The organism is Streptomyces sp. NPDC020422 (assembly GCF_044386705.1).
Classification (GTDB): Bacteria; Actinomycetota; Actinomycetes; order Streptomycetales; family Streptomycetaceae; genus Streptomyces.
Window position 1 is genome coordinate 1 of sequence record NZ_JBIRVJ010000011.1, and the last position, 56,137, is coordinate 56,137.

The following is a 56,137-nucleotide window of genomic DNA, read 5'->3' on the forward strand; positions in this document are numbered from 1 at the left end:
GCGCATGATGCGCGACGCCAAGATCACCCAGATCTACGAAGGCACCAACCAGGTCCAGCGCATCGTCATGGCCCGCAACCTCCCGTAACCACCCGCCCGTTGAAAGGAGACAGGCCGTGACCCTGAAGATCGCTGTCTGTGTGAAGTACGTTCCCGACGCCACCGGCGACCGCGGTTTCGCCGATGACCTGACCGTCGACCGCGACGAGGTGGACGGGCTGCTCTCGGAGCTCGACGAGTACGCGGTGGAGCAGGCCCTGCGGATCTCCGAGGAGGCCGACGACGCCGAGGTCACCGTGATCACGGTCGGCCCGGACGACGCCAAGGACGCGCTGCGCAAGGCGCTGTCGATGGGCGCGGACAAGGCCGTGCACGTCAACGACGAGGACATCCACGGATCGGACGTCATCGGCACCTCCGCGATCCTCGCCAAGGCGCTGGAGAAGACCGGTTTCGACCTGGTCGTCTGCGGCATGGCCTCGACCGACGGCACCATGGGCGTGCTGCCGGCGCTGCTCGCGGAGCGGCTGAACGTGCCGCAGGCGACGCTGCTCTCCGAGGTCTCGGTCGAGGACGGGGTCGTCAAGGGCCGCCGCGACGGCGACGCCGCCAGCGAGCAGCTGCAGGCCGCGCTGCCGGCCGTCGTCTCGGTCACCGACCAGTCGGGCGAGGCCCGTTACCCCTCCTTCAAGGGGATCATGGCCGCCAAGAAGAAGCCGGTCGAGGAGCTGGACCTGGACGACCTCGGCATCGAAGCCGACGAGGTCGGCCTCGCGGGCTCCTGGACCCTGGTCGAGTCGGCGGACGCCCGCCCGGCCCGTACCCAGGGCACGATCGTCACGGACGAGGGCGAGGGCGGCAAGCAGCTCGCCGCGTTCCTCTCCGCCCAGAAGTTCATCTGACCCACCGTCACCACACCTCAGGAGCAAGGAATCATGGCTGAGATCCTGGTTCTCGTGGACCACGCCGACGGTGCGGTCCGCAAGCCGGCCCTCGAACTGCTGACCCTGGCCCGCCGGCTCGGCGAGCCCACGGCGGTCGTCCTCGGCGCCGGCGAGGCCGCGGCCTCGATCGCCGCGACGGCCGGCGAGTACGGCGCGGCCACCGTGTACGTCGCCGACGGCGCCGAGTTCGCCGAGCAGCTCGTCGTGCCCAAGGTCGACGCGCTCACCCAGATCGCCAAGGACAAGGGCGTCGCCGCCGTCCTGGTGACCTCCTCCGGCGAGGGCAAGGAGGTCGCGGCCCGCGTGGCGCTGCGCCTGGGCTCGGGCCTGATCACGGACGCGGTGGAGCTGGAGGCCGGGGAGAACGGCCCGGTCGCCACCCAGTCGGTGTTCGCCGCCTCGTACCAGGTGAAGTCGACCGTCTCGCACGGCGTGCCGGTCATCACGGTCAAGCCGAACTCCGCCGCTCCCGAGGCCGCTCCGGCCGCGGGCACGGTCGAGAACGTCACCGTCGCCTTCACCGGCAACGCGGCCACGGTCGTCTCGCGCACGCCGCGGGTCTCCACCGGCCGTCCGGAGCTGACCGAGTCGGCGATCGTGGTCTCGGGCGGTCGCGGCGTCGGCGCCGCCGAGGGCTTCGAGGTCGTCGAGAAGCTCGCCGACTCGCTCGGCGCGGCCGTCGGCGCCTCGCGCGCCGCGGTGGACGCCGGCTGGTACCCGCACTCCAACCAGGTGGGCCAGACCGGCAAGCAGGTCTCGCCGCAGCTGTACATCGCGGCGGGCATCTCCGGCGCGATCCAGCACCGGGCGGGCATGCAGACCTCGAAGACGATCGTGGCGGTCAACAAGGACGCCGAGGCCCCGATCTTCGACCTCGTCGACTACGGCGTCGTCGGCGACCTGTTCGAGGTCCTGCCGCAGCTGACGGACGAGATCGGCGCGCGCTGACGCCGAGGGCTTGACGATACGGAAGGGGCGGGTGGCACTCTGTGCCACCCGCCCCTTCCGCACGCTCGCGCACGGCTTCAGAACCAGCCGTCGAGCGGGACCTCCTCGCAGAGCCGGACGATCGGCCTGCGGCCCGGTCCCGAGCCGTCGTGGGCCAGCCGGACCCGGACCCCGGGGCGCACCGCGTGCGGCGGCCCCTCGACCCGGCAGCGCACCACGAAGCCCTCGGCCATGTGCACCGGCCAGAGGTCGGCCTGGGCGGCGGTGAAGGCGCGGCGTACGGATATCACGCCTTCGCCCGCGCTGAGTTCGGCGTCGAGGTCGGTCGACCCGCAGGTCGGACAGAGCAGGCGCTGGAAGGTGGTGGTGTGGCACCAGCGGCAGCGCTGGAAGTGGAGCTCGGGCTCGGCGGCGTACTCCTCGTCGAGGGCGGCGGTCCCGCTGCGCAGACCCGTGGATCCCGTGTGGAACACGATGCTTCTCCTTGCACTCGGCGGCTCAACCGTGCATCAACCGTGCAGAGCAAAGATATGGCACTCAGTGCCAGCAAATAAAGACCTGAGTTCCCTCAATTGACGATACTGAGATCCCCGACGGCCCCTCAGCTGTCCCCGAGGCTCGACTCGACCTCGCGCACCACGCGCCACATCGGGGTGGAGCGCTTGGTGATCACCACGACCACGTCGTCGTCGTTCTCGACGGGCGCCGCCGCGTCCGGGCTCCAGGTCTCCCGGACGAACTCCAGGGCCCGGTCGACCTCGGCCAGCGGGTCGCCCTCGCCGCCCGAGCGCAGCCAGTGGCGCAGCGCGTGGTTGTGCGCGGCGACGACGGCGGCCGCGACCACGTTGGCCCGCAGCGTGCCGTCGCGGCGGTCGGCGAACCGGGTGCGCAGATAGTCGCCGAGGGTCTTCTCGTACCGCCAGACCACCGAGAGCTCGTACGTCCGCAGGCCCGTCACCTCGCGGGTGAGGCGGTAGCGCTGGACGGAGAAGGTGGGGTTCTCGGCGTACATCCGCATGACGAGCCGGGTGGCCTCGCAGACCCGGAGCAGCGGGTCGTCGGAGTCCTCGCTCGCGGCGAGGAACTCGGTCATGTCGGCGAGGCTCTGCTCGTGGTCGGGGAAGACCACGTCCTCCTTGGACGGGAAGTACCGGAAGAAGGACCGCCGGCCCACCCCGGCCGTCTTCACGATGTCGTCGATCGTCGTCTGCTCGTAGCCGCGCTCCAGGAAGAGCTGGAAGGCCGCCGCGACGAGGGAGTCACGCATCGAGGGCTTGGCGGGGTGGGTGCTCATACCCGGAAACCTAGCACTCGGATCCCTCGCGCGGCGGCACTTGGTGCCATGCTCGGCTCAGCGGGCGGCCATGCGCAGGGCGCCGTCCATCCGGATGGTCTCGCCGTTGAGGTAGTCGTGCTCGGCGATCATGGTGACCAGGCGGGCGTACTCCTCGGGGCGGGCGAGCCGCTGCGGGAAGGTGACGCTGGCGGCGAGCCCGGCCCGGACCTCCTCGCTGAACCCGGCCATCATCGGGGTGTCGACGATGCCGGGCGCCACGGTGACGACCCGGATGCCGAACTGGGCCAGGTCCCGGGCGGCGGTGACCGTCATCCCGGCGACGCCGGCCTTGGAGGCGGCGTACGCGATCTGGCCGACCTGCCCCTCGAAGGCGGCGATGGAGGCGGTGTTCACCACGAGGCCGCGCTGCCCGTTCCCGTCGGGCTCGTGCCGGGCGATGGCCTCGGCGGCCAGCCGCAGCACGTTGAAGGTGCCGACCAGGTTGACGTCCAGGACGGCCTTGAAGAGCGCCAGGTCGTGCGGGCCCTTGCGGCCGAGGATCCGGGCCGAGGGCGCGATCCCGGCGCAGTTGACCGCGAGCCGCAGCTCGGCGCCGTCCTCCTCGATCCGGGCGAGCGCCGCCCGGACCTGCTCCTCGTCGGTGACGTCGGCGGCGACCAGGGTGACCCCGTCCGGCACGCCCTCGGCCCCGGCGACGGCCTTGTCGAGGTCGAGGCCGTAGACGGTGGCGCCCTTCGCGGCGAGCGCGGCGGCGGTGGCGGCCCCGAGCCCCGAAGCGGCACCGGTGACGAGCGCGGCGGAACCTGCGATGTCCATGGATCTCCTCATACGAGCCGGCGGCCCGCCTCCGGGCCGCCGGATGTGTGTGCACTGCTCGCGCGACGGGCGCGCGCTACTTCCATTCCCAGACCTTGGCCGTGGCGTTGCCGTCCTTGTCCTCCTCGTACTCGAACACGCCGGCGGTCCCGTTGAGCCGGCTGAACGCCCCCGAGGCGGTCTCCCAGAAGATCGAACCCCGGTAGCTGAACCCGCCGGATCCGTCCGGACGGCCGACACCGGTGCCCTGCCAGGTGATGATGTCGCCGTCCTGGGTCATGGTGCAGCCCTGGCCGTCTCCGAAGAGCGTGCCGTCGGCCTGCATCACCGAGTCGTAGGTGCCCAGGTCCTCGACCGCCGCTCCCAGCAGCGTGCCGGTCGCCTGGAAGGACACCTCCACGTGCGGGTGGCCGCCGTCGACCGACACCACCCGCAGCCCCGTCCTCTGGCCCCGTTCCTCACCGATCAGGTCGCCGAGCATGATGGGACTCCTCTCCCGGAGACGAGCGGATCGTCGATCCCCTCTTCCGGCCTACGCCCACCGGCGCGGCCCGGCAACCGGAACGGCTCAGACCTTCAGCTGTCGGCTGATGACCAGCCGCTGGATCTGGTTCGTCCCCTCGAAGATCTGCATGATCTTGGCCTCGCGCATGTACCGCTCGACCGGGAAGTCCCGGGTGTATCCGTAGCCGCCGAGCACCTGGACGGCGTCCGTGGTGACCTTCATCGCGGTGTCCGTGGCGATCAGCTTGGCGGCGCTGGCCTGGCGGCTGAAGGGCCGGCCCAGGTCGCGGCGGCGGGCCGCGTCCAGGTAGGTGGCGCGGGCCGCGTCGACGGCGGCGGCCATGTCCGCGAGGAGGAAGCCCAGGCCCTGGTGGTCGACGATCTTGCGGCCGAAGGTGCTGCGCTCGTTGGCGTAGGCGACGGCGGCGGAGAGCGCGGCCTGGGCGAGACCGGTGGCGCAGGCGGCGATGCCGAGCCGGCCCGAGTCGAGGGCGCTGAAGGCGATCTGGAGGCCCTGGCCCTCGGCTCCGATGCGCCGGTCGGCTTCGATGAGGGCGCCGTCCCAGTGGGCGGAGGTGGTGGGGACGGCCTGCAGGCCCATCTTGCGCTCCGGCTTGCCGAAGGTCAGGCCCTCGGTCTCGCCGGGGGCGAGGAAGCAGGAGATGCCGTGGCTGCCGGGGGCGGTGCGGGCGAAGAGGGTGTAGAAGCCGGCCTTGCCGCCGTGGGTGATCCAGGCCTTGTTGCCGGTGACCCGGTAGGCCGCCCCGCCCGCGCCGTCGGTGACCGGCTCGGCCTTGCAGGACAGCGCCGCCGCGTCGGAGCCGGCCTGCGGCTCCGAGAGGCTGTAGCCGCCGATGAGCCGGCCCTCCAGCATCCCGGGCAGCCAGCGCTCCTTCTGCTCCGGCGTGCCGAAGGAGTGCAGCGGGTGGCAGGCGAGGGTGTGGACGCTGGTGGCCACGGCGACGGCGGCCCAGCGGGCGGCGAGCTCTTCGAGGACCTGGAGGTACACCTCGTACGGCTGGCCGCCGCCGCCGAACTCCTCCGGGTACGCCAGACCGAGCAGACCGGCCTCGCCGAGGGTCGCGAACAGGCCTTCCGGATACGTCTCGGCGGCCTCGTGCTCGTCGGCGCGGGGGGCGAGCTCCTTGTCGGCGATCTCCCGCGTGAGGGCGATGAGGTCCGCGGCTTCGGGGGTGGGAAGCAGGCGGTCGACATCCATGGCGACTCCAGTCAAGACGCAGGCTGGTGCTGCGAAACGGTACTGCGAGGGGTACGGCAGTACCGGTGAGAGTAGCGCAGATGGGTGCCCGCGTAACCCCCCGAAGGGGTCGCCCGGCATACTGTTCGGGTGATCGAGACCTCCGCCGCCGACGCACCCAAGCTGACGGGCCGGGGCGCCGCCCGGCGCTCCGAGCTCTTCGAGAAGCTGGTGGCCCTGTTGGTGGGCGAGGGTTTCGCCCAGCTGACCCTGGACGACCTCGCCGCCCGCCTGCACTGCTCCAAGCGGACCCTGTACGGCCTCGCCGGGAGCAAGGAGCAGCTCGTCCGGGCGGCCGTGGTCCACTTCTTCCGGCGGGCGACCGTCCGCGTCGAGTCGGTGCTGGCCGCCGCGACCGGACCGGCCGAGCGCCTCGCCGCCTATCTGCGGGCCGTCTCGGCCGAACTGGCCCCGGTCTCCCCGCGCTTCTTCGACGACGTGGCCGCCTTCGAACCGGCCGCCGAGGTCTACGAGCGCAACACCCGCGCCGCGGCCGGCCGGGTCCAGGAGCTCATCGAGGAGGGGGTGACCGCGGGCGTCTTCCGCGAGGTCCACGTCAGCTTCGCCGCCGACGTCATCTCCTCGGTCATGGTCCGCATCCAGCGCCGCCAGGTGGCCTCCGCCACCGGGCTCGCCGACGCCGAGGCGTACGACCAGCTCGCGGAACTGCTGCTGAACGGACTGCGCCGGGGCTAGGCCGCGTCTTCCCGGACGCGGCCCGGCCCCGGCGCGGTGGTGCCGGCGGAGGGGAAGGGGACCTAGGCGACCGAGCCGATCCGGCCGGCCGGCTCCCGGGGGCCGTCGTGGTGGATCGGGGTGTGGGCGCCGGTGAGGGAGGCGCCGCTGCCGCCGCGGCGGTTGGCGACGATCTCGGCGCCGATGGACAGGGCGGTCTCCTCCGGCGTACGGGCGCCGAGGTCGAGTCCGATCGGGGAGCGCAGCCGGGCGAGTTCGAGCTCGGTGACGCCGACCTCGCGCAGGCGCCTGTTGCGGTCCTCGTGGGTGCGGCGGGAGCCCATGGCGCCGATGTACGCGACGGGGAGCCTGAGGGCGGCCGCGAGCAGGGGGACGTCGAACTTGGCGTCGTGGGTGAGGACGCAGAGCACGGTCCGGCCGTCGACCTCCGTCGACTCCAGATAGCGGTGCGGCCACTCGACGACGACCTCGTCGGCCTCGGGGAAGCGCGCCTTCGTGGCGAAGACCGGGCGGGCGTCGCAGACGGTGACGTGGTAGCCGAGGAACTTGCCGACCCGGACCAGCGCGGCGGCGAAGTCGATGGCGCCGAAGACGATCATGCGGGGGGCGGGGACGGAGGACTCCACGAGGAGGGTGAGCGGCTGTCCGCAGCGGCTGCCGTCCTCGCCGATCTCCACGGTCCCGGTGCGGCCCGCGTCCAGCATCGCGCGGGCCTCGGCCGCGGCGGTGCGGTCCAGCTCGGGGTGGCCGCCGAGGGCACCCTCGAACGAGCCGTCGGGGGCGACCAGGAGGGCCTGCCCCAACAGGTCCTCCGGGCCGGCCGCGATCCGGGCCAGGGCGGCCGCCTCGCCGGAGACGGCGGCCGCGAGGGCGGCGGGGTAGACCCCGCCGCGGACCGGGGTGACGAGGATGTCGATGATGCCGCCGCAGGTCAGCCCGACCGCGAAGGCGTCCTCGTCGCTGTAGCCGAAGCGCTCGACGACCGTGCGGCCGTCCTCGAGGGCCTGTTGGCACAGCTCGTAGACGGCGCCCTCCACACATCCTCCGGAGACCGAGCCGATCGCCGTGCCGTCGCTGTCGACGGCGAGTGCGGCGCCCGGCTGCCGGGGCGCGCTGCCGCCGACCGACACCACGGTGGCGACGGCGAACTCGCGTCCCTGCTCGACCCACCGGTGCAACTCTTCGGCGATGTCCAGCATCTCGAACTCCTAGGGATGTCGTGTGGAGGGCGACGTGAGGGGCGTCAGCCGACGCCCAGCCAGCTCTCGATCGGATGGATCGCGAAGTAGATGACGAAGACGGCCGTCAGCGCCCACATGAAGCCGCCGACCTCCCTCGCCTTGCCCTGCGCGGACTTGATGACCGCGTAGGAGATGACGCCGGCCGCGACACCGGTGGTGATGGTGTACGTGAAGGGCATCAGGACCACGGTGAGGAACACCGGGATCGCGACGGAGCGGTCGCTCCAGTCGACGTGCTTGGCGTTCTGCATCATCATCGAGCCGATGACGACCAGGGCCGCGGCGGCGACCTCCTGCGGGACGATCGCGGTGAGCGGCGTGAAGAACAGGCACAGGGCGAAGAACGCGCCGGTGACCACGGAGGCCAGACCGGTACGGGCGCCCTCGCCGACGCCGGTGGCGGACTCGACGAAGACCGTCTGGCCCGAGGCGCCGCCCGCACCGCCGAGGATGCCGCCGGCACCGTCGATGAACAGGGCCTTGGACAGGCCCGGCATGCGGCCCTTGTCGTCGGCGAGCTTGGCCTCGGTGCCGACGCCCAGGATGGTCGCCATCGCGTCGAAGAAGCCGGCCAGCACCAGGGTGAACACGATCATGGTGATCGTGATGTAGCCGACGTCGCCCCAGCCGCTGAAGGACACGTTCCCGATGAGCGAGAAGTCCGGGGCGGAGACGGCGCTGCCGTGCAGCTCGGGGGCGCCGGAGAACCAGGCCTTGGCCGGGATGTCGGCGACCGCGTTGAGGACGGCCGCGACGACCGTGCCGGCGACGATGCCGATGAGGATGGCGCCGGGGATGTTGCGGGACTGCAGGGCGAAGATCAGCAGCAGGGTGAAGGCGAAGATCAGGACGGGCCAGCCTTCGAGCTCACCGGCCGGGCCGAGGGTGACGGGACCGCCGCCGGGGGCGGGGTTCTCGTGCACGAAGCCGGCCTTCACGAAGCCGATGATCGCGATGAAGAGACCGATGCCGATGGTGATGGCGTGCTTGAGCGCGAGGGGTATCGCGTTCATGATCATCTCGCGGAGGCCGGTGACCACCAGGAGACAGATCACGGCTCCGTACGCCACGGACATGCCCATGGCCTGCGGCCAGGTCATGACCGGCACGACCTGCGAGGCCATCACACCGGAGACGCTGAGGCCGGCGGCGAGGGCGAGCGGGACCTTGCCCCAGAAGCCCATCAGGAGAGTGGTCGCGGCCGCGCAGAGCGCCGTCGCGGTGATCAGCGCGGGCTGGCCGAGGACGTTGCCGTCCACGTCCTTGCCGCTCAGGATCAGGGGGTTGAGCAGGAGAATGTACGCCATCGCCATGAAGGTGGTGACGCCGCCGCGGATCTCCGTCGCGACGGTGGATCCTCTCTCCGAGATGTGAAAGTACCGGTCGAGCCAGGACCTGCCGGCGGGGTTGCGCGAGCCGTTGCCCGCGTCCTCCGCCGTGGTCTTGGGCTCCACTGACGACTGGGTCATGGGGCCTACTCCCAAGGTTCAAAGGGGCACCCGCATCAGACTTCGAAGGATTTCGTCGTGCTGTGAAGCTGCGGGATTTGGGAAATCACGTTGGCTGCACGACCCGGGGGACGGCCCGAGACGAACGGGGGTGAATCGGTACTGCGGGGATGTCCCCGGACGGTGCGGGCGGGGGAAGTGTGACGTTCCCGGGGAGGCACGCACCGTCCGGAGGGGTCTTACAGGGTGCCGGTGAGCGCCTCCGGGCGGACCGGCGTCTTGTTGAGCTCCAGCCCGGTCGCCGCCCGGATCGCCGCGAGGACGGCCGGGGTGGACGACAGGGTGGGGGCCTCACCGATGCCCCGGACGCCGTACGGCGCGTTGGGGTCGGCCAGCTCGAGGTAGTCGACCGGGATGGTCGGCGTGTCGAGGATGGTCGGGATGAGGTAGTCCGTGAAGGAGGGGTTGCGCACCTTCGCGGTCTTCGGGTCGACGATGATCTCCTCCATCACCGCGACGCCCAGGCCCTGGGTGGTGCCACCCTGGATCTGGCCGACCACGGAGAGCGGGTTGACCGCCTTGCCGACGTCCTGGGCGCAGGCCAGCTCGATGACCTTGACCAGGCCGAGCTCGGTGTCGACCTCCACCACCGCGCGGTGCGCCGCGAAGGCGTACTGCACGTGGCCGTTGCCCTGGCCGGTGACCAGGTCGAAGGCCTGCGTGGGGCGGTGCCGCCACTCCTCCTCGATCTCCACGACCTCGTCCTCGAGGACGTCGGCGATGGAGGCGAGGGCCTCGCCGTTGTCGGTGACGACCTTGCCGCCCTCCAGGAGGAGTTCGGCGTTGGCCCACGCCGGGTGGTACGAGCCGAACTTGCGCCGCCCGATCTCCAGGACCTTCTCGCGGACGAGCTCGCAGGAGTTCTTGATGGCGCCGCCGGTCATGTACGTCTGGCGGCCCGCGGAGGTGGAACCGGCCGAGCCGACCTGGGTGTCGGCCGGGTGGATGGTCACCTGGGTGACGCCGAGCTCCGTGCGGGCGATCTGGGCGTGGATGGTGACACCGCCCTGACCGACCTCCGCCATCGCGGTGTGGACCGTGGCGACGGCCTCACCGTTGATGACCTCCATACGGATCTTGGCGGTCGAGTAGTCGTCGAAGCCCTCGGAGAAGCCGACGTTCTTGATGCCGACGGCGTAGCCGACGCCCCGCACCACGCCCTCGCCGTGCGAGGTGTTGGACAGACCGCCCGGCAGCGCGCGGACGTCCGCGTTCTCGCCGGCGGTCTCCCACTGGCGCTCCGGCGGCATCGGACGGGCCTTGACCCGGCGCAGCAGTTCGGCCACCGGGGCCGGCGAGTCCACGACCTGGCCGGTCGGCATGATCGTGCCCTGCTCCATGGCGTTGAGCTGGCGCAGCTCGACCGGGTCCATGCCCAGCTTGGCCGCGAGCTTGTCCATCTGGGCCTCGTAGGCGAAGCAGGCCTGGACCGCGCCGAAGCCGCGCATGGCGCCGCAGGGCGGGTTGTTGGTGTAGAGGCCGATCGCCTCGATCTCGACGTCGTCGATGACGTACGGGCCGACCGAGAGGGACGAGGCGTTGCCGACGACCGAGGCCGTGGACGACGCGTACGCGCCGCCGTCCAGCACGATCTTGCACTTCATGTGCGTCAGCTTGCCGTCCTTGGTGGCGCCGTGCTCGTAGTAGAGCTTCGCCGGGTGCCGGTGGACGTGGCCGAAGAAGGACTCGTACCGGTTGTAGACCATCTTCACCGGCTTGCCGGTGCGCAGCGCGAGCAGGGAGGCGAGGATCTGCATCGAGATGTCCTCGCGACCGCCGAACGCGCCGCCGACGCCGGCCATCGTCATCCGCACCTTCTCCTCGGGCAGGCCGAGGCAGGGCGCGATCTGCTTGAGGTCGGAGTGCAGCCACTGGGTGGCGACGTACAGGTCGACGCCGCCGTCCTCGGCGGGCACCGCGAGGCCGGACTCCGGGCCGAGGAAGGCCTGGTCCTGCATGCCGAAGGTGTACTCGCCCTTGACGATCACGTCGGCCCGCTTGGCGGCCTCGTCCGCGTTGCCGCGGATGATCGGCTGGCGGTGCACGATGTTGGGGTGCGGGACGTGGCCGGCGTGGTGGTCGTCGCGGTTCTCGTGGACGAGCACCGCGTCGGGCGCGGTCGCCGAGGCCTCGTCGGTGATGAGGGGCAGCTCGCGGTACTCGATCTTCACCTTGGCGGCCGCGCGGCGCGCGGTCTCCGGGTGGTCGGCGGCCACGAGGACCACCGGCTCGCCGTGGTGGCGGACCTTGCCGTAGGCGAGGACCGGGGTGTCCTGGAACTCCATGCCGTAGTTCTTCGCGGCCGGCAGGTCCTCGTGCGTCATGACGGCGTAGACGCCGTCCATCGCGAGGGCCTCGGAGGTGTCGATGGACACGATCTCGGCGTGCGCGACGGTGGAGCGCAGGATCTGGCCCCACAGCATGTCCTCGTGCCACATGTCCGAGGAGTAGGCGAACTCGCCGGTCACCTTGAGGGTGCCGTCGGGGCGGAGCGTGGACTCGCCGATGCCGCCCTTGTTGTGCTTCTGGGTGACGTTGGTCGGCGTGCCCGCCGGAGCGGTGCGCGTGTTCTGCGCCATGGTCAGACCGCCTCTCCCTGACGGGCGGCCGCCAGACGGACCGCGTCGAGGATCTTCTCGTAGCCCGTGCAGCGGCAGAGGTTGCCGGAGAGGGCCTCTCGGATGTCCTGGTCGGACGGGTCGCTCTGGCGCTCCAGGAGCTCGTCCGCCGCGATCAGCAGACCGGGGGTGCAGAAGCCGCACTGGACGGCGCCGGCGTCGATGAACGCCTGCTGGATCGGGCTGAGTTCGATGCCCTCGCCGGTCTGCGAGTCCTGACCGGGCTTCGCCGCCCACTTCTTGGCCTCGTCGATCGAGGTGCCGCCGCAGGCGCCGGAGGCGCAGCCGCCGCCGTGACCGTGCTCCTCGCGCTGCTTGGCGAAGTCGGCGAGGCCCTCGACCGTGACGACCTCGCGGCCCTCGACCTGCCCGGCGGCGACCAGGCAGGAACAGACCGGCACGCCGTCGAGGCGGACCGTGCAGGAGCCGCACTCGCCCTGCTCGCAGGCGTTCTTGGAGCCGGGCAGCCCCAGGCGCTCACGCAGGACATAGAGGAGGGACTCGCCCTCCCAGACGTCGTCGGCTTCCTGCGGACGTCCGTTGACCGTGAAATTGACGCGCATGGTTATGCAGCTCCCTCAAGCGTGCGGCCGTTGCCGCGGTACTGCTCCCAGGTCCAGCCCAGCTGGCGGCGAGCCATGATGCCGACGGCGTGGCGGCGGTACTTGGCGGTGCCTCGGACGTCGTCGATCGGGTTGGCGGCACCCGAGCAGAGCTCGGCGAACTGCTTGGCGATCGAGGGGGTGATGATCTTGCCGCTGTCCCAGAAACCGCCCTCCTCCAGAGCCGCGTTCAGGAAGGCCTCGGCCTCCTTGGCGCGGATCGGGGTGGGGGCCGCCGAGCCGATGCCGGTCCGTACGGTCCGGGTCTCCGGGTGCAGCGCGAGGCCGAAGGCGCAGACGGCGATGACCATCGCGTTGCGCGTGCCGACCTTGGAGTACTGCTGGGGGCCGTCCGCCTTCTTCACGTGGACGGTCTTGATGAGCTCGTCGGGCTCCAGCGCGTTGCGCTTCACACCCGTGTAGAACTCGTCGATCGGGATGAACCGGCTGCCGCGCACCGATTCGACCTCGACCTCGGCGCCGGCCGCGAGGAGCGCCGGGTGGGCGTCGCCGGCGGGCGACGCGGTGCCGAGGTTGCCGCCTACGCCGCCGCGGTTGCGGATCTGCGGGGAGGCCACCGTGTGCGAGGCGAGCGCCAGACCGGGCAGCTCGGCCCGGAGGTTCTCCATGATCTGCGTGTACGGGACGGAGGCGCCGAGGCGTACGTTCTCCTCGCCGACCTCCCACTCGCGCAGGAGCTCGATACGGTTCAGGTCCAGGAGGTACTCGGGACGCCGGTGGTCGAAGTTGATCTCGACCATGATGTCGGTACCACCCGCAATGGGCACGGCCGTGGGGTGCTCGGCCTTGGCGGCGAGCGCCTCCTCCCAGCTGGCGGGGCGAAGGAAGTCCATGGTGGCTCTCTTCTTGTGCTTCTAGTGAACGGGGGGTCGTCGGGCCTGGGGGGACGGCCGGCCCTCGACGATCTCTTCATGTGCTGTTAACGCGGTGTGTGGCCTAGTACACAAGCCCGTGTCGTCCGGGTGCAGTCACCGAAACCATGAAGGAGTTGGCTGGCTGCCATCCTCGTCTTGTAGATTCGAACGAAAGGCGGAGAACAGCAACCTCTCCGTTTTCCCCTGGAAACGGTGGCACCACGCCACCGGCGACAACGCGACACCCACAAGAAGGAACGGCGGCGACATCATGCGGCTGCGCGCACTGCTGGAGAACGACGCGCTGGGGCTGCGCCTGCTCGGCGGCGACGAGGAGCTGGACCGCACCGTCCGTGGCGTGATGACGACGGACCTCAAGGACCCCAGCCGTTACCTGTCCGGTGGCGAGCTGGTCCTGACCGGCCTCGCCTGGCTGCGGGAACCGGCCGACGCCGAGCCCTTCGTCCGGATCCTGGCCTCGGCCGGGGTGGCCGCGCTGGCCGCAGGCGAGGCCGAGCTCGGGGACATCCCGGACGACCTCGTGGAGGCGTGTTCACGCCACCGGCTTCCCCTGTTTGCAGTAAACGAGTCCGTTGCTTTCGCGACGATCACCGAACATGTTGTTCGACAGGTCTCCGGCGAGCGCGCGGGCGACCTGGCCGCCGTCGTGGACCGCCACCGGCGTCTGATGACCTCCGGACCGGCGGGCGGCGGACCCGAGGTCGTCCTCGACCTCCTCGGCTCCGACCTGGACCTGAGGGCCTGGGTGCTCTCCCCCACCGGCCGCCAGATCGCGGGCGCGGGAGAGCCCCTGGACGCCTCCCTCGCGGCCACCCTGGCGGGCGAGCACCTGGCCGCCACCCGCACCGGCCGGCGCGGCCCGCACCGCCTCTCCCTCGGCGGAAGCACCTACTCGCTCTTCCCTATCCGCAACACGGGCCGCGGCGCCGCCCCCGCGGTGCGCGACGTCCGCGAGACCGTGCTGTCCGACTGGCTGCTCGCCGTCGAGGCCGACGCGGGCGACTGGCCGGCCGCCCGGCTGGACCTGCTGCAGGGCGTGACCCAGCTGATCGCCGTCGAGCGGGACCGCCGGGACGCCGCCCGTACGGTGCGGCGCCGGCTCGCCCAGGAGGTCCTGGAGCTGGTCCAGACGGGCGCCGCGCCCGCCGAGATCGCCGCCCGGCTGCGGGTGGCCGCCCCGGTGCTGCTGCCCGGCCTGGGCAGCGCCCCGCACTGGCAGGTCGTGGTGGCCCGGGTCGAGTGGGAGCAGGAGCCCGGCCAGAACGCCGTCGACAGCGGCCCGGTCGCCCAGGCGCTCCTGGAGGAGATCCTGGTCGACCCCGCCACCTCCGGCGCCGACACCGCCGACCGGATCGCCGTCGCGCACAGCGGCGACGAGGCCATCGCCCTCGTCCCGCTGGCCGCCGCGCCGCTGCCCGACAGCGAGGACGAGCTGCCCGCCGTCGCGCTCGGCCTGCACGCCGACGCCCTGCTCGCCGCCGTCCGCGCGCCGCTCTCCTCCGGGCTCGCCGACGACGGCCGGCTCACCCTGGGCGTCAGCGCCGCCGTGCACTCGGCGGAGGGCCTGCGCGGCGCCCTGGAGGAGGCACGGCACGCCCGCCGGGTCGCCGCGGCCCGGCCGGGCCGGGTCTGCGCCGCCGGGCACCACGAGCTGGCCTCGCACGTCCTGCTGCTGCCCTTCGTCCCGGACGACGTGCGGCGCGCCTTCACCGCCCGGCTCCTCGACCCGCTGCGCGACTACGACCGGCGGCACCGCGCGGAGCTCATCCCGACGCTGGAGGCGTTCTTGGACTGCGACGGTTCGTGGACCCGCTGCGCGACCCGGCTGCACCTGCACGTGAACACGCTGCGGTACCGGGTGGGGCGGATCGAGCAGCTCACCGGGCGGGACCTGTCCCGGCTGGAGGACAAGCTGGACTTCTTCCTCGCGCTGCGGATGAGCTGAGATCCGCGGTCGGTCCGGCTCACGGTTCGGCCGCTGGTTCATCTCTTCGGGTGATCACGTGAACTGACGGGGCGGCAGGTCACTGCCGCCCCTTCCCTTGTCCGGGGGGACTTGCGGCACCCTCCCCTTGTGAAAAGTTTCACCCGACCCCTTGGCCGGGCCCCCGCGTCCGTGCTGAGATGCCGTCCTACTCACAGCTCGATGGCGCGCTCGGGGAGGGCAATGTGGCGTACGGCCGGAAAACCCCACTGGAGACCGCGGTCTGGAGACTCCGCTCCCGCGGCTGCTGGACGGACGCGGCCGAACTGCTCGCCCCCCGCGCGACGGAGCCCGCCGCGGCCCTGGAGCGGGCGGCGCTGCTGATCGAGCGCTGTCTCTACACCGAGCAGGGCTGGGGCGAGGCGGAGGAGGCCCTGCGCGCGGCGGAGGCGGTGGCCCAGACCGACGAGGAGCGCGGGGCCGCCGCCTGCGAACGCGGCTATCTGGCCTACGCCTCCACCCTGCTGGGCGTACGGGACCGGGCGGACGAGGCCCGGGCGGCCCTGGGCCGGGCGGCGGCGCTCATCCACCCCGACGCCTCGCGGCGCCCGCTGCTCGACTTCCGCCGCGGCCTGCTCGCGCAGAACCTCGGCGACTCCCCGCAGGCGGCCCGCGCCGCGTACCGCCGGGCCCACGACGGGGCGAAGGCGCACGGCGACGCGCTCCTGCTCTCCTTCACCTGGCGCCACCTGGCCGGACTCGCCCTGCGCGAGGGCGAGTTGGCGGAGGCCCGGCACGGCTTCGCCGAATCCCTGCGGATCCGCGAGGAGTTGGGCTATCTGGTGGGCACCGCCCCCGCCCTGGCCTCGCTGGCCGAGGCCGAGACCGAGCCGGAGGCGGGCCGTCTGCGCGCCGAGGCGGAGCGCCTGTTCCGGCTCCTCGGGGGCGTACCCACGTGGCTGGCCGCGCAGTTGACTCCGCGGCCGGCGATCTGAGGTCCCTCGGGGGCCTCGCCAGGTGGACTCCGCGCCCGGGGATCCGAGGCCCCTCGGGGGGGGGAGTCGTCAGCCGGTCCTGCGGTCCAGCCGGACGAGCGCCTCGTCCAGGCCCAGCACCAGGGCGCCGTCGGGGGTGACGGCCACGGCCCTGAGGGGTGGGCCCGGGCGGAACGAGCGGCGTTCGCCCGTCTCCGTCTGGTGGAGCTCCGCCGTTCCGTCGGCCCAGGCCACGGCGACGAAGGGGCCGTAGGGGGTCTCGGCCGCGTGGAGCGAGACCACCGGGGAAGGGCGCTCGGCCAGCGGGGCGGGATCCGGCTCCCGTCCCGGGGTCCAGCGGCGGACCGTGCCGTCGGCGCCGCCGCTGCACACGAACGGGGTCTCCGACTCCACCGCGCCGACCGCCGTGACCCGCCCGCTGTGCAGGGCCGCCTGGTGCAGGCCGGTCAGGCCGAAGGCGTGGACGGAGCCGAGCCGGTCGCCGACCACCACGGAGCCGGAGATGGCGGCCAGCGCCGTCCCCGGGTGCCGGGTCAGGGTGGCCGCGACGGCTTCGGTGAGGCGCTGGAGGTAGGGGGGACGCGGTTCCCGGCCGCGTACGGTGTGCAGCCGGCCGCGCTCGTCCAGGAGCAGGACCGTGCCGTCGGGTGCGGGGGCCAGGGCCGTGACCCGGCCGGTGACGGGGTGGTCGAGCTGCCCGTGGGGGCGCGCGTCGGCCGCGCCGAGCAGGCGTACGGCGCCGCCGAGGTCGGCGGCGAGCAGGGTGCCGCCCTGGACGGCGAGCGCGGCGACGGGCCCGGGCCAGGGCGGGGCGACGTCCCCGGCGACCCGGCTCCACCGCAGCCGCCAGGGCGCCGTGGCGGCGGCCTCCTCGAGCGCCGGGCGCAGCCGGGGGTCGGCGCCGTCGCCGAGCGCGGCGAGCAGCGCGAGGGCCCGGTCGGCGGGGGTCCGGGCGGTACAGAGCGCCTGCCCGGCGCGCAGCCACGCGGGGCGCAGGCCGCCGTGCTGGTCGGCGGCGTCCCGCACGTATCCGGTGGTGACGGCGACGGGGTCGGCGGCGCAGACGGCGAGCGGGTCGGAGAGGTCGGGCAGGCCCGGCTCCACGGCGGCCGGCCCGGGCTCCGTGCCCTGTTCGCCGTCGACGACGGCGGCCGGGGCGGTGGCGAGCACGGCGTGCTCGGGGCTGCCGGGCCGGGCCTCGACGACCACCCGGACGCGGCCGAGGGTGGCGAGGTCCCGCAGCAGCTCGGCGATCCGCACGGGCTCGGCGGCGGCGTCCAGGCCGGGCAGGAGCAGGACGGTGCGGGACGTCCGGCCGGTCTCGGTGGTGGCGAGGACCCGGACCAGGTCAGCGGGGGAGGTCGCGACGGCGCCGAGCCGCCCGGCGACGGCCCAGGCGGTGCCGAGGGCGCTCTGGCCGGCCAGCGGGACGAGCGCGCGGGCGGCGCGGCGGCGTCCGGCGGCGCGGGGGCCGTGCGCGGCGAGCCAGTCGAGCAGGCCGGGCGCTTCGGTGACGAGGCAGAGGCGGGGGGCCTCGGGGTCGGTGAGCCAGCCGAGCAGGGCCGAGGCCCCGGGGCGCTCCGCGCGGACGGACGGCATGGGCACCTCTCGGTCGGCGCGGCCGACGGGTGTCGGGCTGACGCTGTCGACCTTAGTCGTCAGTCCTGCGCTCCGGTGAAGTGCTCGCGAACGAGCGAGGAGACGACGGGAAGATCCTGGGCGATCAGGGCGTCGAGCAGGGCGCTGTGCTCGGCCGCGTCGGCGACGAGTTCGCCGTGCCGGGTGACGGGGGCGCTCACCAGGGGCCACTGGGAGCGTCGGTGGAGGTCGTCGGCGATGACGAGGAGCTGCTCGTTGCCGGCGAGGGCGAGGACGGCGCGGTGGAAGGCCCGGTCGGCCTCGGCGTAGTGGGCGCGGTCGCCGCGGGCCGCGGCGGCCCCGGTGGCCTCGGCGAGCGGGCGGAGCTCGGCCCAGCGCGCGGCGGGGACGGTGCGGGCGAGCCGGAGCATGACGGGGACCTCGATGAGCGCGCGGACCTCGGCGAGCTCGGCGAGCTCGCGCGGGGTGCGTTCGGTGACCCGGAAGCCGCGGTTGGGGACGACCTCGACGGCGCCCTCGGTGGCGAGCTGCTGCATGGCCTCGCGCACGGGGGTCGCGGAGACGCCGAAGCGTTCGGCGAGGACGGGGGCGGAGTAGACCTCGCCGGGGACGAGTTCGCCGCCGACGAGGGCGGTGCGCAGGGCCTCCAGGATCTGCCCGCGGACGGAGTGCCGGCGTACGACGCGGGGCGCGGGGGCGGGTGGCTCGTCGTGGATGTGCTCGCCGCGGACGTCGTGGACGCCGGTCTGCTCCGGGACCCTGGCCGCGTCGCCGTACGCCGAGGGGGCGGAGCGGTCCGTGGTCCGCTCGCGCATGCTGGCCTGCTCCACCCGGGTCCTCCTGCGCTGTGGTGCCGGGCCCGGCTCGCGGTGCCGGGGTCCCTTGTGCACGATAGGCGGACGGCGTCGCAGTTCAAACACCGTAACGATCGGGTAAGGTAAGGCTAACCTGCTAACGATCGCGATTCGGTGGTCCCGTATGGCCGTCCCCGCTCTGCTGCCGTCCGCCTCGGCCCCCACTTCGCCCGTCGCGGCCTCCTACGCCCGGCTCGGCGAGGTCTTCTCGGGTCTGCGCGTCGACGAACGGGCCCGGGACGAACGCCTGCCGGGCGGCACGGGCTGGGTGGGGGCGGCCGAGCTGGGCGCCGGCGGCGCCGCCATGGACGCCTTTCTCGCCTGGGACGAGACGCAGGTGCGGCGCGACTACGGAACGACGGCCCGGCCCGACGTGGTGGCGAGCTTCGCTCTGCACCGGTACGCCTGGCCCGTCTGCCTCCTGGTGACGCTCCCCTGGTTCCTGCACCGCCGGGTGCCCCGGCTGCCCGCGCGGAACGTGGCCGTGCACCGGGCCCTGGGGCGGCTGGCGGTCCGGGTCGAGGAGTTCGCCTGCCTGCCCGGCGACCCCGCGGCCGCACTGCCCGGCGCCCGGGTGGTCCCGGACGAGGAGGCGCTGCGGGCCGAGGTGCGGGACGCGCTCGGCGAGCACTTCGAGGAGCTCCTGGCGGGCTTCGGACCCCGCATGCGCCGCGGCCGGCGGGCCCTGTGGGGCATGGTCACGGACGAGATCGTCGAGGGGCTCTGGTACGTGGCGGAGCTGCTCGACGAGGAGGAGCGGGCCAAGGCGGAGCTGGAACTGCTGATGCCCGGCACGGCCAAGCCGTACGTGGGGGCCGCGGGCTTCCGTGCGCTCGAAGGCTCGGCCGGCCCCTGCGGAGGGCCCCGTTCCACCCGCGACCGGGCGACCTGCTGCTTCTTCTACACGCTGCGCCCCGAGGACACCTGTCTGACCTGTCCGCGCACCGGCGACGCGGAGCGGGTCCGCAGGCTCGCCACGACCGCCTGACCGCCTCGGGCCGTTATGCCACCCGCAGGGGTGGCGCGAGTCGAACACAACCGGCCCCCACCGTGCGCCAGTTCGACCAGATCGCACCTATTCGTATGCCGTACGGCCCCGATGGCGTGCTCTTGTCCCGAAACCCCGTGCCCGCTCCGCCCGGTCGGCCAGTATGGGCCGCCGTATCGCCCTAACTGCGAGGCACTACTGCGAGGCAAGGGACACCGCAATGAGACTGACCGACATATCGCTGGACTGGCTGCTCCCGGGCGGCGTGATGGTGGCGGGCGTCCTGACGGCGGTGGCGGTGCTCGCGCGCGGGAAGCGCGCCGGTGACCAGGCCGCGGCCGACGACACCTGGGAACGCAGCGAGGAACGCCGCAGACGCAAGGAGGCCGTCTACGGCACCGCCTCCTACGTCCTGCTCTTCTGCTGCGCCGCGGTCGCGGCGGCCCTGTCGTTCCACGGCCTCGTCGGCTTCGGCCGGCAGAACCTCAACCTCACCGGAGGCTGGGAGTACCTGGTCCCGTTCGGACTCGACGGCGCCGCGATGTTCTGCTCGGTGCTCGCCGTCCGCGAGGCCAGCCACGGTGACGCGGCCCTCGGCTCGCGCCTCCTGGTCTGGACGTTCGCCGGGGCCGCGGCCTGGTTCAACTGGGTGCACGCCCCGCGCGGCCTGGGCCACGCGGGTGCCCCGCAGTTCTTCGCGGGGATGTCCCTGTCGGCGGCGGTCCTCTTCGACCGGGCGCTGAAGCAGACCAGGCGGGCCGCGCTGCGCGAGCAGGGTCTGATCCCGCGCCCGCTGCCGCAGATCCGCATGGTCCGCTGGCTGCGGGCGCCCCGGGAGACCTTCGGCGCCTGGTCGCTGATGCTCCTGGAAGGCGTGCGGACCCTGGACGAGGCCGTCGACGAGGTGCGCGAGGACCGCAAGGAGAAGGAGAGCAACCGGATCCGCAGGCGGGAGCAGGCGAAGCTGGACCGGGCGCGGCTGAAGGCGCTCAACCGGCAGCACCGCGCCTTCGGGCGCGGCGGCGGCCGGCAGGTGGAGGTGTCGGCCCTGGGGACCGGCACGGGTGCGGGCTCCGCGACGCCGGTGCAGGCCGCCGTCGCGGAGCCCGCCATAGCGGACCCCGGACAGCTGCCGCTTCGAAACCGGCCCTCCCTGCAAGCCGTGAAGGGCGCTGAGCCGCGCCAGGGCGAGTCCCGGACGGTGGACCTCACCGCCGAGGACGACACCCAGACGCTGCCGCGGCTCGACTCCCTGGAGCGCAAGCTCGCGGACCTGGAGCAGCAGTTCGGCTGAGCTCCGCGTCACCCCGCGCACGCCCCACACGGTTCGGCGGGGCCGCCCTCAGGCGGCCCCGCCGTTCAGTTCGAACCAGACGACCTTGCCCACCCCGTGGTTCTCGACCCCCCAGGAGTCGGCGAGCGCCTGCACCAGGACCAGTCCCCTGCCGTGCGTACCGTCGTCGGCGTGCGGTACCCGCGGCCGGTGGAGTCCGGCGACGAAGTCCCGGACCTCGACCCGCAACTGCTGCGGGGCGACCGTGGCGGTCACGACCGCCCCGTTGTCCGTGTGGATCAGCGCGTTGGTCACCAGTTCGCTGGTGAGCAGCTCGGCCACGTCGGTGGCACCCGGCGCGCCCCAGCCGCCCAGCATCGCGCGCAAGGCGTGTCGTACCTCCGGAACCGCGGTGAGATCCGCGCATCCCACCTTTCTGAGCAGTTGAGTCGGCTGTCGCGCCTCCCCGGCCATATCCCCCCACCCCTGCGTCGCGTCGAACAGGCTCACGGGGATGCATGCCCCACGGGGAGGCCCGCATTCACGAGCGCGACCGGCCGTCAGGGCCGGGGCACGTTGCGCAGATTGGATCGGGCCATCTGGAGCATCCGGCCCACTCCCCCGTCGAGGACGATCTTGCTGGCGGAGAGGGCGAAACCGGTCACCATCTCGGCGCTGATCTTCGGCGGGATGGAGAGCGCGTTGGGGTCGGTGACGATGTCCACCAGGGCCGGGCCCTTGTGCTTGAAGGCGTCCTTGAGGGCTCCGGCCAGCTGCTTGGGCTTCTCCACCCGCACCCCGTAGGCGCCGGCCGCGCGGGCGATGGCGGCGAAGTCGGGGTTCTTGTTCGTGGTTCCGTACGAGGGAAGACCGGCCACCAGCATCTCCAGCTCGACCATGCCGAGCGAGGAGTTGTTGAAGAGGATCACCTTCACCGGCAGGTCGTACTGGACCAGGGTGAGGAAGTCTCCCATCAGCATGGAGAAGCCGCCGTCGCCGGACATCGAGACGACCTGGCGGCCGCGGTCCGTGAACTGGGCGCCGATCGCCTGGGGCAGCGCGTTGGCCATGGAGCCGTGGCTGAAGGAGCCGATGATCCGGCGGCGTCCGTTGGGCGAGACGTAGCGTGCCGCCCAGACGTTGCACATGCCGGTGTCGACGGTGAACACCGCGTCGTCGTCGGCCAGTTCGTCCAGGACGGAGGCGACGTACTCGGGGTGGATCGGCATGTGCTTCTCCACCTTGCGGGTGTACGCCTTGACGACGCCCTCCAGGGCGTCGGCGTGCTTCTTCAGCATCTTGTCCAGGAAGCGGCGGTCCGTCTTGGCCCGCACGCGCGGGATGACACAGCGCAGGGTCTCCCGGACGTCCCCCCAGACCGCGAGGTCGAGCCGGGAGCGCCGGCCGAGGCGTTCGGGCCGGACGTCGACCTGGACGATCTTGACGTCGTCCGGCAGGAAGGCGTTGTACGGGAAGTCCGTGCCGAGCAGGATCAGCAGGTCGCACTCGTGGGTGGCCTCGTAGGCGGCGCCGTAGCCGAGCAGTCCGCTCATGCCGACGTCGTACGGATTGTCGTACTGGATCCACTCCTTGCCGCGCAGGGCGTGCCCGACGGGCGACTTCACCCGCTCGGCGAACTGCATCACCTCGGCGTGGGCGCCGGCGGTGCCGCTGCCGCAGAACAGCGCCACCCGTTCGGCGGAGTCGATCATCCGGACCAGGGCGTCGATCTCGGCGTCGCCGGGGCGCACGGTGGGCCGGGAGGTGACCAGGGCGTTCTGGACGGTCTTCTCGGGGGCGGGTTCGGAGGCGATGTCGCCGGGCAGCGAGACCACGCTGACGCCGCTCTGGCCGACCGCGTGCTGGATCGCGGTCTGCAGCAGCCGGGGCATCTGCTTCGGGTGCGAGATCAGCTCGCTGTAGTGGCTGCACTCGCGGAACAGCTGGTCGGGGTGGGTCTCCTGGAAGTAGCCGAGGCCGATCTCGCTGGAGGGGATGTGGGAGGCGAGGGCGAGCACCGGGGCCATGGAGCGGTGGGCGTCGTACAGGCCGTTGATGAGGTGCAGGTTGCCCGGGCCGCAGGAGCCCGCGCAGGCGGCGAGCCGGCCGGTGATCTGGGCCTCCGCGCCGGCGGCGAAGGCGGCGACCTCCTCGTGCCGCACCTGGATCCAGTCGATGGCGGAGTTGCGGCGGATCGCGTCGACGACCGGGTTCAGGCTGTCGCCGACCACTCCGTAGAGACGCTGGACGCCCGCGCGGACGAGGATGTCGACGAACTGTTCTGCGACATTCTGTTTGGCCATGGATCCATCAACCCATGGCCGCGGGGGTTACGCCTCCCAGACCGCCACCCCCGTACGGTCGTCGGCGTAGCCGGTGACGCGCAGCTGGGTGTCGGCGAGGAAGGCGGCGAGGCCGGGCGGCTCGGCGCCGGCCCAGCGGGCGGCGAGCTCCCGGGCGAGGGCGGGTTCGCCGCGCAGCGGCTCGGCCAGTCCGTGGGAGGCGAGCAGCAGGGTGTCGCCCGGGCGGGCGACGGAGGCGCGGAAGCGGAACGGTTCGGCGGGCGGCTGGACGGGTTCCTCCACGAGGGGACCGGGGGCGGTGGCGATGCCGAGGTCCATGGTGAGCCGATCGCCCTCCTCGGTGGCCTCGGGTGGCGCCGCGGGCGGCGAGCCGAAGCCGACGACGGGGGCGCCGACGGTGGCCGAGGCGTCGGGGAGCAGCGGCTCGATGTCCTGCCAGGCCCCGTCGCGCAGCCGGAAGAGGCCGCCGGGGCCGATGCCGAAGAAGACCCGGGTGCGGCAGGCGGGGTCGGCGGAGAGCAGCAGGCAGCGCAGGCCCGCGGTGTACTCCTCCGGGTCGAGTCCGCGCTCGGCGGCGCGGGCGCGCAGGCGGCCGTAGGCGCGGTCGGTGAGCCGGTGGAGACCCGACTTGAGGTCGCCGCGGCGGCCGGAGCGGATGTCCTCGGAGAGCCGGGCGTGGCTGCGGCCGACGGATTCGGCGATCCAGCGGCAGAGGTCGGCGGCGGCGAGGTGCGTCTGCTCGGCGGCGCGCCGTCCGGCGGCGACGGCGACGAGGACGAGGGCGGCCTCGTCCTGGCCGAAGCGCGCGGTGAGCAGGGCGTCGCGGCGGGGTTCGCCGCGGAAGCGGGCGGAGTCGCCGCGTACGGAGGCGGCGCGCAGGGTGTAGGCGCCGTAGCGGGCCCCGTCGAGCACGGTGTCCGCGACGAGCTCGTCGAGCTCGCCGGGCCGGGCGGCGGGCAGGGTGGTGGGCTCGGCGTCGTAGGTGGGCGGCCGGCTTCCGACGTGTCCGGTACGGGGGCGGGGCGCCGGGACCTGGAGGGCGGGTGGCTCGGGCGGCGGCGCCGGGACCTGGAGGGCGGGCGGCTCGGGCGGCGGCGCCGGGTCCGTCAGGACGGAGTCGAAGCGGTCGTCGAGGCTTTCGGACGTGGGGACGGGCCCCGTGTCCGGGGCCGACGCGTCATAGAGCTTGTCCCACCAGTGGTCCCCCTGCTGAGTCATGCCCTTATTGTCCACCGCACAGGCCGTCAGAAAACGGGACATCCGGAAATGTGTCGCGGAAACGTGTCGCGGAAACGGATGCGCGGAAACTGATGCGTGGAAACGGCCGGCGACGGAGAAGTGGTCCGCCGGGCGACCCCACCCCCCACGGGAAGGACGCCCGGCGGACCGGCGTGATCAGCGCACGTCGTAAGCGCGGATCACGGTCTGGGTGACGGAGTTGCCGTTGGCGTCCGTCAGTTCGGCCCTCAGGGTGACGTGCCGGCCGGTCGCGTCCGCGTGGTTCACGGTCGCGGTCCAGCCGCTGCCCTGCCGGGACACCCGGGCCGCGGTCCAGGTCGTGCCCTCGTCGTAGGAGTAGGAGAGCCTGGCCGAGGTGATGTCCGCGGGGGTGTAGCCCGCGTGACCCGTCGCGCTGAGGCCGATCTGCTGGCCGTCCGCCGCGGCGAGGGTCTTGAGTCCGTCCTCCGGAAGGTCGTACCGGGGGAAGAGAATCGGGATGCCCTGAGAATAGACGCTCTCGTCAAGCTTGGAGGTGAATTTCCATACCGAGTTGACGGAGGTGGAGCGGGCCCACACCTTGCTGCCGATCTTCGTGGTGTTCTGTTCGAGCGTGTACGTGCCGGGCTCGGCCGGCACCTCGAACACCCCGGACGGCCAGGAGCTGCGGTCGAGGAGCTCGCCGTCCCTGCTCAGGCTGAGGTTGCCGATGTCGCCGAAGGAGGCGGCCTCGGCGTGGTGGGTGGAGTCGCCCCACATGGCGGCGGCGAATCCGATGAGGTTGCCCTGGCGCTCGGCGACGAGGACCGGGGCACCGGTCGTGTCGCGCGGGGCGGTGGGGGCGATGACGCCGTCGTACCAGCGCTCGGTGCGCCGCTCGCCCGGGGTGTAGGCGTGCCGCTGTCCGACCATCAGCTCGCCGAACGGGAAGCTGCTGCCGGTCAGCTGCTGCCATGCCGTGTCGCCCGCGGTGTAGTACTCGGTGCGGGTGCCGGGTGCCGGGACGGTCTCCAGCGAGCCGAAGGAGACGGCGGAGCCGTCGGGGCGGTAGGCGGCCGGGAAGGCGACGAAGTCGGCGGCGATGCCGGACGAGCCGTACCGCGCCTCGGTGCGGCCGAGCTCGCGGTCCTCGACCCGGTAGGTCCGGTCGTCGCGGACCGGGCGGGTCTCGGGGAAGGCCAGGGTGTAGAGGTAGGGGCTCTTGGCGGTGGCCTTCCAGGAGAGGGTGACCTCGCCCGCGGCGAGCCTGCCGAGCAGCGCGGTGGCCTCGCCGGCCGGGACGGAGACGACGGGCAGGCCGAGGGCGCCGAAGCCGCCTCCGGGGTACCAGCGGCCGGCGGCCTGGTGGTACGCGACGACGGCGAGGGCTCCGGCCGCCTGGGCGTTGCGGGCGACGGTGACGGCGCTGGTGGCGGCGTCCGGGAGCCGGACCAGCGCGATGCGGCCCTGGACTCCGGCGGCCTTGAGCTCGTCGGGGGTGCCGGTGCCCGCGTCGACGAGCCGGGCGGAGCCGGTGCCGTCGAGGTTGTCGGAGCCGAGGGTGGCGGTCAGCGGGTGCAGGAGCAGTCCGTCGCCCGTCGCGAGCCGCTCGATCTGCGGGGCGGCGGCGCGCCAGTAGCTGCCGAACTCGAAGCTGCCGTCGTCGGCGCGACCCTCGACCCGGGCGTAGTAGCCGCGCAGGGTGCGCGGTCCCGCCGCGGTGCCGGCGTGCAGCCAGGTGTCGTCCCAGGAGCGGGCGAACGCGAGGGTGGCGCCGCGGAGTTCGGACGGACGGTCGGTGTCGATCGCGAGCCGGTGGGCCTTGCGGGCGTCGAGGACGACGGTGGTGTCCTTCTTCAGCTCCAGCTGCGGGCGGGCCAGGTAGCTGAGCGAGTCGTTCAGCGTGGCGCCCTCGCCCGGGTCGGGGGTGGTGACGAAGGAGGAGAGGAAGTAGCGCCCGGCGCGCAGCCGGTAGACCTGGTCGGCGGAGCCCTCGTTGAAGCGGCGGGAGCCGGTGGCGTCGTCGGTGCCGATGACGTCGAGCGAGGAGGAGCCGTCCGCGGGCCTTCCCTGACGGTCGATCAGCTTGACGCGCAGGGTGAGGGTCTCGGGCTCGACGTAGAGCGCGAACGGGGTGGCGACGTGGAGACCGGCGGCGCCGGTGGCGACCACGCGGCCGGTGACGTCGCCGTACTGGGCGCGCTCCAGGTGGGCGGCCGGGTCGATGCGCAGCGGGACCTCGACGGTGGCACCGGCCGGGACGGTGACGGTGCGCGCGCCGAGCCGGGCGACGGGGGACCTGACGGCGGAGCCGTCGTTGCCGGTGAGCCTCTCGACGGCGAGGGAGAGGGTGACGGGCCGGTCGCCGGTGTTGGTGTACGGGACGGCGACCGTGGTGCGGTCGGCGGCGGCCTGCGGCCAGGCGAAGGTGCCGCCCTGGACGGCGGGGGCGCCCAGGACGGTCTGGTCGACGGCGGCCTTGACGTCGAGGCGGCCGCCGCCGACCTCGCGGGTGTCGCCGGGGACGCCGCTGTCGGCGGAGGAGACGAGGGCGGCCTTGATCTGCCGGGCGGTCCAGTCGGGGTGGCGCTGCCTGACGATGGCGGCGGCGCCCGCGACGTGCGGGGTGGCCATCGAGGTGCCGGACATCGACCGGTAGGCGTAGACGCCGCGGCCGCCGGCCGCCGCGGCGGAGATCCCGACGCCGGGAGCGGCGATCTCGGGCTTGAGGGTGTGGGCGGCGTCGGCCGCCGGGCCCCGGCTGGAGAAGTACGCGGTGGAGTCGTCGCGGTCGGTGGCGCCGACGGTCAGGACGCTCGGCGCGCAGCCGGGCGAGGAGACGGTGTTGTTGCCGGGCCCGGTGTTCCCGGCGGCGACCACGAACAGGGTGCCGCTGTGCTGGGCGAGTTGTTCGGCGGCGGTGCTCATCGGGTCGGTGCAGTCGGTCTCGGACGGGTTGCCGAGGCTCATGGAGACGACGTCGGCGCCCTGGGCGACGGCCCACTCCATGCCGGCGATGATCCAGGAGGTGGCGCCGGAGCCGGAGTCGTTGAGGACCTTGCCGTTGAGCAGGGCGGCGCCGGGCGCGACGCCCCGCTTCCTGCCGCCGCTCGCCGCGCCGGAGCCGCCGACGGTGGAGATGGTGTGGGTGCCGTGGCCCTGGCGGTCGTCGGCGCTGTCGGAGTCGGTGAAGTTCTCCGCGGCGACGATCCGGCCCTTGAGGTCGGGGTGGTCGGCGTCGGCGCCGGTGTCGAGGACGGCGACCTTGGTGCCGGTGCCGTCGTAGCCGGCGGCCCAGGCCTCGGGGGCGTGCACCTGGGCGGTCGAACGCTCCAGGGTGGCCTGGACCTTGCGGTCGAGCCACAGCTTCTTCAAGCCGCTCGCCGCGTTCCCGCCGCGGGCGGCGGGCGCGGTGACGTCGGTCCAGAAGGTGGCGGCCTGCTTCTTGTCGGCCTTGAGGACGACGGCGTCGACGGTCCTGAGGAGCTGCCCCCGGGTGGCGCCCCGCGGGGCGGGCGGCAGCGTGCGGGCGGTGGCCGGATCCGTGCCGTAGACGGCGATCAGCGGGATGGTGGCGGAGCCGGCGTCGTCGTATCCCTGCCGGACCAGGCCGGTGACGTTGAAGAGCTCCTCGTCGACGCGGCCGGCGGCGAGCGCGGCGGCGGCGCCCTCGGGGTAGACGTAGAGGTCCTGCCCGGAGCGGCGGGTCTGGACGAACGGGACGCTGCCGTCCTCGCGGGGCAGCGCGGCGGCGGTCGGGGCGCCGGCGGCGTCGCGGGTGAGCAGGACCCGGTCGCCGGTCACCAGGGTGACCGTGGCGGGCGTCTGCGCGCCGCCGTCGCCCGCCTGGCTGCCGACCAGCGGTCGCTTGCCGGTCGCCCGGTCGTCCTGCGGCGCTGCGGCCGCGGACGCCGCGACCGCGGTGACGGCCAGGACGGCGGCGGTCGCCGCCCCGAGGGCCGTACGCGAAATCGGACGCATCGCTCTCCCCATCTGATTCCGGGCATGAGGACATAAGGGGCCCATGTCCGGAGGCTGTTGGTGCTGCGGTGGCGCCACATTGGCAGAGGTGAGGGTGGTGCAGGCAGGATGGGCGAGGCGGGAATGCGCCGTGGCCGATTCCCGCCAGCGCACCAACGGAACGAACGCGTCCGACGGCCCTCCCGGGAATGTCCGGGTCGTCCGGGGACGTCTGGCGAGGGGTGGGGTCAGCGATGCTGGGAGCGATAGGTCTCGACGAACGGCAGGAGTCCGCCTACCGCGCGCTCGTCGCGCTGGGCGCGGCGGAGGTCTCCGACCTGGCGCACCGGCTCGCCCTGCCGGAGACCGACACCGAACGGGCCCTGCGCCGGCTGGAGTCCCAGGGCCTGGCCGCGCAGTCCTCGGCGCGTACCGGGCGCTGGGTCGCCGCCCCGCCCGGGGTGGCACTCGGCGCGCTGCTCACCCAGCAGCGGCACGAGCTGGAGCAGGCGGAGCTGGCGGCGGCGCTGCTGGCGCAGGAGTACCGCGCGGAGGCGACCGAGCCCGCCGTGCACGACCTGGTCGAGGTGGTGACCGGCGCGAGCGCCGTCACCCACCGCTTCCTGCAGCTGCAGCTCGGCGCGACCGAGGAGGTCTGCGCCCTGGTCACGGGCAAGCCGATCGCCGTGTCCGGACTGGAGAACGACGCCGAGGCGCTGGCCGCGGAGCGCGGGGTGCGCTACCGCGTGGTGATCGAGCGCGAGGTGCTGACCCTGCCCTCGGGCCTGATGGAGCTGACGGCGGCGCTCGGCCGCGAGGAGCAGATCCGGATCGTGGACCGGGTGCCGACGAAGCTGGTGGTCGCGGACCGCACCCTCGCCATGGTCCCGCTCACCGGCCGCGGCGCCGAGCCGGCCGCGCTCGTGGTGCACGCCAGCGGCCTGCTCGAATCGCTGATGGGCCTCTTCGAGTCGGTCTGGCGCGAGGCCCTGCCGCTGCGGCTCGGCGCGGGCGCCCAGGTGACGGAGGAGGAGACGCCGGGCCCGGACCCGACGGACCTGGAGATCCTGTCGCTGCTGCTGGCCGGGATGACCGACGCGAGCGTGGCGAAGCAGCTGGACCTCGGGCTGCGGACGGTGCAGCGGCGGGTGAAGGGCCTGATGGAACTGACGGGCGTGACGACGCGGTTGCAGCTGGGGTGGCACGCGTACGAGAAGGGGTGGGTGGCGCGGCAGTAGGGGCGGTGCTCACGGGGTGGGGCCGCGGGGCGGGGCGCGGGGTGGGCCCCCAGGCCGGGCCACGAGGTGGGGCCGCGAGGCCGCGCCGCGACGCCGGGACGCGACGCCGGGCCGTGAGGTGGGCTCGCGGAGCCGGACCACGGAGCCCGACCGCGATGCCGGGCCGCGGGGTGGGGCCCGGCGGTGGGCGTGGCCGGGGCTGGCCGTAAGGTGGCGGCCGGTTTTCATCCCTCCTCCCTGCCCCCTCCCCCGTCAGGAGCACCCCGCATGAACGGAAGGCGCCGTCGCGCCCTGCTGGCCGCCGTCACTCCGATGCTGGAGCCGGGGGAGCAGGTGGAGGTGACGACCATCGTGGGCCTGAGCACCGTCTCGGTGCGCCGGACGGCCGCGTTCGGCGTGGCCTCGGCCATCGCGAGCGGCGGGGCGCTGGCGGTGGTCCCGGTGCCGACGCCGATGTACCTCGCGATGACCGACCGCCGGCTCCTGATCTTCGAGGCCGACCCCAACTTCGCGAAGCCGGTCGGGCACCGAATGACGATCCAGCGCGCGCACCTCTTCCGTTCGGAGATCAGGGAACGGATCCTCAACTCCTCCTTCGTCCTCTCCTCGCCGTACAGCGAGACCTCCCTGAAGATCGTCTTTCCGCTGATCAGCCGCCGCGACCGGCATCCGGTCGCGGCCGCGATACCGCTTGCCCCCTGACCCGTACGCCCCTCGCGACCTGCGAGAACACCGGAATTCCTGCACCCTTGGCAGATGGGTGTGTGGCAGCTCCTGCTGATCGCGATGGTGATGCTGCTCGGACTGTTCGGGGTGCTGACGCCCGGCGTGCCGGGGACGTGGCTGGTGTGGGCGGCCGTGCTGTGGTGGTCGCTGCACGAACAGACCGGGCTCGCCTGGATCCTCCTGGTCTCCTCGACGGGCCTGCTGCTCCTCACCCAGGTGGTCGTGTGGCAGCTGCCGCCGCGCCGTTTCCGCGGCGTCGGCATCACCCGGCGGATGGTCGCGTACGCGGGGGTGGGCGCGGTCCTGGGCTTCGTGCTGGTCCCGGTCCTCGGCGCGATCCCCGGCTTCGTCGGCGGCATCTACCTCTCCGAGCGGCTGCGCCTGGGCGGTCACGGCCAGGCGCGGGCCGCCACCCGCGCGGTGATGCGGGCGGCGGGGACGAGCGTGCTGGTCGAGCTCTTCGCGTGCCTGCTGATCGTCGGCGCATGGGCGGGGGCGGTGATCTGGGGCTGATCCCCGCATTCCCGCTCCCCCCGCTCCCTCGCTCCCCCGCTCCCCCGCTCCCCCGCGCTCAGACCTCGGCGCGCAGGTAGCGCCCGGCGTACGAGCGCCAGGGCCCCCACTCCGGGTGGTCCGCGAGGCCGTCGGGGGTCACGTCGGGGTCGCCGAGGGCGCGGGTGCGGATCGCGGCGGCGGCCCGCGCGGTCATGCCGGGGACGCCGGCCAGGGCGGCGGCGGTGGCGGCGCGGTCGGCGCCCGGGTCGAGCCGTACGGTCCCCTCGACGAGCGCGGCGGCCAGCGGGCCCGCGACGGGGTGGCCGGTGAGGGCCGCGGGCTCGGGGAAGACATGGCTGAGGGTGCCGCAGACGGTCTCCAGCGGGGTGCCGTGGTCCGCGACGAGCCGGGCGGCCTCCTCGCGGCCGACGAGCGCCCGTACGGCGAACTCCTCCGGCTCGGCCGTGCCCGGCGAGCGGACGCCCGGCCGGGCGGCGACCTCGGCGGCGAGCGCGGGGTCGGCGCCGAGCCGTTCCGCGACCGCGTACGGGTCGGCGTCCAGGTCGAGGAGCCGGCGCAGCCGCTGGACGGCGGTGGTGAGGTCGCGCAGCTCGGTGAGGTGGATGCGGGCTTCCAGCCAGCGCCCCGGGGAGCGCTCGTCCACGGAGACGATCCCGGTGCCGTAGGGCAGGCGCAGGGTGCGCCGGTAGGTGCGGGCGCCGGGGGCCCCGACGACCTCCTCGATGCCGGGTACGGTGTCGGCGGCGAGCAGGTCGAAGACCTCCCCGGCGGCGTACGGGCCCCGGTAGGCGAGCCGCAGCGGCACCCCGGCGGCGAGCGCGGTGCGCGGTCCCGTGCCGGTGCCGGACTCCTCGCGGAGCTGGGTGGGGGTGCGGGCGTAGATCGCGCGGATGGTGTCGTTGAACTGCCGGACGCTGGCGAAGCCCGCCGCGAAGGCGATCTCGGTGACGGGCAGCCCGGTGGTCTGCAGCAGGAGTCGGGCGGTGTGGGCGCGCTGGGCGCGGGCGAGGGCGACGGGCCCGGCACCGAGCTCGGCGGTGAGCTGGCGCTGCACCTGCCGGGCGCTGTAGCCGAGGCGGCCGGCGAGGCCGGGCACGCCCTCGCGGTCGACGACGCCGTCGCCGATCATGCGCACGGCGCGCCCGACGACGTCGGCCCTGACGTTCCACTCGGCGGAGCCCGGCACGGCGTCGGGGCGGCAGCGGCGGCAGGCCCGGAAACCGTGGCCCTGGGCGGCCGCGGCGGTGGGGAAGAAGCTGACGTTCTGCCGTTTGGGGGTGACGGCGGGGCAGCTGGGACGGCAGTAGATGCCGGTGGTGGAGACGGCGAAGAAGAACACCCCGTCGAACCGTGCGTCCCGGCTGCTGACCGCTTCGTAGCGAGGGTCCTCACCGGCGACCCGGACCGACGGCGTGCGCGTCTGCTGCGTCATGGGTTCCAGTGTGCGGGACCCCTCGGGGACCGGCTGGCGGTTTTCGGACGCGGAGCCGGAGGCGGAGCCGGGGCCCGGGGCGGAGTCGGGGGGCCGGGGCGGAGTCGGGGGCGGGGCCTGCCAGCGCAGCGCGCCCGGGGCCCGCGCCCTGGGCGCGGGCCCCGGGCAGCCTGCCCGGCCGGGGCCAGGGCCGCACCGGGCCGGCCCCCGGCTCCGCCGCGCCGCGCCCCGCCCCGCGCCGCCCCGCCACGCCCCGCCCGGCCTACCGGAACCGGCCCCGCTTGAGGTCCATCGCCGCGCGCCCCTCCGCGCCCTTGCGCTTCCAGTCCTTGAGCATCTCGGTGCGCAGGCGGGCGTCGGTCTTGGCGGCGAGGCGCTGGTTCTCGCGGAGCAGCTTGCGGTAGCTGTCGAGGCGCCGCTCGGGCAGTGACCCGTCCGCGATCGCGGCGGTGACGGCGCAGCCGGGCTCCGTCTCGTGGGCGCAGTCCGGGAAGCGGCAGTCGGCGGCGAGCTCCTCGATCTCGGCGAAGACCTGCCCGACGCCCGCCTCGGCGTCCCAGAGGCCGACGCCCCGCAGCCCGGGCGTGTCGATGAGCACCCCGCCGCCGGGCAGCACGAGCAGGTTGCGCGTGGTGGTGGTGTGGCGGCCCTTGCCGTCCACGTCACGGGCCGCCTGGACCTCCATCACGTCCCGGCCGAGCAGGGTGTTGGCGAGGGTCGACTTGCCGGCGCCGGAGACGCCGAGCAGCACGCTCGTCCCGCCCGCGGCGACGGCGTGGAGCACATCGAGCCCCTCCCCGGTCAGAGAGCTGACGGGCAGGACCTGGACCCCGGGGGCCACCGTCTCCACGTCCTCGACCAGGTAGGACAGACCGACGGGGTCGGGCACCAGGTCGGCCTTGCTGAGGACGACGAGGGGCTGGGCCCCGGACTCCCAGGCGAGGGCGAGGAAGCGCTCGATGCGCCCGAGGTCGAGCTCGACGGCGAGCGAGACCGTGATGATCGCGTGGTCGACGTTGGCGGCGAGGATCTGCCCCTCGGACCGCTTGGACGAGGTGGACCGGGCGAACGCGGTACGGCGGGGCAGACAGGCCCGCACGTACCGCGGATCGCCCACGCCCTCGGGGTCGACGGCGGCCCAGTCGCCGGTGCAGATCACCCGCAACGGGTCGTGCGGGGTCACGAAGGCGGTGTCCGCGCGGACGAGCCCCGCCTCCGTGACGAGGTCGCACTGGCCGCGGTCGACCCGGACGACACGGCCGGGCAACAGCCCCTGCGCGGCGTACGGGGCGAACTCGGCCGCCCAGGCGTCGTCCCAGCCGTAGGCGGGCAGGACGGACGTGTCCGTGGTGGAACGCGGGGTGGAGAAGGACGGGAAAGACGAGAAAGACAAGGGGGACCCTTCACAGGGGTGGCCCCGGCGCCGCGCGTCGCGCGCGGTCGAGTCGAGTCGGATCAGCCGGTGGCCACGGAGGTGGAGTGGACAAGCATCTGGATGCGGGCGGCGCCCGTCGTGACGACAGCCATCGGTCACACCTCCTGGTCGTGATGGTCTCCTGACCGCGGTCTCCGCGGTGTCCGGATCACCGTAGCGGAGGCCCCACGGCACGCGCCAAGCATTTTCCGCGGCGCCGGTGCCGTCGCGGATCCGCTGACACGGAAGGGACCGTCGGACAGAATGATGCCCGAGCCAACTGTTCGGTCCTCGGGGGTAGTTGTGGGCACACTGATGGAGTTCGGCACGGCGGGCGGCGCGGTCCTCGTCGAGGCGGACGGCGACCAGCCGGGCGCCCGGCCCGTCTCGCGCGGCGGCAACTCGCTGGTGCGCGCGGGCCAGACCCTCGACGAGGCGCTCGCGGGCATCCGCTCGGCCGCCGAGTCGGCGCTGGCCGCCTTCCGCGGCGGCTCGCTCCGGCCGGACGGCGTGGAGCTGGAGTTCGGGGTGAAGCTGACGGCCGAGGCGGGGGCCGTCATCGCGAAGACGGCGGTCGAGGGGCATCTGACGGTGAAGCTCTCCTGGAGCCCGAACGGCTCGGGACCGCAGACCACGGTCTCGGTGCCGGAGCCCGCCACCGCGGCCGGCGGGGACTCGCTCGGCGCGAGCTGACGGGGTCCCCCGCCTGGCACGTGCGGGTCGACGGCGCGGGGCTCGTACGGGGCTCCGGGTTGGGGATCGTCGGCGCCTGGGCGGAGGGCGAGCGGCGCCGGCTCGTGGAGATGCGCGGGTCGACCGAGGAGCGGCTCGCCGCCCCGGACCAGCCGCAGCAGGCGGTGTCGCCCGGGTGGCCGGTCGTCGAGGCGCAGGGCTACGCCCGCAGCACCGACGCGGTCATGGAGACGGCGACCGCGCTGGTGCGGGAGGTGTGCGGGGGCGGGCACGTGCGAGCGCGGGCCTTCCGGCCGCTGTACGCCCCGATCCCTCCGGGGACGGACCCGGTACGGCTCGTGGAGTGGGCCGTGGACACCTTCCCGTACGAGCCGGCCGGGCAGCTTCCGGCGGCGGCCCGGCGGCCGGTGCGGGTGACCCTGGTCGTCCATGACGAGACGGCGGCCGCGGCGGGCGCGCTGGTGGGGGCGGGCCGTGAGGCGCGCGGTCCGTCCGGGGCGGACGCGGTCGTCGTGGTCACGGTCCTGGTCTCGCACGGGTTGAAGGCGAGGCTCTCCCGCGCCAGGCGCCGTGACTTCGGGGCGACCACGGCGACGGCTGGCGGCTGGCGGCTGGCGGCTGGCGGCACACGGTTGTGGTCGAGCCGGGGGCCTGGGGCCGGGCGTGCCGCTGCCCTAGGGGCGCTTGCCACTGGGGCGTCCGTCCCTGGGGCGCCTGCCCCTGGGGCGTCCGTCCCTGGGGCGTCCGTCCCAGGGGTGCGTCACTCCTTCTCCCAGCCCGCGTGCAGCCGCGACTTCACGTCGTCCGGCGGCAGGAACTTCGACCAGCGTTCGGGGAACTCCGAGGGCATGTCGGGGTCGTCCTCGTCCACGTCCTCCGCCTCCGCGCGCAGCCGGGCGACGAGGTCGGCGGCCTGGGCGGCGCGGGCGCGTTCGTTGGCCTCGCGGGCGGCGGCGGTGGCGACGGAGGGCCAGACGCGGTCGATGGCCGCGTTGACGGCGGCGCCCACGAGGACGGCGAAGGCGGTGAGGCCGATCCACAGCAGGACGGCGATGGGGGCGGCGAGGGAGCCGTAGATGGTGGGGCCCTCGACCTGGCTGGTGAGGTAGATGCGGAGCAGGAAGCTGCCGAGCACCCACATGGCGAGGGCGACGAGAGCGCCGGGGATGTCCTCGATCCACGGGGAGCGGACGGGCACCGACACGTGGTACAGCGTCGTCAGGAAGGCGATGGAGAGCAGGATGACGGTCGGCCAGTACAGGACGGAGACGACCTCGGTGCCCCAGGGGACGAGCTCGACGAGCCGGTCGGGTCCGACGACGGCGAGCGGCAGCACCACGGCGCCGATGAGCAGGGCGACGATGTAGAGCAGGAAGGCCAGCAGCCGGGTCTTCACGATGCCGCGGTGGCCGTCGAGGCCGTACATGACGGTGATGGTGTCGATGAAGACGTTGACGGCACGGGAGCCGGACCACAGGGCGATGGCGAAGCCGAGGGAGATCAGATCGGGCCGTTTGCCCTGGGTGACGTCCTCCAGGAGGGGGCGGGCGATCTCGTTGACGCCCCGGTCGGAGAGGACCGTTCCGGCGGCGTGGAGGATGTTCTCCTCGATGCTGGCGACGGTGTCGGTGTTGGTCCACTCGTCGGCGTAGCCGAGGAGGGCGATCAGGCCGAGCAGCAGCGGAGGCAGGGACAGCAGGGTGAAGAAGGCGGCTTCGGCGGCGAGGCCGAGGATCCGGTACTCGACGCACGAGTTCACGGTGTCCTTGAGGAGCAGCCAGACCATCTTCCGCTTCGAGACGTTGCGGTAGAGGACGCGAGCGCGGTGGAGCCTGCTCCAGGGCCGCCGCTCGGACCGTTCGGGTGTTTCGTTTGCTGCCTGCACGTCTTTACCGTATCGGCATGACACCCGGCACCCACACCGTGACCAACCAGGCTCCGCCCCTGGTGGGATACGACATGTTCGCGACCGACCGGGCCCTGGCCGAGGCCGTGGAGCGGCATCTGCCACCGGAGACGTACGCGGCGGCGCACGAGGAGCTGACGGCCTTCGGCGTCTCGGCGGGCTCGGCGCAGGCACTGGAGTGGGGGACGCTGGCGAACGCGTGTCCGCCGCGGTTGCGTACGCACGACCGGTACGGGAACCGGATCGACGAGGTGGAGTTCCATCCGTCCTGGCACCGGCTGCTCGGCCGGGGGGTGGCCATGGGCCTGACGGACGCGTGGGGCCGTCAGGGTGGTCATGTGCGGCGGGCCGCGGCGTTCCTGCTGGCCTCGCAGGTGGAGGCGGGGCACGGCTGTCCGCTGTCGATGACGCACGCGGCGGTGCCGGCGCTGCGGGCGGATCCGGAGCTGGCGGCGGTCTGGGAGCCGCTGGCCTCCTCGCGGGTGTACGAGCCGGAGCTGCGGCCTCCCCTGGAGAAGACGGGCGTGCTGCTCGGGATGGGGATGACGGAGAAGCAGGGCGGCAGCGACGTACGGGCGAACACGACCCGGGCGGAGCCGTTGGCGGAGGACGGGGCGTACGTCCTGACGGGGCACAAGTGGTTCTGTTCGGCGCCGATGTCGGACGGCTTCCTGGTCCTGGCGCAGGCCCCCGACGGTCTGACCTGCTTCCTGCTGCCCCGGGTGCTGCCGGACGGCACGCGCAACGCGTTCGCGATCCAGCGGCTCAAGGACAAGCTGGGCAACCGGTCGAACGCCTCGGCCGAGGTGGAGTTCGACGGGACGACCTGGGCGCGGCGGGTCGGCGAGGAGGGGCGCGGGGTCCGCACGATCATCGGGATGGTCGCGGCGACCCGGCTCGACTGTGTGCTGGGCTCGGCGGCGCTGATGCGGCAGGCGGTGGCACAGGCGGTGCACCACGCCTCGTACCGCGGCGCGTTCGGGGGGCTGCTGGTGGACAAGCCGCTGATGCGCAACGTGCTCGCCGATCTGGCCCTGGAGTCGGAGGCGGCGACGGTGCTCGGGCTGCGGCTCGCGGCGGCGTACGACGCGGACACCGACGAGGAGCGGGCGCTGGCGCGGATCGCGGTGCCGGTGGCGAAGTACTGGGTGACGAAGCGGTGTACGCCGGTGGTGGCGGAGGCGCTGGAGTGCCTGGGCGGGAACGGCTACGTGGAGGAGTCGGGGCTGCCGCGGCTGCTGCGGGAGTCGCCGCTGAACTCGGTCTGGGAGGGGGCGGGGAACGTCCAGGCGCTCGACGTGCTGCGGGTGCTGCAGAGGGAGCCGGCGGCGCTGAACGCCTTCCTTCGGGAGGTGGGACGGGCGCGCGGCGCGGACCACCGGCTCGACCGGGCGATCCGGGACCTGCTGACCGAACTGGCGGACCTGGAGGGCATCGAGGCGCGGGCCCGCCGGCTCGTGGAGCGGATGGCGCGGGTGCTGCAGGGGGCGCTGCTGGTGCGCTGGGCGCCGCCGGAGGTGGCGGACGCGTTCTGCGCCTCGCGGCTGGGTGGGGACTGGGGGGCGTCGTTCGGGACGCTGCCGCACACGCTGGATCTGGCCGCGGTGGTGGAGCGGGCACGCCCCGTGCCGTGAACGCGCGTGCGGTCGGCCCGTCTTCGGGGTGATGTGCCGCGCGTGCCGGGGGTGGACCCGAGGGGGCGTGCCACTCCCGCGGCGCTGCCCCGGGGAGGTCGGCACGCGCGGAAAAGCCGAGGGTGGTGCTGCGCCGACACGGCACCACCCTCCGCTTCGGCTCCAGCCTGGTCCACGGGGGCGGGGGTTGCCAGAGTTGCAAGGGGTTGCAGGATTAACCGAAGCGCCCCGCGTGCGGCTCTGCGGAGCGGCACGATGGGCGGCGGAGACAGCCCATCGCGCACGCATACGCGCAGAACCGATACAGCACCGCGGGGGAGCTGGGAGGGACCGATGAACAACACGAAGCTGGACCTGAACCGGCTCGCCGCGATGGACGCCGGGAAGGCGAGCCGCCTGCTGCACCGGGTGCGCGAGGAGACCCTGGCCGGCCGGACCCCTCCGGTGGCCCCCCGCCCGGTCATCGACGCCTCCTGGCAACGCATGTTCCGGATGGGCCTCGACCCGGACCAGGGCACGAGCACGGTGCTGCTCCAGCGCGACGAGCTGGAGCAGCGGCGCCGGACGACGGTGCTCGGCGAGGTGATGCGGACGCTGAGCGCGGGTCTCGCGGGGATCGCCGACGCGTCCCTGCAGATCATGGTCGTGACGGACGAACAGGGCCGGGTGCTGTGGCGCGAGGGCAACCCGGGGGTGATGCGCCAGGCCAACGGGATCTGCCTGGAGGAGGGCGCGGCCTGGAGCGAGCAGTCGACCGGGACGAACGCGGTGGGCACGGCGCTCGCGATGGGCCGGGCGGTCCAGGTCCACTCGGCCGAGCACTACGTGCAGACCCTGCACAACTGGACCTGCGCCGCCGCGCCCGTCCACGACCCCCGCGACCAGCGGCTGCTCGGCATCGTCGACGTGAGCGGCCCGGCGTCCAGCTTCCACCCGGCGACGCTGGCGCTGGTCGCCTCGGTCGCCCAGCTCGCCGAGGCGGAGATCCGCCAGCGCCATCTGCGGTCGATCGAGCGGCTGCGTTCGGTGGCCGCGCCGATCCTGTGCCGGGTGGGCGGCCGGGCCGTCGCGGTCGACTCCCACGGCTGGACGGCGGCGGTGACCGGGATGGCGCCGGTGGACCGGATCGCGCTGCCCAAGTCGTTCCGGGCCGGCCGGGTGTGGCTGCCCTCGCTCGGGATGTGCGCGGTCGAGCCGCTGCCGGGCGGCTGGCTGCTGCGGGCCGAGGACGAACCGCGGCCGGTCGACGCCGCCTCGGGCGCGGCGAGCCGGGTGGTCCTCGACCTGAGCCGGCCGCGCCGCTGCACGGTGGCGGTCTCGGGCGCGGCCGGCAGCTGGTCGCAGGAGCTGAGCCCGCGCCACGCGGAGCTGCTGTACGTGCTCGCGCTGCACCCCGAGGGGCGCACGGCGGCGGAGCTGGCGCAGGACGTGTTCGGCGACCGGACCCGGACGGTGACCGTACGGGCCGAGATGTCGCGGGTGCGACGGAACCTGGCCGGGGTCCTCGCCCACCGGCCCTACCGCTTCAGCGAGGAGGTCGAGGTGGAGCTGCGCCGCCCCGGCCATCCGTCGGACCTGCTGCCGGGGTCCACGGCCCCGGCGGTGCTCGCCGCCCGGGCGGCGGCGAATCCGGCGTTCTAGAGAGCGGCGCTTCCTCGGGGGCGGCGCGATGGGGAGCGGCGCTTTCCGGCGCCCGGCGTCGTGGAGAGCCGCGCTTCCTACGCGGCCGCGGCGAGTTTCTGGAAGAGCGAGCCGATCCTCTTCTGGTCCGCGACGAGCGGGAGGGTGTCGAAGTACAGCTCCCACTCCCCTCCCGGCCCGAAGCGCTCCACGATCCCGAAGGGGATCTCGACGGCCCTGGTCCCGGTACCGGTGCCGTCGTCCACGGTCCGGGTGGCCGTGCCGTGCCACTCCACATAGGTGGTGGTCGTACCGAAGGCCACCTGGCCGGCCTCGAGCCGCGGCCGGGCGGTGGTGAGCAGGCGCTCCAGATAGGCCCGCTTCCCGGCCTCGGTGGTCAGCGGGGCGTCGAGGCCGGGTCCGGAGAGCCGGGCTCCCCGGCCGCGGGCGAGCAGCGCGTCGACGTCGTGGGCGTTCCAGGCGGCGAGCCGGCCGGGGACCTCGGTGACGCGGAAACGAGCGGGGGCGGCGTGCTCGGGGTGCTCGGGGGCACCGACGTCGGCGATCCCGGCGAAGAGGGGGGCGGGCGCGTCCTCGGGCAGGGTGTCCCGGAAGAGGACGGCACGGTCGTAGTAGCGGCGGGCCTGGATCGTGCGCCCGTCGTCGCCGAGGACGTTCCTGGCGATCTGCGGGTAGGCGACCGTGTGCCCCTTGAAGGAGATCTCGTTCCACTGCCCGAACATCACGGTGCTGCCGTCGGCGACCACGTCCGTGCCGCGGTAGGTGAGGCTCGGCGCGATCCGCAGGGAGCCGATGATGGACGGGCCGATCACGGTGTGGCCGCGCTGCGGAGCCGAACCCGCCTCCCAGAGGGTGGCGTCGGCATCGAAGATGTCGAGGTAGGCCCGGACCCGCGGGTGGCCCGTCTCGCCGGGGGCGGGCGGGGTGCCGGTCGGCATCTCGCCGAAGGCGATCTGGCGCAGCATGAACGCGCAGGCGTTGGGGGTGATCCGCCCTTCGAGCCGCTCGACCTTCGCCCGCGCCTGCGGGCAGTCGCCCTGAGCGGCGGCGAGGACCCCGCCCGGCCGCGCCTCGGCGGAGACCGCGGCCGCGGAGACCACCGCCCCGGCGACGACCGCCGACGCCACCGCGATGCCGACCAGACCGCGCGTACCCGTACCCATGTCGTTCCCCTTCTCTCCGTGCCGGGCGGGTCCGTGCCCGTCCGGTGTGATCACCCTGCCGGGAGCGCCGCGACGGGGTCGATTACCCGGGAGGTAAGGACGCCCCACCCCTGCCCCCCCCCTGACATCTCCCGGCCGCCCCACCCCTGCCGTCTCCCTGACATCTCCCGGCCGCCCCACCCCTGCCGTCCTCCCCGCCATCCCCCGCCATCCCCTGCCGGCGCCCGCCGGCCCCTGCCGTCCAGCCCTGTCCGCATGCCGGACAATGTGTCCGAGGACACCAGGTCCACCCCCGCCACCTGTAGGAATCCGCCGCTCCGCGTGATGCGATAAGCCCATGAGCATCACTCTCACCACCTGGTCCCTGGAACAGACCTCGCCGTCCGACCTCAACCCGGTCGCCCCGCCCGAGGGCGTCGACCTGCGGATCGAGCGGGCCGAGGTGCCCTCGGCGGAGTTCAGCCGCTTCCTCTACACCGCCGTCGGCGGCGACATCCGGTGGACCGACCGGCTCTCCCTCACCTACCGGCAGTGGCAGGACATCGTGGAGAAGCCGGGCGCCGAGATCTGGGTGGCGTACGAGAAGGGGACGCCGGCCGGGTACGTGGAGCTGGACCCGCAGGACGACGGGGTCGTGGAGATCGTCTACTTCGGCCTGATCCCCGCCTTCCGGGGCCGGCGGATCGGCGGCCGGCTCCTCTCCTACGGGGTGGAGCGCGCCTGGGACCTGGCCGAGCGCTGGCCCGACCGGGAGCCGACCAAGCGCGTCTGGCTGCACACCTGCTCGCTGGACGGCCCGCACGCCATGGCCAACTACGAGCGCCGCGGCTTCCGGCTCTTCGACACGAAGGTGGAGGAGATCGAGGAGCCCGCCAACCCGGGGCCCTGGCCCGGCGCGCACGCCTGAGCCGTCGGCCCACCTCCGCTCGCACCCGCCGAAGGGGCCCTGAACTGGGCCCCTTTCGCGTGACCCAGACCACACCGTCTCGCGAAGCGAGACGACGATGTCCACATTCTGGATAATGCTGGACTGGGTCCAAAGTCCCGTGACACGCTTCCGTCATGTCTGGAACTGGAATTGCCTTGGTGAGTCGGCGGCACGTCGACCTTGGCCGCATGTCCAGCGCCATCTGTTCGGCGCGCTGATCGAACCAGCACCGCCGCGCATCTTCCTGCAGTCCCTTTCTCTGCGCACTGTCGCGCCGCCCTCCATTCAGAGCGCGAGTGTGCAGGTCAGAGCCGCCCTCCCGCAGTCCCGAAGGACATATCGCCATGGCCGCCACCCCGGAAAACCCCACTCCCGCCGTCGCCCGCCGCAAGGCCGGGCGCCACCGTGGCGAGGGTCAGTGGGCCGCGGGGCACTTCACCCCGCTGAACGGCAATGAGCAGTTCAAGAAGGACGACGACGGTCTCAATGTGCGGACACGTATTGAGACGATCTACTCCAAGCGTGGATTCGACTCCATCGACCCCAACGACCTGCGCGGCCGCATGCGGTGGTGGGGCCTGTACACCCAGCGCCGCGAGGGTCTGGACGGCACCAAGACCGGTGTCCTGGAGCCGGAGGAGCTGGACGCCGAGTACTTCATGCTCCGGGTCCGCATCGACGGCGGCCGGCTGACCACCGAGCAGCTGCGCGTCATCGGCGAGATCTCGCAGGAGTTCGCGCGCGGCACCGCCGACATCACCGACCGGCAGAACGTCCAGTACCACTGGATCCGGATCGAGGACGTCCCGGAGATCTGGAACCGCCTGGAGGCGGTCGGCCTGTCCACCACCGAGGCCTGCGGCGACACCCCCCGTGTCATCCTCGGCTCGCCCGTGGCCGGCATCGCCGAGGACGAGATCATCGACGGCACCCCCGCCATCGAGGAGATCTACCGGCGCATCGTCGGCAACAAGGACTTCTCCAACCTTCCCCGCAAGTTCAAGTCCGCGGTCTCCGGCTCGCCGCTGCTCGACGTGGCGCACGAGATCAACGACATCGCCTTCGTCGGCGTGAACCACCCGGAGCACGGCCCCGGCTTCGACGTCTGGGTAGGCGGCGGCCTCTCCACCAACCCCAAGCTGGGCGTCCGGCTCGGCACCTGGGTCTCCCTGGACGAGGTGCCCGACGTCTACGAGGGCGTCATCTCGATCTTCCGCGACTACGGCTACCGCCGGCTGCGCAACCGCGCCCGCCTGAAGTTCCTCGTCGCCGACTGGGGCCCGGAGAAGTTCCGCCAGGTCCTGGAGGACGAGTACCTCAAGCGCAAGCTGACGGACGGCCCCGCCCCCGCGGAGCCCGCCGGCCGGTGGCGCGACCACGTGGGCGTCCACAAGCAGCAGGACGGGCGCTACTACGTGGGCTTCGCCCCGCGCGTCGGCCGGGTCGACGGCGCCACCCTGACCAAGATCGCCGAGGTCGCCGAGGCGCACGGTTCGGGCCGGATCCGCACCACCGCCGAGCAGAAGATGATCGTCCTGGACATCGAGGAGGCGCAGGTCGACTCGATCGTCTCCGCCCTGGAGGCCCTGGACCTGCGGGTGAACCCCTCGCCCTTCCGTCGCGGCACGATGGCCTGCACCGGCATCGAGTTCTGCAAGCTGGCGATCGTCGAGACCAAGGGCCGCGGCGCCTCGCTCATCGACGAACTGGAGCGCCGCATCCCGGAGTTCGACGAGCCGATCACCATCAACATCAACGGCTGCCCGAACGCCTGCGCCCGCATCCAGGTCGCGGACATCGGCCTCAAGGGCCAGCTGGTCCTGGACGACGAGGGCAACCGCGTCGAGGGCTACCAGGTGCACCTCGGCGGCGCGCTCGGCCTGGAGGCCGGCTTCGGCCGCAAGGTCCGCGGCCTCAAGGTGACCGCGGCCGAGCTGCCCGACTACGTCGAGCGGGTCCTCACGCGCTTCCAGGCGGAGCGCGAGGACGGCGAGCGCTTCGCCACCTGGACGGCCCGCGCCTCCGAGGAGGCGCTGTCGTGAGCGAGCGAGCCGCCCCCTTCCACTGCCCCTACTGCGGGGACGAGGACCTGCGCCCGCACGAGCAGGGCCACGGTGCCTGGGAATGCCGGGCGTGCAGTCGAGCCTTCCAGCTGAAGTTCCTGGGGCTCCTGGCCCCGGCTACTTCGAGCGATTCCACTGGAGGGAAAGAGATATGACGAGCACTCAGGTCTCGCAGGACGCGACCGCGGCCGACCTCAAGGCACTCGCCGAACAGGCCGGCCGCGAGCTGGAGGACGCCTCCGCGCTCGAGATCCTGCAGTGGGCCGCCGGCACCTTCGGCAAGCGCTTCTGCGTCACCTCCTCCATGGAGGACGCGGTCGTCGCCCACCTCGCCTCGCGTGCGCTGCCCGGCGTGGACGTCGTCTTCCTCGACACCGGCTACCACTTCCCCGAGACCATCGGCACCCGTGACGCCGTCGACGCCGTCATGGACGTCAACGTCATCACCCTGACTCCCCGTCGGACCGTCGAGGAGCAGGACGCCGAGCACGGCGCGAAGCTGTACGAGCGCGACCCCGACCTGTGCTGCGCGCTGCGCAAGGTCAAGCCGCTGGAGGAGGGCCTGACCGCGTACGCCGCGTGGGCCACCGGACTGCGCCGCGACGAGTCCCCGACCCGGGCGAACACCCCGGTCGTCGGCTGGGACGAGAAGCGGCAGAAGGTCAAGATCTCCCCCATCGCCCGCTGGACCCAGGACGACGTGGACGCGTACGTCCTGGAGCACGGAGTGCTCACCAACCCGCTCCTCATGGACGGTTACGCCTCCGTCGGCTGCGCCCCCTGCACCCGCCGGGTCGAGGCGGGCGAGGACGCGCGGGCCGGCCGCTGGGCCGGCCGCGCCAAGACCGAGTGCGGGCTGCACGGCTGATGACCACCCTCGACACCTCCCAGGAGAACCACGTGACCGGTGCCACCGTCTGGCTCACCGGCCTGCCGAGCGCCGGCAAGACGACCATCGCCTACGAGCTCGCCGGCCGGCTGCGCGCCGAGGGCCACCGCGTCGAGGTCCTCGACGGCGACGAGATCCGCGAGTTCCTCTCCGCGGGCCTCGGCTTCAGCCGCGAGGACCGGCACACCAACGTGCAGCGCATCGGCTTCGTCGCCGAGCTGCTCGCCTCGAACGGCGTGAAGGTCCTGGTCCCGGTCATCGCGCCGTACGAGGACAGCCGCGAGGCGGTCCGCAAGCGCCACGCCGCCCAGGACACCCCGTATGTCGAGGTGCACGTCGCCACTCCGGTCGAGGTGTGCTCGGTGCGGGACGTGAAGGGCCTGTACGCCAAGCAGGCCGCGGGTGAGATCAGCGGTCTCACCGGCGTCGACGACCCGTACGACGAGCCGCGGAACCCGGATCTGCGGATCGAGTCCCACACCCAGACCGTGCAGGAGTCCGCGGCGCAGCTCCACGCGCTGCTCACCGAGAGGGGTCTGCTGTGACCACTGTCGCTCATGTCCACGAGGCGACCGACAGCCCGTTCGCGCTGTCGCACCTCGACTCCCTGGAGTCGGAGGCCGTCCACATCTTCCGCGAGGTGGCCGGTGAGTTCGAGCGGCCGGTGATCCTGTTCTCCGGCGGCAAGGACTCGATCGTCATGCTGCACCTGGCGCTGAAGGCCTTCGCCCCGGCGCCGGTCCCCTTCACGCTGCTGCATGTCGACACGGGTCACAACTTCCCCGAGGTCATCGAGTACCGCGACCGCGTGGTGGCCGAGCACGGGCTGCGGCTGCACGTGGCCTCGGTGCAGGAGTACATCGACGCGGGCAAGCTGCGCGAGCGCCCGGACGGCACCCGCAACCCGCTGCAGACCGTGCCGCTGACCGAGGCGATCCAGCAGCACCGCTTCGACGCCGTGTTCGGCGGCGGGCGGCGCGACGAGGAGAAGGCCCGGGCCAAGGAGCGGGTGTTCTCGCTGCGCGACGAGTTCTCGCAGTGGGACCCGCGCCGGCAGCGCCCCGAGCTGTGGCAGCTCTACAACGGCCGGCACGCCCCCGGTGAGCACGTCCGGGTCTTCCCGCTCTCCAACTGGACCGAGCTGGACGTGTGGCAGTACATCCAGCGGGAGCGGATCGAGCTTCCGGAGATCTACTTCGCGCACGAGCGCGAGGTGTTCCAGCGCAACGGCATGTGGCTGACGGCGGGCGAGTGGGGCGGCCCGAAGGAGTCCGAGACCGTCGTGACCCGGCTGATCCGCTACCGCACGGTCGGCGACATGTCCTGCACCGGCGCGGTGGACTCCGACGCCACCACGCTGGACGCCGTCATCGCCGAGATCGCCGCCTCCCGGCTCACCGAGCGGGGTGCGACGCGGGCGGACGACAAGCTGTCCGAGGCCGCGATGGAAGACCGCAAGCGCGAAGGGTACTTCTAATGAGCACGTCCACCGAGCAGCCGTCCGCCGAGCTGGCGGCCACCACCCTGCTGCGCTTCGCCACCGCCGGGTCCGTCGACGACGGCAAGTCCACCCTGGTCGGCCGGCTCCTGCACGACTCCAAGTCGGTCCTCGCCGACCAGCTGGAGGCCGTGGAGCACGCCTCGCGTTCGCGCGGCCAGGAGGCGCCGGACCTGGCGCTGCTGACCGACGGTCTGCGGGCCGAGCGGGAGCAGGGCATCACGATCGACGTGGCGTACCGCTACTTCGCGACCCCGCGGCGCCGGTTCATCCTGGCCGACACCCCCGGGCACGTGCAGTACACCCGGAACATGGTCACGGGCGCCTCGACGGCCGAGCTGGCCGTGGTCCTCGTCGACGCCCGCAACGGCGTCGTCGAGCAGACCCGCCGGCACGCCGCGGTCGCCGCGCTGCTCCGCGTCCCGCACGTGGTCCTCGCGGTGAACAAGATGGACCTGGTCGAGTACCGGGAGTCCGTCTTCGCCTCGATCGCCGAGGAGTTCACGACGTACGCCTCCGAGCTCGGCGTCCCGGAGATCACCGCGATCCCGATCTCCGCGCTCGCCGGCGACAACGTCGTGGAGCCGTCCGCGAACATGGACTGGTACGGCGGTCCGACGGTCCTCGAGCACCTGGAGACGGTGCCGGTCAGCCACGACCTGACGGCCTGCCACGCGCGCTTCCCGGTGCAGTACGTGATCCGTCCGCAGACGGCCGAGCACCCCGACTACCGGGGATACGCGGGCCAGATCGCGGCCGGTGCCTTCCGGGTCGGCGAGGAGGTCACCGTGCTGCCCTCGGGCAAGACCTCGACGATCAGCGGGATCGACGCGCTCGGCGAGTCCGTGGACATCGCCTGGGCGCCGCAGTCGGTGACGATCCGGCTCGCCGACGACATCGACATCTCGCGCGGCGACCTGCTCGCCCCGACCGGGGACGCGCCGGCGACCAGCCAGGACGTCGAGGCGACCGTCTGCCACGTGGCGGACGCGCCGCTGACCGTCGGACAGCGGGTGCTGCTGAAGCACACCACGCGCACGGTCAAGGCGATCGTGAAGGAGATCCCGTCCCGGCTCACCCTGGACGACCTCTCCCAGCACCCGGAGCCCGGGCAGCTCGTCGCCAACGACATCGGCCGGGTCAAGGTGCGCACGGCGGAGCCGCTGGCGCTCGACTCGTACGCGGACTCCCGTCGTACGGGATCGTTCCTGCTGATCGACCCCGCGGACGGCACCACGCTGGCGGCCGGCATGGCGGGCGAGTCCTTCGCCACCGCCAAGGCCGGGGCCGCGGAGGACGTCGAGGACACCGAGGAAGGCTGGGACTTCTGATGATGCAGGACTTCTGGGCCACCTTCGCGAAGGAGGGTGGCCGGGTGGGTTCCGGTGCGCTCGGCGCGGGCCGGGGAGGTGTCGCGCGATGTGCGTGCTGACCTCCGTGCGCCGCTGCGGCGGCGCGATGGCGCTCCACCCCGTACGACACCGACACAGACGAAGACTTCGCAGAAGCTGAATCGAGGGGAACACCTCCCGTGCCTGCCACCACCCGTATCACCCTGCGCCGCGGCCTGGCCGCCGCCGCCGCCCTGCCCCTGCTCATCGGGGCGCTCGCCTCCTGCGGCTACGGCTCCGAGGCCAAGAACGACGAGAAGAAGGTGGCCGCCGAGGGCGAGAAGCTCTCCGCCGACACCGTACGGCTCGGGTACTTCCCCAACCTCACGCACGCCACGGCCCTGGTCGGCGACCAGGAGGGCATCTTCCAGAAGGAGCTCGGCGGCACGCAGCTGAAGGTGTCGACCTTCAACGCCGGCCCGTCCGAGATCGAGGCGCTGAACGCCGACTCGATCGACATCGGCTTCATCGGCCCCTCGCCGTCGATCAACGGCTACACCAAGTCCAAGGGCACCAACCTGCGGATCGTCGGCGGCTCGGCCTCCGGTGGTGTGAAGCTCGTGGTGAACCCGGAGAAGATCAAGACCCTGGACGACCTCAAGGGCAAGAAGATCGCCACCCCGCAGCTGGGCAACACGCAGGACGTGGCCTTCCTCAACTGGATCTCCGAGAAGGGCTGGAAGGTCGACGCCCAGAGCGGCAAGGGCGACGTCTCCGTGGTCCGCACGGACAACAAGATCACCCCGGACGCCTACAAGTCCGGTTCCATCGACGGCGCCTGGGTGCCGGAGCCGACCGCGTCCAAGCTCGTCAGCCAGGGCGCGAAGGTGCTGCTCGACGAGTCCGACCTGTGGCCGGACAAGAAGTTCGTCATCACCAACATCATCGTCTCGCAGAAGTTCCTCAAGGCGCACCCGGACGTGGTGGAGGCCGTGCTGCGCGGCTCGGTGAAGACCAACGAGTGGATCAACGCCAACCAGGACAAGGCGAAGGCCTCGGCCAACGCCAAGCTGAAGGAGCTGTCCGGCAAGCCGCTCGGCGCCAAGGTCATCGACAACGCCTGGCCGTCGATCCAGTTCATCGACGACCCGCTGGCCGCCACCCTGCAGGCGCAGGCGGACCACGCGGTCAAGGCCGGTTTCCTCAAGCAGCCCGACCTGAACGGCATCTACGACCTGAAGCCGCTCAACAAGGTCCTGAAGGCCGCGGGCAAGCCCGAGGTCTCCGACGCCGGTCTCGGCGTGAAGTAACGAAGCCCGCAGCTGCTACCCAGGAGGTGACGCACATGGCCACGACCACGACGCTCGCCGAGGCCGAGAACCGTGTCGACGCGGCGGGTCACGCCGCGCGCATCGCGCACGTCTCGAAGTCCTTCGGCGGTCCCGCCGGCGGGCAGCTCGTCCTCGACGACATCTCGCTCGATGTCGCACCGGGCGAGTTCGTCACCCTCCTGGGTGCCTCGGGCTGCGGCAAGTCCACCCTGCTCAACCTGGTCGCCGGGCTCGACCGGCCGTCCGCGGGGTCCATCGAGACCCCCGGCGGCCGGCCGGCCCTGATGTTTCAGGAGCACGCCCTGTTCCCGTGGCTCACCGCGGGCAAGAACATCGAGCTCGCGCTGAAGCTGCGCGGTCTGCCGAAGGCCGAGCGCCGTCCGGAGGCCGAGCGGCTGCTCGAACTCGTGCGGCTCGGCGGCTCGTACGACAAGCGCGTCCACGAGCTGTCCGGCGGCATGCGGCAGCGCGTCGCGCTCGCCCGGGCGCTCGCCCAGGACAGCGACCTGCTGCTGATGGACGAGCCGTTCGCCGCGCTCGACGCCATCACCCGGGACGTGCTGCACGACGAGCTCACCCGGATCTGGCGGGAGACCCGGCTCTCGGTCCTCTTCGTCACCCACAACGTGCGCGAGGCCGTGCGGCTGGCCGAGCGGGTCGTCCTGCTGTCCTCCCGGCCGGGGCGGATCGCCCGCGAGTGGACCATCGACATCCCGCAGCCGCGCCGCATCGAGGACGCCGCCGTGGCGGAGCTGTCCGTCGAGATCACCGAAGAACTGCGTGGGGAGATCCGCCGCCATGGCCAGCACTGAGACGACCGCCGTCAAGGCCGACGACCTCGCCGGCCTGGAGGCCGGACTCGACGCGCTCGACAGCGTGCAGGTCCGCCGGGCGCCGGTGCGCGAGGTCCTCCTGAAGAAGGTCCTGCCGCCGGTCCTCGCCATCGCCCTGGTGCTGGTGGTGTGGCAGCTCCTGGTGACCGCGAAGGTCGCCGACGAGGGCAAGCTGCCCTCGCCGGCCGCCGTGTGGGACAGCCTGTCCACGATGTGGCTGGAGGGCACCCTCGTCGACGTCCTGTGGACCAGCGTGTCCCGGGCCCTGCTCGGCTTCCTGCTCGCCCTGGCCATCGGCACGCCGCTCGGCCTGCTGGTCGCCCGGGTCGGCGTGGTGCGCACGGCGATCGGTCCGATCCTGTCCGGTCTGCAGTCGCTGCCGTCCGTCGCCTGGGTGGCGCCCGCCGTGCTGTGGCTGGGTCTCAACGACAGCATGATGTTCGCCGTCATCCTGCTCGGCGCGGTCCCGTCCATCGCCAACGGCCTGGTGGCCGGCGTGGACCAGGTGCCGCCGCTGTTCCTGCGGGCGGGGCGGACGCTCGGCGCGACGGGGCTCAGGGGCGCCTGGCACATCGTGATGCCGGCCGCGCTGCCCGGCTACCTCGCGGGCCTCAAGCAGGGCTGGGCCTTCTCCTGGCGCTCCCTGATGGCCGCGGAGATCATCGCCTCCTCGCCCGACCTGGGCCTCGGCCTGGGCCAGCTCCTGGAGAACGGGCGCAACAACTTCGACATGCCGGGCATCTTCCTGGCGATCTTCCTGATCCTGCTCGTCGGCATCGCCATCGACCTGCTGATCTTCAGCCCGATCGAGCGCGCGGTGCTGCGCCGCCGCGGCCTGCTGGTGAAGGCCTGATTCCCGTGAACGATGTCCCGGTCCTCCTCGTCATCGCCCACGGCAGCCGCGACCCGCGGCACGCGGCGACCGTCCGGGCGCTGGTGCGCAGGGCCGGGGCGCTGCGGCCGGGGCTGCGGGTGGAGACGGCGTTCCTGGACTTCGACCTGCCCTCGGTGCCGGGGGTGCTCGACCGGCTCGCCGCCGACGGGGTGCGGGAGGTCGTGGCGCTGCCGCTGCTGCTGACCCGCGCCTTCCACGCGAAGGCCGACATCCCCGCCGTACTGCGGCAGGCTCCGGCCGGGCTGCGGGTGCGGCAGGCCGAGGTGCTCGGCCCCGACCCGCTGCTGCTCGCGGCGGTGGAACGGCGGCTGTACGAGGCCGGGCTCACCCCCGGCGACAAGAGCTCGACCGGGGTCGTCCTGGCTTCGGCGGGCTCCTCCGACCCGGAGGCGATCGCAGTGATCGCAGAAACGGCGCGGGAGCTGCGGCGCACCGGTTGGTGCTCCGTGCGGCCTGCGTTCGCCTCCGCATCTCTTCCGCGTACGGAGGAGGCGGTACGGGCGCTGCGCGCCGAGCCCGGTGTGCGCCGGGTGGCCGTGGCCCCGTACGTGATCGCCCCGGGCCGCCTTCCCGACCGCATCGCGGCGGGCGCGGCCGGTGCCGACGTCCTCGCGGACGTCCTGGGTCCCTCCCCCGAGCTGGCCCGGCTGCTGCTGGAGCGGTACGCGTCCGCGGCGCGGGCTGTGGCGCGGGTGGCCGTCGCCGCCGGTCAGGGACGGTAGCGCGCTAGGCGAAGTCGAGGCCGCCGGTGCGGGTGCGCTTGAGTTCGAAGAGGTCGGGGTGGCCGGTGAGCACCCGGTAGCTGTCGAAGAGGGCGGCGGCCTCCTCGCCGCGCGGGATGGCGCGCAGGACCGGGCCGAACCAGGCGGTGCCGTCGACGTGCAGGGTGGGGGTGCCGACGTACGCACCGGCCTCGGGGTCCTTGCCGGCGTCGTGGCTGCGGCGCACGGTCTCGTCGTACGCGGGGTCGTGGGCGGCCTCGGCGAGTGCGGCGGGCAGGCCGAGCTCGGCGAGGGACTCGGCGATCACGGCGTCGAAGTCCTTGTTCCTCTGCTCGTGGATGCGGGTGCCGTACGCGGTGTAGAGCGGGCGCAGGATCTCCTCGCCGTGCTGTTCGGCCGCCGCTGCGGCGACCCGGACGGGGCCGATGGAGGCGTCGACGAGGGTCCGGTACCAGTCGGGCAGCTCGTTGCCCTCGTTGTGGAAGTACAGGCTCATCACGCGGAAGCGCAGGTCGATGTCGCGGTGCCGCTCGACTTCGAGGATCCATCGGGAGGTGATCCAGGCGAAGGGGCAGGCGGGGTCGAAGTAGAAGTCCACGGTCGTCGTCATGCGGCAACCCTAGCCAGGCGATGGCCCGCGCCGGCGGGCCAATCGCGCTTCGCCGAAGTGGGCCATTCACGGGGTGGGGGCGGTCATCTCCACGAGCTTGAGGACCGTGTTCCAGTTGCGGCCGGTGACGGTGACGTCCTTGTTGAGCGAGGGCCGGGAGACGGCTTCGCCGAGCTTGGAGGTGCCGAGGCCGCCGGGTACGTAGAGGTAGAGGACCCGGTCGCCGAGGGCGAACGCCTCGGGCAGGAAGGCCTCCTGGTCGATGGAGGCGAAGCGCTCGGCCGTGACGGGTCCCGAGTAGTAGAGGGCGTGGAGCTGCTTGCCCTCCAGTTCGGCGGCGGGGAAGGGGCAGGCCTCGGCGACGGCGGCGAGATAGGCGTGGTCGCGGACGAGGCAGGGGACGCGGAAACCGAAGTGCTTCTCGATCGCCGTCTCGACGGCGGCGGCGAGCTCGTCCTCGGAGTCCTCGCGGTCGGTGGTGAAGACGGCGTTGCCGCTCTGCAGATAGGTCCGTACCTCGCGGTGGCCGAGCTCTTCGAGGACGGAACGGAGCTCCGCCATGGGGACTTTGTTGCGTCCGCTCACATTGATCCCGCGGAGCAGAAGGGCATAGGTCGTCGTCATGGCCCGAGCCTAGGACGGCCGCCGTGCCCCGTGGGGGAGGGCGCGACGGCCGCCGGTTCCGGGCGGCTACTGGAATGGAACTCTCCGGTAGCTGGCCGAAACCCTGGCCGATGGCCGGAGGCGAATCAAGGGCTTCATCCAGCTGTGACTTATTCAACAACGTTTCGTAATCATAATTCGGGGCGAGCCGGACAATGACAACTCGCCCCTCTCACCGGGGCTTGGCCCCCGGTCGGCGCTCACGCGTAGGCGGGCAGGGCGATGTCCCCGGCCTTGGCGAACTGCGCGGCGAGCAGCCTGCGCATCGGCCAGCGGGTCATCTGCCGCATCGAGAGGTCCCGCAGCCGGATGCCGAGGCGGCCCGAGGGCGCGTATCCCCTGGCTCCGCCCGGCGGGAGCTCCTGGGCCTGGTGCACATAGGGGCGCATGACCTCGTCGTAGCGGTCGAGGGCGGCTCGGTGGTCGCGGCGGGCGGCGGCGAGTTCGCCGGCCAGCACATAGGCGCCGACCAGGGAGAGGCTGGTGCCCAGGCCGGTCAGCGGGCTCGCGCAGTACGCGGCGTCGCCGAGCAGCGCCACCCGGCCCCGGGACCAGCTGTCGAGGCGGACCTGCCCGAGGGAGTCGAGGAAGAAGTCCGGCGCCGAGCGCATCGCCCGCAGCAGTCGCGGGGTCTCCCAGCCGACGCCCTCGAAGCGCCGGGCGACGAGCTCCCGCTGGGCCGCGAGGTCGCGCCGGTCGTAGGCGAGCGGCGCCGAGCGGAAGCTGAGGCCGGCCTTGATCTCACCCGGCACCCGGCCGGGGCGCGCGGAGGCGACGAGACCGCCGGGCGCGTTGTGCATGAGGTACCAGCCGGCGAGGTCCAGGTCGTCCGTGGCGGTGAACCAGGTCGTGTAGAGGCCGAGCGGGCGGACGAAGTCGTGCTCCGGGCCGAAGGCCAGCGCCCGCACCACGGAGTGCGGCCCGTCCGCGCCGACGACGAGGGCGAACCGCCGGGGCTCGGCCCTCTCGAAGGTGACGGCGACGCCGTCGGCGTCCTGTGCGATCCCGGTGAGGGTGTCGTCGAAGAGGTACTCCACCTCCGGCAGGGTGTGCTCGTACAGGATCCGGGCGAGGTCGCCGCGGAGGATCTCGATCTCGGAGACGATCCCCTCGCCGCCGAAACTGTCGGCGGGCAGCCGTGCGGTGATCCGGCCGGAGGCGTCGACGAGCGCGAGGCCCTTCTGGTCCACGGCCTGGGCCCTGACCCGGTCCATCAGCCCCATCCGCTCGATCACGGTGCGGCCGGCGCCCCGCAGATCCACGGTCTGGCCGCCCGGCCGCGGCGCCGGTGCGCGCTCGACGACCGTGACCGCGAAGCCCCGCCTGCGGAGCCAGTACGCCAGTGCGGGCCCCGCGATGCCGGCCCCGCAGATGAGAATCTCGTCGTCTGCCATGCCGGGGAATGTACGGCGTACGCTAGGTAGTACGCAAGCTCTAAAATCCCTACCAGTCTGCGGTGTTGAGGTTGAGCGCACTAGTACACAAAGGCTTGTGCCCTACCCGCTCGCGGCCGACGGCCCCGGTAGCCAGCTAGGATTTCGCGCATCGGGTGCACTAGTGCGGAGGGTGTCGGTGGAAGGACGGACGGAGACGCGTTCGGGCCGGATCGTCGCCGAGATGCGGCGGCGGATCGAGACGGGCGAACTCGCGCCGGGCGACCGTGTGCCGTCGACGCGCGAGATCACCCGGCAATGGGGCGTCGCCATGGCGACCGCGAGCAAGGTCCTCGCCGAGCTGCGCCGCGAGGGTCTGGTGCGGGCCGTCCCCGGCGTCGGGACGCTCGTGGAGCCCCGCCGCACCCCGGCGCGCAAGGCCGTCCGCCCCGGCGGTCCACCCGCCGCGCCCCCGGGCGAGGGGCAGGGCCAGCCGGCGCTGACGCTCGCCCGGATCGCCACCGCCGCGGTCGCGGTCGCCGACGCGGAGGGGCTGGCCGCCGCCTCCATGCGCCGGGTGGCCGCCGAACTCGGGGTGTCGGCCATGTCCCTGTACCGGCACGTGAGCGACAAGGACGACCTGCTCCTGCGGATGATGGACGCGGTCCTCGCCGGGCACCCGTTGCCGGCCACCCCGCCGCCCGGCTGGCGCGAGGCGATCGAACTGGCGGCCCGGCAGCTCTGGGGGCTGTTCCGGCGCCACCCCTGGCTCGCCCCGGCCCTCTCGGTGACCCGCCCCCAGGTGATCGCCTCGGCCCTGCCGTACAGCGAGTGGATGCTCGCCACCCTGCACGCCCACGGTCTCGATCTGGAGACCGCCTTCACCGCCCATCTCACCCTGCTCAACAACATCCGCGGGATCGCCGTGAACCTGGAGGCGGAGCGGGAGGCCGAGGCGCACAGCGGTCTCGACAACGAGGACTGGATGGACTCCCAGGAGCCCGCGCTCCTGTCGGTCCTCGCGTCCGGCCGGTTCCCGACGCTCTCCCGCCTCGCCTCGGCCGGTTACGACCTCGACGTCGACGCCCTCTTCGAGTTCGGCCTCCAGCGCCTCCTCGACGGCCTCGCCCCGCTCCTCGACGCCGGCACCGCCGACTCCGCCGACTGAACAGCGGGCGCCGCTAAGGGAGTTCCGCCTCGATCAGGTCCGCCGCGCGCCGGGTGCCGCCCTCGTGCACCATCTCCTCCCGGATGGCCCGGGCCCGGCGGGCGACCTCGGGGTCGGCGACGAGGCCGAGCACGGCCTCCCGCAGCCGCTCGGGGGTGACCTCGGCCATGGGCAGGTGGCGGGCGACGCCCAGCGCCTGGAGCATGTCGGCGTTGCCGAACTGGTCGACCGCCTGCGGCACGGCGACCATCGGGGTCGCCGTGGCCAGACCCTCCTGGCTGCCGCCCGCGCCCGCGTGGGTGACGAAGGCGTCGGCCTCGCGCAGAATCGCCTCCTGGGGGACCCAGGAGCGCACCTCGATGTTGTCCGGGATCTCGCCGAGCTCGGCCGGGTCGACGAACGCGCCGATCTGCAGCACGACATGCCAGTCGGCCAGTCCGCCGAAGGCCTCGACGCAGGCCCGGTAGAACGCCGGCTGCTTGGTGTACGCGGAGCCGAGCGAGACCAGGAGCAGCTTCCCGGCGCCCTCGGGGCGGCGCCACTCCCCCGGCTCGGGGCGCTCGCCGCGGCAGGCGCCGACGAAGGTGAAGACGGACTCGTCGACCCGGTCGGCGTGCGGCTGGAGCGCCCGCGGGATGAGCACGATCCCGCGCCGCGGGCGCCCGACGAACGGGTCGGGGTGGGTGTGGACGCCGTGCGCGGTGAGCCAGGCGGTGAAGCGGGCGTAGTACGCCCGGCCGCGCGGCGAGGCCTTGAGCTCCGCGTACATCGGCTCGGCGACCTCCTCCTCGTATCCCGTCCAGGGGACGAGGTTCGGCCACAGGGAGACGGCGGGGACGCGCCAGGTGTGGGCGAGGACGCGCGCCGGGTACGAGGTGATGTCGTGCAGCACCAGGTCGGGCCGGTCGCCGGCGAAGGCCGCGTCGAGCTGCGGAAGGGCCTGGACGGCGTCGTCGAGGAACGGTTCGAGGTTGTCGATGAGTTCGGTGCCCCAGGCGTCGGGGTCGTCGCCGGTGGGGAGGGTCGACGTGTAGACGACGGGCGTGGCG

Annotated in this window: 52 protein-coding genes (1 of these 52 cut by a window edge); 27 read left to right on the top strand and 25 right to left on the bottom strand. The window is 73.0% G+C overall.

The genetic code is table 11. The annotated features are described in order from the left end of the window. The 3 genes from ACH414_RS27780 to ACH414_RS27790 all read left to right on the top strand — a co-directional run. The coding region (locus ACH414_RS27780; RefSeq protein ID WP_157846636.1) for an acyl-CoA dehydrogenase family protein at positions 1–88 on the top strand (88 nt) is incomplete at its 5' end. Between the two features lie 28 nt (positions 89–116). Beyond that, entirely contained in the window at positions 117–902 is a 786-nt protein-coding gene (locus ACH414_RS27785) for an electron transfer flavoprotein subunit beta/FixA family protein (protein ID WP_398943798.1), read from the top strand. 33 nt (positions 903–935) lie between these two features. Next, positions 936–1,892 (top strand): electron transfer flavoprotein subunit alpha/FixB family protein, encoded by a 957-nt coding sequence (locus ACH414_RS27790; protein ID WP_382546003.1) that lies wholly within the window; start codon positions 936–938, stop codon positions 1,890–1,892. A 77-nt stretch (positions 1,893–1,969) separates the two neighbouring features. Here the strand turns inward: ACH414_RS27790 and ACH414_RS27795 are convergent, their stop codons facing one another. From ACH414_RS27795 to ACH414_RS27815, 5 genes are all read right to left on the bottom strand, one after another. Next, entirely contained in the window at positions 1,970–2,365 is a 396-nt protein-coding gene (locus ACH414_RS27795) for a Zn-ribbon domain-containing OB-fold protein (RefSeq protein WP_382546001.1), read from the bottom strand. Between the two features lie 128 nt (positions 2,366–2,493). Continuing rightward, the gene (locus ACH414_RS27800; RefSeq protein WP_382545998.1) at positions 2,494–3,186 is read right to left on the bottom strand and encodes a TetR/AcrR family transcriptional regulator; all 693 of its coding nucleotides are present in this window, start codon (positions 3,184–3,186) and stop codon (positions 2,494–2,496) included. Positions 3,187–3,243: 57 nt separating this feature from the next. Beyond that, positions 3,244–4,005: an SDR family NAD(P)-dependent oxidoreductase gene (locus ACH414_RS27805; RefSeq protein ID WP_382545995.1), complete on the bottom strand. Its 762-nt coding sequence runs from the start codon at positions 4,003–4,005 to the stop codon at positions 3,244–3,246. Positions 4,006–4,081: 76 nt separating this feature from the next. Then, complete coding sequence (locus ACH414_RS27810) at positions 4,082–4,486, bottom strand: hypothetical protein (protein WP_382545992.1); 405 nt, start codon at positions 4,484–4,486, stop codon at positions 4,082–4,084. 87 nt (positions 4,487–4,573) lie between these two features. Then, positions 4,574–5,728 (bottom strand): acyl-CoA dehydrogenase family protein, encoded by a 1,155-nt coding sequence (locus ACH414_RS27815; RefSeq protein ID WP_382545989.1) that lies wholly within the window; start codon positions 5,726–5,728, stop codon positions 4,574–4,576. A 129-nt stretch (positions 5,729–5,857) separates the two neighbouring features. On the opposite strand from ACH414_RS27815, the gene ACH414_RS27820 reads away from it, so the two are divergent. Next, positions 5,858–6,463: a TetR/AcrR family transcriptional regulator gene (locus ACH414_RS27820; RefSeq protein WP_382545986.1), complete on the top strand. Its 606-nt coding sequence runs from the start codon at positions 5,858–5,860 to the stop codon at positions 6,461–6,463. Between the two features lie 62 nt (positions 6,464–6,525). Here the strand turns inward: ACH414_RS27820 and ACH414_RS27825 are convergent, their stop codons facing one another. The 5 genes from ACH414_RS27825 to ACH414_RS27845 all read right to left on the bottom strand — a co-directional run bounded on the left by ACH414_RS27825 (position 6,526) and on the right by ACH414_RS27845 (position 13,286). Continuing rightward, on the bottom strand, positions 6,526–7,662 hold the full coding sequence (locus tag ACH414_RS27825) for an XdhC family protein (protein ID WP_398943801.1): 1,137 nt from the start codon (positions 7,660–7,662) through the stop codon (positions 6,526–6,528). A gap of 44 nt (positions 7,663–7,706) precedes the next feature. Continuing rightward, positions 7,707–9,173, bottom strand: a complete 1,467-nt coding sequence (locus ACH414_RS27830) for an NCS2 family permease (RefSeq protein WP_382545980.1) — start codon at positions 9,171–9,173, stop codon at positions 7,707–7,709. A 218-nt stretch (positions 9,174–9,391) separates the two neighbouring features. After that, complete coding sequence (locus ACH414_RS27835; RefSeq protein ID WP_382545977.1) at positions 9,392–11,791, bottom strand: xanthine dehydrogenase family protein molybdopterin-binding subunit; 2,400 nt, start codon at positions 11,789–11,791, stop codon at positions 9,392–9,394. A gap of 2 nt (positions 11,792–11,793) precedes the next feature. Beyond that, positions 11,794–12,393 carry a (2Fe-2S)-binding protein gene (locus ACH414_RS27840; RefSeq protein WP_382545974.1) on the bottom strand — a complete coding sequence of 200 codons (600 nt, stop codon included), beginning with the start codon at positions 12,391–12,393 and terminating at the stop codon, positions 11,794–11,796. 2 nt (positions 12,394–12,395) lie between these two features. Beyond that, complete coding sequence (locus ACH414_RS27845) at positions 12,396–13,286, bottom strand: FAD binding domain-containing protein (RefSeq protein WP_382545971.1); 891 nt, start codon at positions 13,284–13,286, stop codon at positions 12,396–12,398. Positions 13,287–13,578: 292 nt separating this feature from the next. Here ACH414_RS27845 and ACH414_RS27850 point away from each other — a divergent pair, with 292 nt between their 5' ends. Both ACH414_RS27850 and ACH414_RS27855 read left to right on the top strand, forming a co-directional pair. Continuing rightward, positions 13,579–15,273, top strand: a complete 1,695-nt coding sequence (locus ACH414_RS27850) for a PucR family transcriptional regulator (RefSeq protein WP_382545969.1) — start codon at positions 13,579–13,581, stop codon at positions 15,271–15,273. Positions 15,274–15,521: 248 nt separating this feature from the next. Beyond that, entirely contained in the window at positions 15,522–16,247 is a 726-nt protein-coding gene (locus tag ACH414_RS27855; RefSeq protein WP_382546030.1) for a hypothetical protein, read from the top strand. Positions 16,248–16,316: 69 nt separating this feature from the next. Here ACH414_RS27855 and ACH414_RS27860 read toward each other — a convergent pair whose 3' ends face one another. Continuing rightward, a complete protein-coding gene (locus tag ACH414_RS27860; protein ID WP_398943804.1) occupies positions 16,317–17,846 on the bottom strand; it encodes a WD40 repeat domain-containing protein in 1,530 nt (509 codons plus the stop codon). Positions 17,847–17,905: 59 nt separating this feature from the next. Further along, complete coding sequence (locus ACH414_RS27865) at positions 17,906–18,676, bottom strand: GntR family transcriptional regulator (RefSeq protein ID WP_398943805.1); 771 nt, start codon at positions 18,674–18,676, stop codon at positions 17,906–17,908. 148 nt (positions 18,677–18,824) lie between these two features. Between ACH414_RS27865 and ACH414_RS27870 the strand changes: the two genes are divergently transcribed. Continuing rightward, positions 18,825–19,688, top strand: coding sequence for a (2Fe-2S)-binding protein (locus tag ACH414_RS27870; protein WP_382545960.1), 864 nt, complete (start codon positions 18,825–18,827; stop codon positions 19,686–19,688). 220 nt (positions 19,689–19,908) lie between these two features. Beyond that, positions 19,909–20,982, top strand: coding sequence for a DUF2637 domain-containing protein (locus tag ACH414_RS27875; RefSeq protein WP_382545957.1), 1,074 nt, complete (start codon positions 19,909–19,911; stop codon positions 20,980–20,982). Positions 20,983–21,030: 48 nt separating this feature from the next. Here the strand turns inward: ACH414_RS27875 and ACH414_RS27880 are convergent, their stop codons facing one another. The 4 genes from ACH414_RS27880 to ACH414_RS27895 form a co-directional block, all read right to left on the bottom strand. Continuing rightward, positions 21,031–21,435 (bottom strand): ATP-binding protein, encoded by a 405-nt coding sequence (locus ACH414_RS27880; RefSeq protein ID WP_382545954.1) that lies wholly within the window; start codon positions 21,433–21,435, stop codon positions 21,031–21,033. 86 nt (positions 21,436–21,521) lie between these two features. Beyond that, positions 21,522–23,264, bottom strand: a complete 1,743-nt coding sequence (locus ACH414_RS27885) for a pyruvate dehydrogenase (RefSeq protein ID WP_398943808.1) — start codon at positions 23,262–23,264, stop codon at positions 21,522–21,524. Between the two features lie 27 nt (positions 23,265–23,291). Further along, the gene (locus ACH414_RS27890) at positions 23,292–24,482 is read right to left on the bottom strand and encodes a protein phosphatase 2C domain-containing protein (RefSeq protein WP_398943809.1); all 1,191 of its coding nucleotides are present in this window, start codon (positions 24,480–24,482) and stop codon (positions 23,292–23,294) included. Positions 24,483–24,659: 177 nt separating this feature from the next. Beyond that, positions 24,660–28,442 (bottom strand): S8 family peptidase, encoded by a 3,783-nt coding sequence (locus ACH414_RS27895; RefSeq protein ID WP_398943811.1) that lies wholly within the window; start codon positions 28,440–28,442, stop codon positions 24,660–24,662. Positions 28,443–28,675: 233 nt separating this feature from the next. Here ACH414_RS27895 and ACH414_RS27900 point away from each other — a divergent pair, with 233 nt between their 5' ends. The 3 genes from ACH414_RS27900 to ACH414_RS27910 all read left to right on the top strand — a co-directional run bounded on the left by ACH414_RS27900 (position 28,676) and on the right by ACH414_RS27910 (position 30,898). Next, positions 28,676–29,659, top strand: coding sequence for a helix-turn-helix domain-containing protein (locus ACH414_RS27900; RefSeq protein ID WP_382545942.1), 984 nt, complete (start codon positions 28,676–28,678; stop codon positions 29,657–29,659). A 267-nt stretch (positions 29,660–29,926) separates the two neighbouring features. Then, on the top strand, positions 29,927–30,361 hold the full coding sequence (locus tag ACH414_RS27905) for a hypothetical protein (protein ID WP_382545939.1): 435 nt from the start codon (positions 29,927–29,929) through the stop codon (positions 30,359–30,361). Positions 30,362–30,415: 54 nt separating this feature from the next. Beyond that, entirely contained in the window at positions 30,416–30,898 is a 483-nt protein-coding gene (locus tag ACH414_RS27910) for a DUF456 domain-containing protein (RefSeq protein ID WP_382545936.1), read from the top strand. 58 nt (positions 30,899–30,956) lie between these two features. Here ACH414_RS27910 and ACH414_RS27915 read toward each other — a convergent pair whose 3' ends face one another. Both ACH414_RS27915 and rsgA read right to left on the bottom strand, forming a co-directional pair. After that, entirely contained in the window at positions 30,957–32,333 is a 1,377-nt protein-coding gene (locus tag ACH414_RS27915) for an AlkA N-terminal domain-containing protein (protein ID WP_398943814.1), read from the bottom strand. Between the two features lie 262 nt (positions 32,334–32,595). Continuing rightward, positions 32,596–33,726 carry a ribosome small subunit-dependent GTPase A gene (gene rsgA / locus ACH414_RS27920; protein ID WP_382545930.1) on the bottom strand — a complete coding sequence of 377 codons (1,131 nt, stop codon included), beginning with the start codon at positions 33,724–33,726 and terminating at the stop codon, positions 32,596–32,598. Positions 33,727–34,050: 324 nt separating this feature from the next. Here rsgA and ACH414_RS27925 point away from each other — a divergent pair, with 324 nt between their 5' ends. Next, a complete protein-coding gene (locus tag ACH414_RS27925; RefSeq protein ID WP_398943816.1) occupies positions 34,051–34,440 on the top strand; it encodes a CU044_2847 family protein in 390 nt (129 codons plus the stop codon). A gap of 199 nt (positions 34,441–34,639) precedes the next feature. Here the strand turns inward: ACH414_RS27925 and ACH414_RS27930 are convergent, their stop codons facing one another. Then, a complete protein-coding gene (locus tag ACH414_RS27930; protein WP_398943818.1) occupies positions 34,640–34,960 on the bottom strand; it encodes a hypothetical protein in 321 nt (106 codons plus the stop codon). Between the two features lie 240 nt (positions 34,961–35,200). Beyond that, positions 35,201–36,325, bottom strand: a complete 1,125-nt coding sequence (locus ACH414_RS27935) for a YihY/virulence factor BrkB family protein (protein WP_382545920.1) — start codon at positions 36,323–36,325, stop codon at positions 35,201–35,203. 17 nt (positions 36,326–36,342) lie between these two features. Here ACH414_RS27935 and ACH414_RS27940 point away from each other — a divergent pair, with 17 nt between their 5' ends. Together ACH414_RS27940 and ACH414_RS27945 are read left to right on the top strand one after the other, a co-directional pair. Further along, entirely contained in the window at positions 36,343–37,980 is a 1,638-nt protein-coding gene (locus ACH414_RS27940; protein ID WP_398943820.1) for an acyl-CoA dehydrogenase family protein, read from the top strand. A gap of 333 nt (positions 37,981–38,313) precedes the next feature. Beyond that, positions 38,314–39,621, top strand: a complete 1,308-nt coding sequence (locus ACH414_RS27945) for a GAF domain-containing protein (RefSeq protein WP_382545914.1) — start codon at positions 38,314–38,316, stop codon at positions 39,619–39,621. Positions 39,622–39,698: 77 nt separating this feature from the next. Here the strand turns inward: ACH414_RS27945 and ACH414_RS27950 are convergent, their stop codons facing one another. Beyond that, the gene (locus ACH414_RS27950; RefSeq protein WP_382545911.1) at positions 39,699–40,784 is read right to left on the bottom strand and encodes a hypothetical protein; all 1,086 of its coding nucleotides are present in this window, start codon (positions 40,782–40,784) and stop codon (positions 39,699–39,701) included. A 337-nt stretch (positions 40,785–41,121) separates the two neighbouring features. Here ACH414_RS27950 and ACH414_RS27955 point away from each other — a divergent pair, with 337 nt between their 5' ends. The 12 genes from ACH414_RS27955 (at position 41,122) to ACH414_RS28010 (ending at position 51,274) form a co-directional block, all read left to right on the top strand. After that, positions 41,122–41,691, top strand: a complete 570-nt coding sequence (locus ACH414_RS27955; RefSeq protein ID WP_382545908.1) for a GNAT family N-acetyltransferase — start codon at positions 41,122–41,124, stop codon at positions 41,689–41,691. A 155-nt stretch (positions 41,692–41,846) separates the two neighbouring features. Further along, entirely contained in the window at positions 41,847–41,930 is an 84-nt protein-coding gene (locus ACH414_RS27960; RefSeq protein ID WP_351188065.1) for a putative leader peptide, read from the top strand. 126 nt (positions 41,931–42,056) lie between these two features. Next, positions 42,057–43,754 carry a nitrite/sulfite reductase gene (locus tag ACH414_RS27965; RefSeq protein ID WP_382545906.1) on the top strand — a complete coding sequence of 566 codons (1,698 nt, stop codon included), beginning with the start codon at positions 42,057–42,059 and terminating at the stop codon, positions 43,752–43,754. Next, positions 43,751–43,930, top strand: a complete 180-nt coding sequence (locus tag ACH414_RS27970; RefSeq protein ID WP_382545903.1) for a hypothetical protein — start codon at positions 43,751–43,753, stop codon at positions 43,928–43,930. Before ACH414_RS27965 ends, ACH414_RS27970 begins: the two co-directional genes overlap by 4 nt. Then, on the top strand, positions 43,927–44,643 hold the full coding sequence (locus ACH414_RS27975) for a phosphoadenylyl-sulfate reductase (RefSeq protein ID WP_382545901.1): 717 nt from the start codon (positions 43,927–43,929) through the stop codon (positions 44,641–44,643). Before ACH414_RS27970 ends, ACH414_RS27975 begins: the two co-directional genes overlap by 4 nt. Beyond that, the gene (gene cysC / locus ACH414_RS27980) at positions 44,643–45,209 is read left to right on the top strand and encodes an adenylyl-sulfate kinase (protein ID WP_382545898.1); all 567 of its coding nucleotides are present in this window, start codon (positions 44,643–44,645) and stop codon (positions 45,207–45,209) included. Before ACH414_RS27975 ends, cysC begins: the two co-directional genes overlap by 1 nt. After that, entirely contained in the window at positions 45,206–46,141 is a 936-nt protein-coding gene (gene cysD, locus ACH414_RS27985) for a sulfate adenylyltransferase subunit CysD (protein ID WP_382545895.1), read from the top strand. Before cysC ends, cysD begins: the two co-directional genes overlap by 4 nt. Continuing rightward, positions 46,141–47,493, top strand: coding sequence for a sulfate adenylyltransferase subunit 1 (locus ACH414_RS27990; RefSeq protein WP_398943825.1), 1,353 nt, complete (start codon positions 46,141–46,143; stop codon positions 47,491–47,493). Before cysD ends, ACH414_RS27990 begins: the two co-directional genes overlap by 1 nt. 200 nt (positions 47,494–47,693) lie before the next feature. Then, entirely contained in the window at positions 47,694–48,803 is a 1,110-nt protein-coding gene (locus ACH414_RS27995) for an aliphatic sulfonate ABC transporter substrate-binding protein (RefSeq protein WP_398943827.1), read from the top strand. Between the two features lie 35 nt (positions 48,804–48,838). After that, the gene (locus ACH414_RS28000) at positions 48,839–49,636 is read left to right on the top strand and encodes an ABC transporter ATP-binding protein (protein WP_382545886.1); all 798 of its coding nucleotides are present in this window, start codon (positions 48,839–48,841) and stop codon (positions 49,634–49,636) included. After that, positions 49,623–50,510 (top strand): ABC transporter permease, encoded by an 888-nt coding sequence (locus ACH414_RS28005; protein ID WP_382545883.1) that lies wholly within the window; start codon positions 49,623–49,625, stop codon positions 50,508–50,510. The genes ACH414_RS28000 and ACH414_RS28005 overlap by 14 nt, the downstream gene beginning before the upstream one ends. A gap of 5 nt (positions 50,511–50,515) precedes the next feature. Then, positions 50,516–51,274, top strand: a complete 759-nt coding sequence (locus ACH414_RS28010; protein ID WP_386567427.1) for a sirohydrochlorin chelatase — start codon at positions 50,516–50,518, stop codon at positions 51,272–51,274. 4 nt (positions 51,275–51,278) lie between these two features. Here ACH414_RS28010 and ACH414_RS28015 read toward each other — a convergent pair whose 3' ends face one another. The 3 genes from ACH414_RS28015 to ACH414_RS28025 all read right to left on the bottom strand — a co-directional run bounded on the left by ACH414_RS28015 (position 51,279) and on the right by ACH414_RS28025 (position 53,941). Continuing rightward, positions 51,279–51,884 (bottom strand): DsbA family protein, encoded by a 606-nt coding sequence (locus ACH414_RS28015; RefSeq protein ID WP_382545878.1) that lies wholly within the window; start codon positions 51,882–51,884, stop codon positions 51,279–51,281. A gap of 66 nt (positions 51,885–51,950) precedes the next feature. Then, complete coding sequence (locus ACH414_RS28020) at positions 51,951–52,508, bottom strand: DUF1697 domain-containing protein (protein WP_391770064.1); 558 nt, start codon at positions 52,506–52,508, stop codon at positions 51,951–51,953. 239 nt (positions 52,509–52,747) lie between these two features. Continuing rightward, a complete protein-coding gene (locus ACH414_RS28025) occupies positions 52,748–53,941 on the bottom strand; it encodes an FAD-dependent monooxygenase (protein WP_398943829.1) in 1,194 nt (397 codons plus the stop codon). Between the two features lie 178 nt (positions 53,942–54,119). On the opposite strand from ACH414_RS28025, the gene ACH414_RS28030 reads away from it, so the two are divergent. Beyond that, positions 54,120–55,088 carry a TetR/AcrR family transcriptional regulator C-terminal domain-containing protein gene (locus tag ACH414_RS28030; RefSeq protein WP_398943831.1) on the top strand — a complete coding sequence of 323 codons (969 nt, stop codon included), beginning with the start codon at positions 54,120–54,122 and terminating at the stop codon, positions 55,086–55,088. A gap of 13 nt (positions 55,089–55,101) precedes the next feature. On the opposite strand, the gene mgt is transcribed toward ACH414_RS28030, so the two are convergent. Continuing rightward, on the bottom strand, positions 55,102–56,137 hold the 3' portion of the coding sequence (gene mgt / locus ACH414_RS28035; protein WP_398943833.1) for a macrolide-inactivating glycosyltransferase. Its footprint extends 158 nt past the window's final position; only the last 1,036 of its 1,194 coding nucleotides appear in the window; the start codon falls outside the window, past its right edge; the stop codon is at positions 55,102–55,104.

Bases quoted from the DNA above. Each gene is read 5' to 3' on its own strand.
- ACH414_RS28005 (WP_382545883.1), top strand. From the start codon at position 49,623: ATGGCCAGCACTGAGACGACCGCCGTCAAGGCCGACGACCTCGCCGGC.
- ACH414_RS28025 (WP_398943829.1), bottom strand. From the start codon at position 53,941: ATGGCAGACGACGAGATTCTCATCTGCGGGGCCGGCATCGCGGGGCCC.
- ACH414_RS27990 (WP_398943825.1), top strand. From the start codon at position 46,141: ATGAGCACGTCCACCGAGCAGCCGTCCGCCGAGCTGGCGGCCACCACC.
- ACH414_RS27960 (WP_351188065.1), top strand. From the start codon at position 41,847: ATGTCTGGAACTGGAATTGCCTTGGTGAGTCGGCGGCACGTCGACCTT.
- ACH414_RS27975 (WP_382545901.1), top strand. From the start codon at position 43,927: ATGACGAGCACTCAGGTCTCGCAGGACGCGACCGCGGCCGACCTCAAG.
- ACH414_RS27800 (WP_382545998.1), bottom strand. From the start codon at position 3,186: ATGAGCACCCACCCCGCCAAGCCCTCGATGCGTGACTCCCTCGTCGCG.
- ACH414_RS27830 (WP_382545980.1), bottom strand. From the start codon at position 9,173: ATGACCCAGTCGTCAGTGGAGCCCAAGACCACGGCGGAGGACGCGGGC.
- ACH414_RS27885 (WP_398943808.1), bottom strand. From the start codon at position 23,264: ATGGCCAAACAGAATGTCGCAGAACAGTTCGTCGACATCCTCGTCCGC.
- ACH414_RS27790 (WP_382546003.1), top strand. From the start codon at position 936: ATGGCTGAGATCCTGGTTCTCGTGGACCACGCCGACGGTGCGGTCCGC.
- ACH414_RS27845 (WP_382545971.1), bottom strand. From the start codon at position 13,286: ATGGACTTCCTTCGCCCCGCCAGCTGGGAGGAGGCGCTCGCCGCCAAG.
- ACH414_RS27955 (WP_382545908.1), top strand. From the start codon at position 41,122: ATGAGCATCACTCTCACCACCTGGTCCCTGGAACAGACCTCGCCGTCC.
- ACH414_RS27870 (WP_382545960.1), top strand. From the start codon at position 18,825: ATGGCCGTCCCCGCTCTGCTGCCGTCCGCCTCGGCCCCCACTTCGCCC.
- ACH414_RS27915 (WP_398943814.1), bottom strand. From the start codon at position 32,333: ATGACGCAGCAGACGCGCACGCCGTCGGTCCGGGTCGCCGGTGAGGAC.
- ACH414_RS28000 (WP_382545886.1), top strand. From the start codon at position 48,839: ATGGCCACGACCACGACGCTCGCCGAGGCCGAGAACCGTGTCGACGCG.
- ACH414_RS28015 (WP_382545878.1), bottom strand. From the start codon at position 51,884: ATGACGACGACCGTGGACTTCTACTTCGACCCCGCCTGCCCCTTCGCC.
- ACH414_RS27805 (WP_382545995.1), bottom strand. From the start codon at position 4,005: ATGGACATCGCAGGTTCCGCCGCGCTCGTCACCGGTGCCGCTTCGGGG.
- ACH414_RS27875 (WP_382545957.1), top strand. From the start codon at position 19,909: ATGAGACTGACCGACATATCGCTGGACTGGCTGCTCCCGGGCGGCGTG.
- ACH414_RS27965 (WP_382545906.1), top strand. From the start codon at position 42,057: ATGGCCGCCACCCCGGAAAACCCCACTCCCGCCGTCGCCCGCCGCAAG.
- ACH414_RS27895 (WP_398943811.1), bottom strand. From the start codon at position 28,442: ATGCGTCCGATTTCGCGTACGGCCCTCGGGGCGGCGACCGCCGCCGTC.
- ACH414_RS27940 (WP_398943820.1), top strand. From the start codon at position 36,343: ATGACACCCGGCACCCACACCGTGACCAACCAGGCTCCGCCCCTGGTG.
- ACH414_RS27900 (WP_382545942.1), top strand. From the start codon at position 28,676: ATGCTGGGAGCGATAGGTCTCGACGAACGGCAGGAGTCCGCCTACCGC.
- ACH414_RS27835 (WP_382545977.1), bottom strand. From the start codon at position 11,791: ATGGCGCAGAACACGCGCACCGCTCCGGCGGGCACGCCGACCAACGTC.
- ACH414_RS27850 (WP_382545969.1), top strand. From the start codon at position 13,579: ATGCGGCTGCGCGCACTGCTGGAGAACGACGCGCTGGGGCTGCGCCTG.
- cysC (WP_382545898.1), top strand. From the start codon at position 44,643: ATGACCACCCTCGACACCTCCCAGGAGAACCACGTGACCGGTGCCACC.
- ACH414_RS28020 (WP_391770064.1), bottom strand. From the start codon at position 52,508: ATGACGACGACCTATGCCCTTCTGCTCCGCGGGATCAATGTGAGCGGA.
- ACH414_RS27890 (WP_398943809.1), bottom strand. From the start codon at position 24,482: ATGACTCAGCAGGGGGACCACTGGTGGGACAAGCTCTATGACGCGTCG.
- ACH414_RS27840 (WP_382545974.1), bottom strand. From the start codon at position 12,393: ATGCGCGTCAATTTCACGGTCAACGGACGTCCGCAGGAAGCCGACGAC.
- ACH414_RS27810 (WP_382545992.1), bottom strand. From the start codon at position 4,486: ATGCTCGGCGACCTGATCGGTGAGGAACGGGGCCAGAGGACGGGGCTG.
- ACH414_RS27880 (WP_382545954.1), bottom strand. From the start codon at position 21,435: ATGGCCGGGGAGGCGCGACAGCCGACTCAACTGCTCAGAAAGGTGGGA.
- ACH414_RS27815 (WP_382545989.1), bottom strand. From the start codon at position 5,728: ATGGATGTCGACCGCCTGCTTCCCACCCCCGAAGCCGCGGACCTCATC.
- ACH414_RS27825 (WP_398943801.1), bottom strand. From the start codon at position 7,662: ATGCTGGACATCGCCGAAGAGTTGCACCGGTGGGTCGAGCAGGGACGC.
- ACH414_RS27860 (WP_398943804.1), bottom strand. From the start codon at position 17,846: ATGCCGTCCGTCCGCGCGGAGCGCCCCGGGGCCTCGGCCCTGCTCGGC.
- ACH414_RS27910 (WP_382545936.1), top strand. From the start codon at position 30,416: ATGGGTGTGTGGCAGCTCCTGCTGATCGCGATGGTGATGCTGCTCGGA.
- ACH414_RS27945 (WP_382545914.1), top strand. From the start codon at position 38,314: ATGAACAACACGAAGCTGGACCTGAACCGGCTCGCCGCGATGGACGCC.
- ACH414_RS27905 (WP_382545939.1), top strand. From the start codon at position 29,927: ATGAACGGAAGGCGCCGTCGCGCCCTGCTGGCCGCCGTCACTCCGATG.
- ACH414_RS27950 (WP_382545911.1), bottom strand. From the start codon at position 40,784: ATGGGTACGGGTACGCGCGGTCTGGTCGGCATCGCGGTGGCGTCGGCG.